50 protein-coding genes, 4 tRNA genes, 1 pseudogene and 1 riboswitch (1 of these 56 running past the window's edge) are annotated in these 55,505 nt (G+C 64.4%); of the genes and pseudogenes, 38 read left to right on the top strand and 17 right to left on the bottom strand.

Going from position 1 to position 55,505, the window contains the following annotated elements; translation table 11 throughout:
* Window positions 1-563: the 3' portion of a C40 family peptidase gene (locus tag ABEH27_RS23045; RefSeq protein ID WP_346615776.1), read on the top strand. The gene continues 82 nt to the left of window position 1, outside the view; the window shows 563 of its 645 coding nt (coding positions 83-645); its start codon lies beyond the left edge, outside the window; its stop codon occupies window positions 561-563.
* A 140-nt stretch (window positions 564-703) separates the two neighbouring features.
* Window positions 704-1,237: an NlpC/P60 family protein gene (locus ABEH27_RS23040; RefSeq protein WP_346615775.1), complete on the top strand. Its 534-nt coding sequence runs from the start codon at window positions 704-706 to the stop codon at window positions 1,235-1,237.
* A 12-nt stretch (window positions 1,238-1,249) separates the two neighbouring features.
* Here the strand turns inward: ABEH27_RS23040 and ABEH27_RS23035 are convergent, their stop codons facing one another.
* Entirely contained in the window at window positions 1,250-2,566 is a 1,317-nt protein-coding gene (locus tag ABEH27_RS23035) for a sorbosone dehydrogenase family protein (RefSeq protein ID WP_346615774.1), read from the bottom strand.
* Between the two features lie 58 nt (window positions 2,567-2,624).
* Entirely contained in the window at window positions 2,625-3,542 is a 918-nt protein-coding gene (locus ABEH27_RS23030; RefSeq protein ID WP_346615773.1) for a LysR family transcriptional regulator, read from the bottom strand.
* A 124-nt stretch (window positions 3,543-3,666) separates the two neighbouring features.
* Between ABEH27_RS23030 and ABEH27_RS23025 the strand changes: the two genes are divergently transcribed.
* The 16 genes from ABEH27_RS23025 to ABEH27_RS22950 all read left to right on the top strand — a co-directional run bounded on the left by ABEH27_RS23025 (window position 3,667) and on the right by ABEH27_RS22950 (window position 17,641).
* Window positions 3,667-4,725 carry a tartrate dehydrogenase gene (locus tag ABEH27_RS23025; protein ID WP_346615772.1) on the top strand — a complete coding sequence of 353 codons (1,059 nt, stop codon included), beginning with the start codon at window positions 3,667-3,669 and terminating at the stop codon, window positions 4,723-4,725.
* Between the two features lie 83 nt (window positions 4,726-4,808).
* Window positions 4,809-5,030, top strand: a riboswitch (cobalamin riboswitch).
* Between the two features lie 120 nt (window positions 5,031-5,150).
* Entirely contained in the window at window positions 5,151-5,762 is a 612-nt protein-coding gene (gene cobO, locus ABEH27_RS23020) for a cob(I)yrinic acid a,c-diamide adenosyltransferase (protein ID WP_346615771.1), read from the top strand.
* Window positions 5,759-7,054 (top strand): cobyrinate a,c-diamide synthase, encoded by a 1,296-nt coding sequence (locus ABEH27_RS23015; protein WP_346615770.1) that lies wholly within the window; start codon window positions 5,759-5,761, stop codon window positions 7,052-7,054. Before cobO ends, ABEH27_RS23015 begins: the two co-directional genes overlap by 4 nt.
* Window positions 7,051-7,701, top strand: coding sequence for a 5,6-dimethylbenzimidazole synthase (gene bluB, locus ABEH27_RS23010; protein ID WP_346615769.1), 651 nt, complete (start codon window positions 7,051-7,053; stop codon window positions 7,699-7,701). Before ABEH27_RS23015 ends, bluB begins: the two co-directional genes overlap by 4 nt.
* Window positions 7,698-8,606, top strand: a complete 909-nt coding sequence (cbiB, locus tag ABEH27_RS23005; protein ID WP_346615768.1) for an adenosylcobinamide-phosphate synthase CbiB — start codon at window positions 7,698-7,700, stop codon at window positions 8,604-8,606. The genes bluB and cbiB overlap by 4 nt, the downstream gene beginning before the upstream one ends.
* Entirely contained in the window at window positions 8,599-9,591 is a 993-nt protein-coding gene (gene cobD / locus ABEH27_RS23000; protein ID WP_346615767.1) for a threonine-phosphate decarboxylase CobD, read from the top strand. Before cbiB ends, cobD begins: the two co-directional genes overlap by 8 nt.
* On the top strand, window positions 9,588-11,042 hold the full coding sequence (locus tag ABEH27_RS22995; RefSeq protein ID WP_346615766.1) for a cobyric acid synthase: 1,455 nt from the start codon (window positions 9,588-9,590) through the stop codon (window positions 11,040-11,042). Before cobD ends, ABEH27_RS22995 begins: the two co-directional genes overlap by 4 nt.
* 1 nt (window position 11,043) lies before the next feature.
* On the top strand, window positions 11,044-11,565 hold the full coding sequence (gene cobU / locus ABEH27_RS22990) for a bifunctional adenosylcobinamide kinase/adenosylcobinamide-phosphate guanylyltransferase (protein ID WP_346615765.1): 522 nt from the start codon (window positions 11,044-11,046) through the stop codon (window positions 11,563-11,565).
* A complete protein-coding gene (cobT, locus tag ABEH27_RS22985) occupies window positions 11,562-12,617 on the top strand; it encodes a nicotinate-nucleotide--dimethylbenzimidazole phosphoribosyltransferase (RefSeq protein WP_346615764.1) in 1,056 nt (351 codons plus the stop codon). Before cobU ends, cobT begins: the two co-directional genes overlap by 4 nt.
* Window positions 12,614-13,183: an alpha-ribazole phosphatase family protein gene (gene cobC, locus ABEH27_RS22980; protein WP_346615763.1), complete on the top strand. Its 570-nt coding sequence runs from the start codon at window positions 12,614-12,616 to the stop codon at window positions 13,181-13,183. Before cobT ends, cobC begins: the two co-directional genes overlap by 4 nt.
* Before the next feature lies 1 nt (window position 13,184).
* Complete coding sequence (locus ABEH27_RS22975) at window positions 13,185-13,919, top strand: adenosylcobinamide-GDP ribazoletransferase (protein WP_346615762.1); 735 nt, start codon at window positions 13,185-13,187, stop codon at window positions 13,917-13,919.
* A 171-nt stretch (window positions 13,920-14,090) separates the two neighbouring features.
* Window positions 14,091-15,212, top strand: coding sequence for a cellulase family glycosylhydrolase (locus ABEH27_RS22970; protein WP_346615779.1), 1,122 nt, complete (start codon window positions 14,091-14,093; stop codon window positions 15,210-15,212).
* Window positions 15,213-15,254: 42 nt separating this feature from the next.
* Window positions 15,255-15,659, top strand: a complete 405-nt coding sequence (locus ABEH27_RS22965) for a MarR family winged helix-turn-helix transcriptional regulator (RefSeq protein ID WP_346615761.1) — start codon at window positions 15,255-15,257, stop codon at window positions 15,657-15,659.
* Between the two features lie 62 nt (window positions 15,660-15,721).
* Complete coding sequence (locus ABEH27_RS22960) at window positions 15,722-16,924, top strand: MFS transporter (RefSeq protein WP_346615760.1); 1,203 nt, start codon at window positions 15,722-15,724, stop codon at window positions 16,922-16,924.
* The gene (locus tag ABEH27_RS22955; protein ID WP_346615759.1) at window positions 16,921-17,043 is read left to right on the top strand and encodes a hypothetical protein; all 123 of its coding nucleotides are present in this window, start codon (window positions 16,921-16,923) and stop codon (window positions 17,041-17,043) included. Before ABEH27_RS22960 ends, ABEH27_RS22955 begins: the two co-directional genes overlap by 4 nt.
* Before the next feature lie 46 nt (window positions 17,044-17,089).
* Entirely contained in the window at window positions 17,090-17,641 is a 552-nt protein-coding gene (locus ABEH27_RS22950; protein ID WP_346615758.1) for a glutathione peroxidase, read from the top strand.
* Between the two features lie 87 nt (window positions 17,642-17,728).
* Here the strand turns inward: ABEH27_RS22950 and ABEH27_RS22945 are convergent, their stop codons facing one another.
* On the bottom strand, window positions 17,729-17,989 hold the full coding sequence (locus ABEH27_RS22945) for a DUF2798 domain-containing protein (protein WP_346615757.1): 261 nt from the start codon (window positions 17,987-17,989) through the stop codon (window positions 17,729-17,731).
* Window positions 17,990-18,103: 114 nt separating this feature from the next.
* Here ABEH27_RS22945 and ABEH27_RS22940 point away from each other — a divergent pair, with 114 nt between their 5' ends.
* Window positions 18,104-19,033 carry a LysR family transcriptional regulator gene (locus ABEH27_RS22940; RefSeq protein ID WP_346615756.1) on the top strand — a complete coding sequence of 310 codons (930 nt, stop codon included), beginning with the start codon at window positions 18,104-18,106 and terminating at the stop codon, window positions 19,031-19,033.
* Window positions 19,034-19,153: 120 nt separating this feature from the next.
* Here ABEH27_RS22940 and ABEH27_RS22935 read toward each other — a convergent pair whose 3' ends face one another.
* From ABEH27_RS22935 to ABEH27_RS22920, 4 genes are all read right to left on the bottom strand, one after another.
* Window positions 19,154-20,419 carry an outer membrane protein transport protein gene (locus ABEH27_RS22935; protein ID WP_346615755.1) on the bottom strand — a complete coding sequence of 422 codons (1,266 nt, stop codon included), beginning with the start codon at window positions 20,417-20,419 and terminating at the stop codon, window positions 19,154-19,156.
* Between the two features lie 146 nt (window positions 20,420-20,565).
* Complete coding sequence (locus ABEH27_RS22930) at window positions 20,566-21,048, bottom strand: hypothetical protein (protein WP_346615754.1); 483 nt, start codon at window positions 21,046-21,048, stop codon at window positions 20,566-20,568.
* A gap of 248 nt (window positions 21,049-21,296) precedes the next feature.
* The gene (locus ABEH27_RS22925) at window positions 21,297-21,521 is read right to left on the bottom strand and encodes a hypothetical protein (protein ID WP_346615753.1); all 225 of its coding nucleotides are present in this window, start codon (window positions 21,519-21,521) and stop codon (window positions 21,297-21,299) included.
* An 827-nt stretch (window positions 21,522-22,348) separates the two neighbouring features.
* Window positions 22,349-22,549: a hypothetical protein gene (locus tag ABEH27_RS22920; RefSeq protein ID WP_346615780.1), complete on the bottom strand. Its 201-nt coding sequence runs from the start codon at window positions 22,547-22,549 to the stop codon at window positions 22,349-22,351.
* Here ABEH27_RS22920 and ABEH27_RS22915 point away from each other — a divergent pair.
* Window positions 22,476-22,817, top strand: a pseudogene (locus ABEH27_RS22915) (sel1 repeat family protein); the annotation flags it as partial. The gene ABEH27_RS22920 and the pseudogene ABEH27_RS22915 sit on opposite strands and share 74 nt — an antisense overlap.
* A 172-nt stretch (window positions 22,818-22,989) precedes the next feature.
* A complete protein-coding gene (rmuC, locus tag ABEH27_RS22910) occupies window positions 22,990-24,363 on the top strand; it encodes a DNA recombination protein RmuC (protein WP_346615778.1) in 1,374 nt (457 codons plus the stop codon).
* Here the strand turns inward: rmuC and ABEH27_RS22905 are convergent.
* Window positions 24,335-27,811 carry a NahK/ErcS family hybrid sensor histidine kinase/response regulator gene (locus tag ABEH27_RS22905; RefSeq protein WP_346615752.1) on the bottom strand — a complete coding sequence of 1,159 codons (3,477 nt, stop codon included), beginning with the start codon at window positions 27,809-27,811 and terminating at the stop codon, window positions 24,335-24,337. The two genes, rmuC and ABEH27_RS22905, sit on opposite strands and share 29 nt — an antisense overlap.
* A 227-nt stretch (window positions 27,812-28,038) precedes the next feature.
* Between ABEH27_RS22905 and ABEH27_RS22900 the strand changes: the two genes are divergently transcribed.
* The 3 genes from ABEH27_RS22900 to ABEH27_RS22890 all read left to right on the top strand — a co-directional run bounded on the left by ABEH27_RS22900 (window position 28,039) and on the right by ABEH27_RS22890 (window position 31,040).
* Complete coding sequence (locus ABEH27_RS22900) at window positions 28,039-28,770, top strand: GntR family transcriptional regulator (protein ID WP_346615751.1); 732 nt, start codon at window positions 28,039-28,041, stop codon at window positions 28,768-28,770.
* Between the two features lie 134 nt (window positions 28,771-28,904).
* Window positions 28,905-30,179 (top strand): MFS transporter, encoded by a 1,275-nt coding sequence (locus ABEH27_RS22895; RefSeq protein WP_346615750.1) that lies wholly within the window; start codon window positions 28,905-28,907, stop codon window positions 30,177-30,179.
* A gap of 27 nt (window positions 30,180-30,206) precedes the next feature.
* Window positions 30,207-31,040, top strand: a complete 834-nt coding sequence (locus ABEH27_RS22890; RefSeq protein WP_346615749.1) for an amidohydrolase family protein — start codon at window positions 30,207-30,209, stop codon at window positions 31,038-31,040.
* A 107-nt stretch (window positions 31,041-31,147) separates the two neighbouring features.
* Here ABEH27_RS22890 and ABEH27_RS22885 read toward each other — a convergent pair whose 3' ends face one another.
* On the bottom strand, window positions 31,148-33,067 hold the full coding sequence (locus tag ABEH27_RS22885; RefSeq protein ID WP_346615748.1) for a methyl-accepting chemotaxis protein: 1,920 nt from the start codon (window positions 33,065-33,067) through the stop codon (window positions 31,148-31,150).
* Between the two features lie 255 nt (window positions 33,068-33,322).
* Here ABEH27_RS22885 and ABEH27_RS22880 point away from each other — a divergent pair, with 255 nt between their 5' ends.
* Entirely contained in the window at window positions 33,323-35,200 is a 1,878-nt protein-coding gene (locus tag ABEH27_RS22880) for a 1-acyl-sn-glycerol-3-phosphate acyltransferase (protein WP_346615747.1), read from the top strand.
* Window positions 35,201-35,211: 11 nt separating this feature from the next.
* Here ABEH27_RS22880 and sugE read toward each other — a convergent pair whose 3' ends face one another.
* The 3 genes from sugE to rdgC all read right to left on the bottom strand — a co-directional run bounded on the left by sugE (window position 35,212) and on the right by rdgC (window position 37,646).
* Window positions 35,212-35,529: a quaternary ammonium compound efflux SMR transporter SugE gene (sugE, locus tag ABEH27_RS22875; protein ID WP_054900524.1), complete on the bottom strand. Its 318-nt coding sequence runs from the start codon at window positions 35,527-35,529 to the stop codon at window positions 35,212-35,214.
* Between the two features lie 115 nt (window positions 35,530-35,644).
* A complete protein-coding gene (locus tag ABEH27_RS22870; RefSeq protein WP_346615746.1) occupies window positions 35,645-36,610 on the bottom strand; it encodes a bile acid:sodium symporter family protein in 966 nt (321 codons plus the stop codon).
* Window positions 36,611-36,725: 115 nt separating this feature from the next.
* Window positions 36,726-37,646 carry a recombination-associated protein RdgC gene (gene rdgC / locus ABEH27_RS22865; protein ID WP_346615745.1) on the bottom strand — a complete coding sequence of 307 codons (921 nt, stop codon included), beginning with the start codon at window positions 37,644-37,646 and terminating at the stop codon, window positions 36,726-36,728.
* Window positions 37,647-37,861: 215 nt separating this feature from the next.
* Here rdgC and ABEH27_RS22860 point away from each other — a divergent pair.
* The 4 genes from ABEH27_RS22860 (at window position 37,862) to ABEH27_RS22845 (ending at window position 38,363) form a co-directional block, all read left to right on the top strand.
* Window positions 37,862-37,937: transfer RNA gene (locus ABEH27_RS22860), tRNA-Val, on the top strand.
* 13 nt (window positions 37,938-37,950) lie between these two features.
* Window positions 37,951-38,027 (top strand) — tRNA-Asp (locus ABEH27_RS22855).
* Window positions 38,028-38,196: 169 nt separating this feature from the next.
* A tRNA-Val gene (locus ABEH27_RS22850) sits at window positions 38,197-38,272 on the top strand.
* Window positions 38,273-38,286: 14 nt separating this feature from the next.
* Window positions 38,287-38,363, top strand: a tRNA-Asp gene (locus tag ABEH27_RS22845).
* An 84-nt stretch (window positions 38,364-38,447) separates the two neighbouring features.
* Here ABEH27_RS22845 and map read toward each other — a convergent pair.
* Window positions 38,448-39,224, bottom strand: coding sequence for a type I methionyl aminopeptidase (gene map / locus ABEH27_RS22840; protein WP_346615744.1), 777 nt, complete (start codon window positions 39,222-39,224; stop codon window positions 38,448-38,450).
* Window positions 39,225-39,558: 334 nt separating this feature from the next.
* Between map and ABEH27_RS22835 the strand changes: the two genes are divergently transcribed.
* From ABEH27_RS22835 to nirD, 3 genes are all read left to right on the top strand, one after another.
* A complete protein-coding gene (locus ABEH27_RS22835) occupies window positions 39,559-43,530 on the top strand; it encodes a bifunctional nitrate reductase/sulfite reductase flavoprotein subunit alpha (protein WP_346615743.1) in 3,972 nt (1,323 codons plus the stop codon).
* Between the two features lie 269 nt (window positions 43,531-43,799).
* Complete coding sequence (nirB, locus tag ABEH27_RS22830) at window positions 43,800-46,352, top strand: nitrite reductase large subunit NirB (RefSeq protein WP_346615742.1); 2,553 nt, start codon at window positions 43,800-43,802, stop codon at window positions 46,350-46,352.
* Complete coding sequence (gene nirD, locus ABEH27_RS22825) at window positions 46,352-46,714, top strand: nitrite reductase small subunit NirD (RefSeq protein WP_346615741.1); 363 nt, start codon at window positions 46,352-46,354, stop codon at window positions 46,712-46,714. The genes nirB and nirD overlap by 1 nt, the downstream gene beginning before the upstream one ends.
* Window positions 46,715-46,770: 56 nt before the next feature.
* Here nirD and ABEH27_RS22820 read toward each other — a convergent pair whose 3' ends face one another.
* The 4 genes from ABEH27_RS22820 to ABEH27_RS22805 all read right to left on the bottom strand — a co-directional run bounded on the left by ABEH27_RS22820 (window position 46,771) and on the right by ABEH27_RS22805 (window position 50,666).
* Window positions 46,771-47,721, bottom strand: a complete 951-nt coding sequence (locus tag ABEH27_RS22820; protein ID WP_346615740.1) for a 2-hydroxyacid dehydrogenase — start codon at window positions 47,719-47,721, stop codon at window positions 46,771-46,773.
* 24 nt (window positions 47,722-47,745) lie between these two features.
* Window positions 47,746-48,504 (bottom strand): SDR family oxidoreductase, encoded by a 759-nt coding sequence (locus ABEH27_RS22815; protein WP_346615739.1) that lies wholly within the window; start codon window positions 48,502-48,504, stop codon window positions 47,746-47,748.
* Between the two features lie 16 nt (window positions 48,505-48,520).
* A complete protein-coding gene (locus ABEH27_RS22810; protein ID WP_346615738.1) occupies window positions 48,521-49,231 on the bottom strand; it encodes a fumarylacetoacetate hydrolase family protein in 711 nt (236 codons plus the stop codon).
* Window positions 49,232-49,322: 91 nt separating this feature from the next.
* Entirely contained in the window at window positions 49,323-50,666 is a 1,344-nt protein-coding gene (locus ABEH27_RS22805; RefSeq protein ID WP_346615737.1) for an MFS transporter, read from the bottom strand.
* A 293-nt stretch (window positions 50,667-50,959) separates the two neighbouring features.
* Between ABEH27_RS22805 and ABEH27_RS22800 the strand changes: the two genes are divergently transcribed.
* The 6 genes from ABEH27_RS22800 (at window position 50,960) to ABEH27_RS22775 (ending at window position 55,338) form a co-directional block, all read left to right on the top strand.
* Window positions 50,960-51,889 carry a helix-turn-helix transcriptional regulator gene (locus ABEH27_RS22800; protein ID WP_346615736.1) on the top strand — a complete coding sequence of 310 codons (930 nt, stop codon included), beginning with the start codon at window positions 50,960-50,962 and terminating at the stop codon, window positions 51,887-51,889.
* Between the two features lie 10 nt (window positions 51,890-51,899).
* On the top strand, window positions 51,900-52,832 hold the full coding sequence (pcaQ, locus tag ABEH27_RS22795) for a pca operon transcription factor PcaQ (protein WP_346615735.1): 933 nt from the start codon (window positions 51,900-51,902) through the stop codon (window positions 52,830-52,832).
* 227 nt (window positions 52,833-53,059) lie between these two features.
* On the top strand, window positions 53,060-53,812 hold the full coding sequence (locus ABEH27_RS22790; RefSeq protein WP_346615734.1) for an FKBP-type peptidyl-prolyl cis-trans isomerase: 753 nt from the start codon (window positions 53,060-53,062) through the stop codon (window positions 53,810-53,812).
* 281 nt (window positions 53,813-54,093) lie between these two features.
* Window positions 54,094-54,534 (top strand): YkvA family protein, encoded by a 441-nt coding sequence (locus ABEH27_RS22785; protein WP_346615733.1) that lies wholly within the window; start codon window positions 54,094-54,096, stop codon window positions 54,532-54,534.
* Window positions 54,535-54,634: 100 nt separating this feature from the next.
* Window positions 54,635-54,973 carry a helix-turn-helix transcriptional regulator gene (locus ABEH27_RS22780; protein WP_346615732.1) on the top strand — a complete coding sequence of 113 codons (339 nt, stop codon included), beginning with the start codon at window positions 54,635-54,637 and terminating at the stop codon, window positions 54,971-54,973.
* Window positions 54,970-55,338: a hypothetical protein gene (locus ABEH27_RS22775; RefSeq protein WP_346615731.1), complete on the top strand. Its 369-nt coding sequence runs from the start codon at window positions 54,970-54,972 to the stop codon at window positions 55,336-55,338. Before ABEH27_RS22780 ends, ABEH27_RS22775 begins: the two co-directional genes overlap by 4 nt.
* Window positions 55,339-55,505 lie beyond the last annotated feature (167 nt).

Below are 55,505 nucleotides of genomic sequence, written 5' to 3'. Positions count from 1 at the left end.
AGCCCCAGGATCACACCCCGGTTGCCTCGCAATCGGTGACCAAGGCCAAAGCTTCGGCTTCCTCCGTCTTCGGCGAACAGGAAGAACTGGCCACCGAAGATGATCTGCAAGCGTTCTCCAGCGGCAGCAAGCCTTACCAACTGCCAGTGCTGGCAGACAGCATTCTCGAGCGCGGCATGTCGCTGATCGGCACCCGCTACCGCTTCGGTGGTACCTCGGAGGCCTCCGGCTTCGACTGCAGTGGCTTCATCGGTTATCTGTTCCGTGAAGAGGCCGGCATGAACCTGCCGCGTTCGACCCGCGAAATGATCAACGTCGATGCACCCAAGGTAGCCCGCAACAAGCTCAAGCCAGGCGACTTGCTGTTCTTCAGCACCAATGGCCGTGGCCGGGTCAGCCATGCCGGCATCTACCTGGGTGACAATCAGTTCATCCACTCCAGCAGCCGCCGCAGCGGTGGTGTGCGCATCGACAACCTCGGTGACCGCTACTGGAGCAAGACCTTCATTGAAGCCAAGCGTGCCTTGGCCATGGCGCCGACTACCAATATCGCGCGCAACTGATATCAAAATGATGTATCTTGCCGCGGCGGCGATGCTTGATAAAAAAAGCTCGCCGCCGTGCGCATTTACAGAAAGCGTCTAATCTAAATTCTCAACACTTTTCGGCTGCGGCCTGCGGTCTCAGACAGGATGTTCTGGCCATGAAGATGATGGCGCGCTTCGCATTCCTTTCCCTGGTGGCATTGCTTGCCGCCTGCTCCAGCCGTGCGCCTGCACCGGCACCGGTTGTGCAACCCAAGATCACCTACAGCCAGCCCGATGGTTCGCCCATTGCCGATGACGTGCTGATCCGCGCGATCGGCCTGGTCGGTACGCCGTACCGTTGGGGGGGCAACACGCCGGATTCCGGTTTCGATTGCAGCGGCCTGATCGGCTATGTCTACCGCGATGCCGCCGGTATCAGCCTGCCGCGCTCGACGCGGGAGATGATCGTCATGCGTGCACCCACCGTGGATATGAAGGCGCTGCAATCCGGTGACTTGGTGTTCTTTGCCACCAGCGGTGGCTCGCAGGTCAGCCACGCCGGTATCTATGTGGGTGAGGGGCGCTTTGTGCATGCGCCATCCACTGGCGGCACGGTGCGCCTGGACTACCTCTCCAACAGCTATTGGTCCAAGGCCTACCTGCAGGCCAAACGGGTTATTCCCCAAGGCCACTTGGCGCAGAACCCTTGATCAAGCCAGGCGCTACGGCGCCTTGCTGACCCGCCACACCACGTTACCGACATCGTCCGCCACCAGCACGCCGCCGCGCTGGTCGTTGACGACCCCGACCGGTCGCCCCATGGCCCTGCCATCGCTGTCGAGAAAGCCTGTGAGCAGGTCGACCGGCTTCGCCGTAGGTTTACCGGCGCGGTCGAACGGTACCAGGATGACCTTGTAGCCGCTGTGCGGTTTGCGGTTCCACGAACCATGCTGGCCGACCAACGCGCCGTGATCAAACGGCGGTGGCAGCACGCCAGGTTGCGCGAACGCCAGCCCCAACGAGGCGGTATGTGGGCCTACTGCATAATCTGGCACCAACGCGCGGGCTACTTTCTGCGGATCCTGCGGTTTGACGCGTTCATCGACATGCTGCCCGTAGTAGCTGTAAGGCCACCCATAGAATCCGCCATCCTTGACCGAGGTGATGTAGTCCGGCACCAGGTCACTGCCAATCTCGTCACGCTCGTTGACCGCTGTCCACAAGGCGCCCGTATGCGGCTCCCAGGCCAGGCCGTTGGGGTTGCGCAAGCCTGAGGCAAAAATCCTGTGCGTGCCGCTGGCGGCATCGACTTCCCAGATCGCCGCGCGACCCTGCTCCTGGTCCAGGCCGTTCTCGCCGACATTGCTGTTCGAGCCCACGGTCACATACAGCTTCTTGCCATCAGCGCTGGCAATCACGTTCTTGGTCCAGTGGTGGTTGAGCGTCCCGCCGGGCAAATCGACAACTGCCTTGCCGGGCTCGCGAATCTGCGTGGCCCCTGGCGAGTACTTGAAACGCAGCAGTCGGTCGGTGTCGGCGACATAGAAGTTATTGCCCACCAAAGCCATGCCGAACGGTGAGTTGAGCCCCTCGATAAAGGTCGAGCGCAGCTCGGCAACGCCGTCATGGTCGGCATCCCGCAGCAACGTGATGCGGTTGGCGCTAGGCACCCCGGCGCCTGCGCGCTTCATCGCCTTGCCCATCACCCAGCCGCGGATGCCCTTGCCATCCTCGGGCTTGGGCGGGGCGTTGGTCTCGGCGACCAGCACGTCGCCATTGGGCAGCACATACAGCCAGCGCGGATGATCGAGTTTGTCGGCGAAGGCCGCCACTTGCGTGCCCGCTGCAGCCTTGGGCTTGCCGCCGCTAGGCCAGCCGATGGCGGGTGCGATGTTGACGGTCGGGATCAGTGTCGGATTTGGCGCAGGCAATTGCGGTGCAGGCCCGCTGCCTGCATCGACACCCAGTAATGCGGTGTCGCCACATCCCGCCAGAAAGGCGCCCAGCGCCCAGGGTAAGAGAATGCCGATGCGATTCATGGACGCCGCGCTCCTGAGTAGGTCTCTCAGTATTCAGAGCGCGGCCAGGCATGCCAGTTCATCCAACTTCTTCAAGGTCCAGGTGGTCGATGCGCTCGAAACGCTCGATCAAAAAGTCGATCAGCCTGCGCACCCGCGCCGACAGGTGCAGCTGCTGCGGGTACACCGCGTAGACGTCAGCACGGGTTGGCGTCTGATCTTCCAGCAACAGCCGCAAACGCCCGCTACGCACGTAGCGGGCAATGTCCCACTCGGCGCGCAGCAAGATGCCATGGCCATGCAGCGCCCAGTTCAGTGCCACCTCACCGTCGTTGCAGCTCAGTGCACCCTGCACCTTGATGTTCTGCGTGCGCCCGCCGTTGGTGAAGCTCCACACGCCATAGGGCGATTCATTCTGGCGCAGGAAAATGCAGTTGTGCTGGGCCAGGTCCGTCAGTTTCAGCGGTGTGCCGTGCTTTTCCAGGTACAGCGGTGAAGCGCACAGCAGGCGGCGGTTGGACGCGATCTTGCGGGCATGGAAAGAGGCGTCCGGCAGGCTGCCGAAGCGAATCCCCAGGTCGAAGCCGTGGCTGGCCAAGTCCAGCGGGTGGTCGCTGATTTCCAGCTGCACCTCGATGTCCGGGTAGCGCGCGTAGAAGTCGGCCAGGGCCGGGCCGATGTAGCGGCGGCCAAAACCCAGCGAGGCGTTCACCCGGATCAAGCCCTTGGGCTCGGCGCGGTGGCGGCCGATCAATTGTTCCACTTCATCGACCTGGACGAGGATGCGCGCGGCGTGAGCGAAGTACAGCTCGCCCTCGGCGGTCAGGCTCATGGAGCGGGTGGTGCGGTTGACCAGGCGCACGCCCAGGCGTGCCTCCAGTGCTGCCAGGCGCTTGCTCACCGCCGGCGGCGTGACGCCTAGCTCGCGTGCGGTGGCTGCCAGGCTGCCTTGCTTGGCCAGGAGGTGAAAGAAGCCCAGGTCCTGTGTTGGATTCATCATTAACCCATGGTTACTTAAGAGGTAATTCAGGGTTAACTGCTGCCCTGGGTTCACTACATATACTCGGCTCATACCCGCCAGCACAAGCCCGGCGGGCCACAACAAGCATGGGAGTCGAGGCATGAGCAACTACAAGATCGCGGCAATTCCGGGTGATGGCATTGGTGTCGAGGTGATCGCCGCGGGTGTCGAGGTACTGCAGGCACTGGCTGCCAAGCGCGGTAGTTTCGGCATCGATTTCGAGCATTTCGATTGGGGCTCGGAGCGTTACCTGCGCGAAGGCCAATACATTCCCGAGGGCGGCCTGGAAAGGCTGAAAACCTTCGATGCCATCTTCTTCGGCGCCGTGGGCAGCCAGGAAGTACCGGACCATGTGTCGCTGTGGGGCCTGCGCCTGCCGATCTGCCAGGGCTTCGATCAGTTCGCCAATGTACGCCCGGCCCGCGTGTTGCCAGGGGTGACCAGCCCGCTGGCCAAGGGCAAGGCAATTGACTGGGTGATCGTGCGGGAGAACTCCGAAGGGGAATACTCCGGCAGTGGCGGCCGTGTCCACCAGGGCTTGCCGATCGAAGTGGCCACCGAGGTCTCGACCTTCACCCGCGTTGGCGTCGAGCGCATCCACCGCTTCGCTTTCGAGCTGGCCCGCACTCGCCCGGCAAAACACCTGACCCTGGTAACCAAGTCCAACGCGCAGCGCCATGGCATGGTGCTGTGGGACGAGGTGTTCGAGGAGGTGGCCAAGGATTACCCCGATGTGCGCACCACCCGCGAGCTGGTGGACGCCGTGACCACGACCATGGTGCTCAAGCCCGAGCAGCTGGATGTGGTGGTGGCCACCAACCTGCATGCCGACATCCTGTCCGACCTGGCTGCTGCGCTGTCCGGCAGCCTGGGCATCGCGCCCACCGCCAACCTCAACCCCGGCCGTGACTTCCCGTCGATGTTCGAGCCCATCCATGGCTCGGCGTTCGATATCACCGGCAAGGGCGTGGCCAACCCCATCGCTACCTTCTGGACCGCGGTGATGATGCTTGAGCATCTGGGCGAACACGCTGCCGCGCGCGAGCTGATGGCCGCGATCGAAGCGGTCACCGAAAGTGGCCTGCACACGCCTGACCTGGGCGGCAAGGCCACCACCCGTGAAGTGACCGATGCAGTGTTGGCGCTGATTCGTCGCTAAAGCTCAAAGCCCATCGTCGGCAACCGGCGATGGGCTTTGTGAAATCACCCCCGTTCGATTGACGCTCCCCATTCAACCCTCTAACCTTCGCGCGTGTTTCAGGTGCCCTGCCAGCCTTGTCTGGGTGGGGTGAAACTGGGAAGCCGGTGGGCGCCATAAAGGGCGCGAGTCCGGCGCTGCCCCCGCAACGGTAGGTGAGTCAAAGGCCGCGCAGGGCCACTGGATGCCAGCATCCGGGAAGGCGCGCAGGCCGGGCCGACGCCCGCTCACAAGCCCGGAGACCGGCCTGTCACTGCCAACGGCATCACGGAGGGTGATGCGCGGTGCACCGTGGCGTCTGGCCACGGCTCCTGCGCGCTCTCCGCCTGCCTGTCTATCGACCTGTCGCCGCTTCTTCGCGTGGCGTCAGCCTGCGGAGTACCCCCATGAGCGAACTCACCGACCGCGACGAACGCCACCTGGCGCGCATGCAGCGCAAGAAGGCAGTCATCGACGAGCGCATCGCCAATTCCCCAAACGAATGCGGCCTGTTGCTGGTACTTACCGGCAACGGCAAGGGCAAGAGCAGCTCGGCCTTCGGCATGCTCGCGCGCGCTTTGGGCCATGGCATGCAGTGCGGCGTGGTGCAGTTCATCAAGGGCCGCAACAGCACCGGCGAGGAGCTGTTCTTCCGGCGCTTCCCCGAGCAGGTGCGCTACCACGTGATGGGCGAGGGCTTTACCTGGGAAACCCAGGATCGTCAGCGCGACATCGCCGCCGCCGAAGCGGCTTGGACGGTTTCGCGCCAATTGCTGCAAGACCCGTCCGTGCAGTTTGTGGTGCTCGATGAACTGAACATCGCGCTCAAGCATGGCTACCTCGACCTCGACCAGGTGCTCTGCGACATCCAGGCGCGTCCCCCCATGCAGCATGTGATCGTCACGGGCCGCGCGGCCAAGCCGGAAATGATCGAGCTGGCCGACACGGTCACCGAGATGGGCATGCTCAAGCATGCGTTCCAGGCGGGCATCCGCGCGCAGAAGGGCGTCGAACTGTGAGCCACACGCGACACTGCCCGGCCGTACTGATCGCGGCCCCGGCTTCTGGCCAGGGCAAGACCACCGTGACTGCGGCCCTGGCCCGCCTGCACCGCAACCTCGGGCGTAAAGTCCGGGTGTTCAAGTGCGGGCCTGATTTTCTCGACCCGATGATCCTCGAGCGCGCCAGCGGTGCGCCGGTGTACCAGCTCGACCTGTGGATGATCGGCGCCGAAGAGAGCCGCCGCCTGCTGTGGGAAGCGGCGGGCGAGGCTGACCTGATCCTGATCGAGGGGGTCATGGGGCTGTTCGACGGTACCCCGTCCAGCGCCGACCTGGCCCGCCACTTCGGCGTACCGGTGCTGGCGGTGATCGATGGCACTGCCATGGCCCAGACCTTTGGCGCCCTGGCCTTGGGCCTGGCGCGCTACCAGGCCGACCTGCCGTTCGCCGGTGTGCTGGCCAACCGGGTGGGCAGCCTGCGCCATGCGCAACTGCTTGAAGGCAGCCTTACCGAGGGGCTGCGCTGGTACGGCGGGCTGTCGCGCGAGCGCGGCATCGAGCTGCCCAGCCGCCACCTGGGGTTGGTGCAGGCCAGTGAGCTGAATGACCTGGATGCGCGCCTGGACGCTGCCGCCCAAGCCCTGGGCAGCAGCTGCGATGCAGCATTGCCGCCGCCGGTGGCCTTCGCCGAACCCTCGCCGCAGCCCTGCGCCGCGTCGCTGGCTGGCGTGCGCATCGGCGTGGCGAAGGACGAAGCGTTTGCCTTCACCTATGGCGCCAACCTCGACCTGCTGCGCGATCTGGGCGCCCAGCTGACATTCTTCTCGCCTGTGCACGATCAGGCGCTGCCCGATGTGGACAGTTTGTACCTGCCGGGCGGCTATCCCGAGCTGCATCACCATGCCCTGGCTGCCAACGCGCCGATGACCGAAGCCATCCGTGCCCATCACGCCGCGGGCAAGCCCCTGCTGGCCGAATGCGGCGGCATGCTCTACCTGCTCGATGCCTTGACCGACGTTGCCGGTGAACGTGCTGCGCTGCTCGGCCTGCTGCCGGGCGAGGCGACCATGCAGAAACGCCTGGCAGCGCTTGCCCTGCAGGCCGTCGAGCTGCCCGAGGGTACCCTGCGCGGGCATACCTACCACCACTCGCTGACCAGCACCGCGCTGGAACCGATTGCCCGGGGCCTGAGCCCCAATGGTGGGCGCGGTAACGAAGCGGTCTACCGCCTGGGCCGGCTCACTGCGTCTTACGTGCACTTTTATTTCCCGTCCAACCCCGAGGCGGCGGCGGCGCTGTTGCGGCCATGAGCGAACACGCCTTCAGTGATGCCGAGCGCGCCGCGGTCTACCGGGCCATCGGCGAGCGTCGCGACATGCGCCACTTTGCCGGCGGCACGGTGGCCCCCGAGGTGCTCGGCCGCCTGCTCGGCGCCGCGCATCAGGCCCCCAGCGTTGGCCTGATGCAGCCGTGGCGCTTCGTTCGCATCACGCAGGGCGAACTGCGCGGGCGCATCAAGGCGCTGGTAGAGCAGGAGCGGTTGCGCACGGCCGAGGCCTTGGGCGAGCGTACCGACGCCTTCATGAAGCTCAAGGTCGAAGGCATCAACGATTGCGCCGAACTGTGGGTGGCGGCGTTGATGGACAACCGTGAGCCACACATTTTCGGCCGCCGAACCTTACCGGAAATGGACCTGGCCTCGCTGGCCTGCGCGATTCAGAACCTCTGGCTGGCGGCCCGTGCCGAAGGCCTTGGCATGGGCTGGGTTTCGCTGTTCGAGCCCCAGGCACTGGCCGAGCTGCTGGGCATGCCGGCCGGCGCCAAGCCGGTCGCGGTACTGTGCCTTGGGCCGGTAACCGAATTTTATCCGGCACCCATGTTGGTGATGGAAAACTGGGCCGAAGAGCGGCCCTTGAGTGACATGCTGTTCGAGAACCAATGGGGAGAGCGCCAATGAGCGTGGCCTTGCTGACCGTGGCCGGGGTGGCCCTGGATGCGTTGCTGGGCGAGCCGCAGCGGCGCCACCCGCTGGTGGCCTTTGGCAACCTGGCATCGGGCCTGGAGCGGCGCCTGAATGCTGGTGGGCGAGGCTGGCGCAGCCACGGCGTGAGTGCCTGGTTCCTGGCCGTGGTGCCCTTGACGCTGGTCGCGCTGATCCTGTCCTGGCTGCCCTATGTGGGCTGGCTGGTGGACGTGCTGGCGCTGTATTGCGCGCTGGGCCTGCGCAGCCTGGGCGAGCACGTGCTGCCAGTTGCCAGTGCCCTGCGCCAGGGCGACCTGGAAGAAGCACGGCGGCGTGTGGGCTATCTGGTCAGCCGCGAAACCCGCGAGCTCGATGAACCCGCTGTGGCCCGAGCCGCCACCGAATCGGTGCTGGAGAACGGCAGCGATGCGGTGTTCGCCGCGCTGTTCTGGTTCATCATCGCCGGTGCGCCGGGCGTGGTGCTGTACCGCCTGAGCAATACCCTGGACGCCATGTGGGGCTATCGCAATGAACGTTTCGAGCGCTTTGGCTGGTGCGCGGCGCGCATCGACGATGTGCTCAACTATATGCCCGCCAGGCTGGTGGCGCTGACCTACGCGCTGCTCGGCAAGGCCCGCCTGGCGTTGGCCTGCTGGCGCAAACAGGCGACGTTGTGGGACAGCCCTAACGCCGGGCCGGTGATGGCAGCAGGTGCCGGGGCGCTGGGCGTCGAGCTCGGCGGCCCGGCCGTGTACCACGGCGAGTTGCACGAGCGCCCGCGTCTGGGCGAAGGGCCGATGGCCGACGCCGACGCTATCGAGCGTGGCTGGAGCCTGGTGCAACGTGGCGTGTGGCTGTGGTTGCTGCTGATTTGCCTGGGAGCGTACTTGAATGCTTGAGCACGGAGGCCGCCTGTTGCGGGCGGTACGGCAGTACGGCATTGCCCGTGAGGCCTGGCTCGACCTGTCCAGCGGCATCGCGCCCTGGCCGTACCCGATCCCGCCGATCCCGGTGGATGCCTGGGCCCGCCTGCCGGAAACGGAGGATGGCCTCAAAGCTGCTGCACGTGCTTATTACGGCGCTCGCCAGTTGCTGGCAGTGGCCGGCTCGCAGGCGGCGATCCAGGCCTTGCCGCAGTTGCGCCCGACGGGCCGGGTTGGCGTCCTGTCGCCGTGCTACGCGGAGCATCCGCAGGCCTGGCAGCGGGCAGGCCACCGGCTGATCGAGCTGGATGAAGCGCAGGTCGAGGGCACACTCGACAGCCTCGATGTGCTGGTGCTGGTCAACCCGAACAACCCCACCGGCCGGCGTATACCCCGCGAGCAGCTGCTTGCCTGGCATGCCCGCCTGGCCGAGCGGGGCGGCTGGCTGGTGGTCGATGAAGCGTTCATGGACAACACCCCCGAACACAGCGTGGTGCAGTGTGCCGAGCGCCCCGGGCTGATCGTGCTGCGCTCGTTCGGCAAATTCTTCGGCCTGGCCGGTGTGCGGCTTGGCTGCGTGGCAGCCGAACTGCCACTGCTACAGCGCCTTGCTGATCTGCTTGGCCCGTGGACCGTCAGCGGCCCGACCCGAGTAGTGGCCCAGGCCTGTTTCGCCGACCAGGCAGCGCACCCGGCGCAGATCGAACGCTGCGCCCAGGCCAGCCAACGGTTGGCCGTGCTTCTGGAACGCAGCGGCCTTGCGCCTACGGGCAGCTGCGACCTGTTCCAGTACGTGCGTAGCGACCGTGCCGCGCACCTGCATGACTTTCTCGCCCGCCGGGGCATCCTCGTCCGCCTGTTCGAGTACCCGCCAGCCGTGCGCCTCGGCCTGCCCGCCAGCGGGGCCGATGAACAGCGCCTGGCACAAGCCCTGGCCGATTATCAGAAGGAAACGGCATGACCACCCTCATGGTGCAAGGCACCACCTCCGATGCCGGCAAGAGCACGCTGGTCACCGCGCTGTGCCGCTGGCTGTTGCGCCAGGGCGTGGCCGTGGTGCCGTTCAAGCCGCAGAACATGGCGCTCAACAGCGCAGTGACCGCAGATGGTGGCGAAATCGGCCGTGCCCAGGCCGTACAGGCCCAGGCCTGCCGGCTGGCGCCGCACACCGACATGAACCCGGTGCTGCTCAAGCCCAACAGCGACACCGGTGCCCAGGTGATCATCCATGGCCGCGCAGTCACCAGCATGAATGCGGTGGCCTATCACGACTACAAAGCCATCGCCATGCAGGCGGTACTGGCGTCACACCAGCGCCTGAGCGCCGAATACCCGGTGGTGATGGTCGAAGGGGCGGGCTCGCCCGCCGAGATCAACCTGCGCGCCGGTGACATCGCCAACATGGGCTTCGCCGAAGCGGTCGACTGCCCGGTAATCCTGGTGGCCGACATCAACCGGGGCGGGGTTTTCGCCCACCTGGTCGGCACCCTCGAACTGCTGTCGCCGAGCGAGCAGGCGCGGGTCAAGGGCTTCGTCATCAACCGCTTCCGTGGCGACATCGCCTTGCTGCAGCCGGGCCTGGACTGGCTGCAGCAGCGCACCGGCAAACCGGTGCTGGGCGTGCTGCCGTATGTCACCGACCTGCACCTGGAGGCCGAAGACGGTATCGATGTGCGCCAGGCGGCCAAGGATGAGCGCGTGCTCAAGGTGATCGTTCCGGTGTTGCCGCGCATCAGCAACCACACCGACTTCGACCCGCTGCGCCTGCACCCGCAGGTGGACCTTCAGTTCATCGGCCCTGGCCAGCCGATTCCGCCGGCCGACCTGATCATCCTGCCGGGCTCCAAGAGCGTGCGCGGCGACCTGGCGCAACTGCGTGCGCGCGGCTGGGACACGGCCATCGCCCGGCACCTGCGCTATGGCGGCAAGCTCATCGGTATTTGCGGTGGGCTGCAGATGCTCGGCCACCACGTGCACGACCCGCTTGGCCTGGAAGGGGCTGCAGGCTCCAGCCCGGGCCTGGGGCTGCTCGATTACACCACGACCCTCGAAGCCGAGAAGCAACTGCGCAACGTGGCCGGGGCGTTGAGCCTTGAGCAAGCAGCCGTGGCAGGGTACGAAATTCATGCCGGTGTCACCCACGGCCCTGCGCTGCAATGCCCGGCCGTGCAGTTGGCCGATGGCCGCAGCGATGGCGCCATCAGCGCCGACGGGCAGATCCTTGCCACCTACCTGCACGGCCTGTTCGAAGGCAGCCAGTCGTGCGCCGCACTGCTGCGCTGGGCGGGCCTGGAGGGCGTGCAGCAGGTCGACTATGAGGCCCTGCGCGAGCGCGATATCGAGCGCCTGGCCGACCTGGTGGAAAAACACCTGGATACCGCGCACCTGCGCCAGCTCTGTGGGGTCGCCTGACATGCTCAACCTGATCCTTGGCGGCGCCCGCTCGGGCAAAAGCCGCCTGGCTGAACGACTGGCTGCCGACAGCGGCCTGCCGGTGACCTACATCGCCACCAGCCAGCCGCTCGATGGCGAAATGAGCGAACGCGTGCGCCTGCACCGCCAGCGTCGGCCAACCGACTGGGGGCTGATCGAGGAACCCCTGGCCCTGGCCGCCGTGCTGCGCGCCGAGGCCGCCGAAGGGCGCTGCCTGCTGGTGGACTGCCTGACCCTGTGGCTGACCAACTTGCTGATGCTCGAAGACGAGCAGCGCCTGGCCGAGGAACGCGACGCGCTGCTCGACTGCCTTGTGCAGCTGCCCGGCACGATCCTCCTGGTCAGCAACGAAACCGGCCTGGGCGTGGTGCCCATGGGCGAGCTGACCCGGCGCTATGTCGACCAGGCCGGCTGGCTGCACCAGGCCGTCGCCGAACGCTGCCAGCGGGTGGTACTGACCGTCGCTGGCCTGCCCCTGATGCTCAAAGGACCTGCACTATGAACCCGACCTGGTGGCGTGACGCCTGCCAACCTCTCGACACCGCCGCCATGGACCAGGCCCGCGCCCGTCAGCAGCAGCTGACCAAACCTGCCGGATCGCTCGGCCAGCTGGAAGGCCTGGCCGTGCACCTGGCCGGCCTGCAAGGGCGTGAGCGGCCGACCCTGGACCAGGTCGCCATCACTATTTTCGCCGGTGACCATGGCGTGGTCGAGGAGGGCGTCTCGGCTTACCCGCAAGCGGTGACCGGACAGATGCTGCGCAACTTCGTCGGCGGCGGCGCGGCGATCAGCGTGCTGGCGCGCCAGCTGCAAGCCAGCCTGGAAGTGGTCGACCTGGGCACCGTCGACCCGGCACTCGAGCTGCCGGGTGTCCGCCATTTGCGCCTGGGCGCGGGTACCGCCAACTTCGCCCGGCAACCCGCGATGACCGACGCGCAACTGCATGCCGCCCTGCAGGCCGGCCGCGACAGCGCCCAGCGCGCCGCGGCTAACGGCGCGCAGCTGTTCATCGGCGGCGAGATGGGCATCGGCAACACCACCGCAGCTGCGGCACTGGCCAGCACGCTGCTGGCCTGCCCGGCGGGTGACCTGAGCGGCCCGGGCACTGGCCTGGACGCTGCCGGCGTGCGCCACAAGGCTGAGGTGATCGAGCGCGCCCTGGTACTGCACGGCCTGCGCGCCGACGACCCGCTGCAGGCGCTGGGCTGTGTCGGCGGCTTCGAGATCGCTGCGCTGGCTGGGGCCTACCTGGCCTGCGCGCAGCAGGGCATTGCCGTGTTGGTTGATGGCTTCATCTGCAGCGTCGCCGCGCTGGTTGCAGTGCGCCTCAACCCGCACTGCCGCGCCTGGCTGCTGTTCGCCCACCAGGGCGCCGAGCCAGGGCACCAGGCCTTGCTTGAAGCGCTGCAGGCCGAGCCGCTGCTGGCCCTCGGCCTGCGCCTGGGTGAGGGCAGTGGTGCCGCCCTGGCCGTACCGCTGATGCGCCTGGCCTGTGTGCTGCACGGGCAGATGGCGACCTTCGCCGAAGCGGCCGTGGCGGACCGCCCGGCATGATCCTCGACCTGCTGCGCCACGGTGAAACCGAACAGGGCGGCGGCTTGCGTGGCAGCCTTGACGACGCCTTGACCGAACAGGGCTGGGCGCAGATGCGCGGTGCTGTACGTGAGGGCGGGCCTTGGCAGGTGCTGGTCAGCTCGCCCTTGCAGCGCTGCGCGCGGTTTGCCGACGAGCTGGGGGCGCGCCTGGGTTTGCCGGTGCAGCGCGAGGCGGGCCTTCAGGAGCTGCATTTCGGTGAATGGGAAGGGCGCAGCGCCTTGCAGATCATGCAAACCCAGGCCGATGAACTTGGGCGTTTCTGGGCGGACCCTTACGGCTATACACCGCCTGCCGGCGAGCCTGTGAGTGCGTTCGCCGAGCGCGTGCTCGCTGCGGTTGCTCGGCTGTACCAGCAGCATGCCGGCAAACGGGTACTGCTGGTCACCCATGGCGGCGTCATGCGCTTGCTGTTGGCGCGCGCCCGTGGCCTGCCGAAAGAGCAATTGCTGCAAGTCGAAGTGGGGCACGGCGCGTTGCTGCGCGTGCTGATGAATGAAGACGGGCTGGTGGAAGAGGTACGCTGAGATGCTGCCGTTCTGGATTGCCCTGCAGTTCCTGAGCAGCCTGCCGGTACGCTTGCCGGGGATGCCCGAGCCGCGCGAAGTGGGGCGCTCGCTGCTGTGCTATCCACTGGTGGGCCTGCTGTTCGGGGTGTTGCTGTGGCTGGCCAGCCACCTGCTGCAAGGCACGCCCGCCCCGTTGCATGCGGCCTTGTTGCTGGCGTTATGGGTACTGCTAAGTGGAGCGCTGCACCTGGACGGCCTGGCCGACAGCGCCGATGCCTGGCTGGGCGGGTTCGGCGACCGGGAGCGTACGCTGCAGATCATGAAGGATCCGCGTAGCGGGCCAATTGCGGTGGTGACCCTGGTGTTGGTGTTGCTGCTGAAGTTCTGTGCGTTGTGGGTGCTGGTCGAGCGCGGTGCAGGGGCGCTATTGGTACTGGCGCCGGTGGTGGGGCGGGCGGCGATGCTGGGGCTGTTCCTCGGGACGCCCTACGTGCGCCCGGGTGGACTGGGGCAGGCACTGGCCGAGCACCTGCCGCGGCGCGCGGCGGGCTGGGTGCTGCTGGGTAGCATGCTGCTGTGCCTGCTACTGGGTGGCCTGCGCGCTGTCTGGCCCATGGTTGTGGCAATCGGTGTGTTCCTCTGGCTGCGCCGGCTGATGTGCCAGCGGCTGGGAGGGGCCACCGGGGATACGGCCGGGGCGCTCCTGGAGTTGCTTGAGCTCGCGGTCGTGTTGGCCCTGGCGTTGGCTTTCTGAGCAGCTGACGGGCGGCGGCAATATCCCGCAAAGCATGGGTAACTGATTCCCGTACAGAAGGGGCGTACGCTCGGCGCTTCGAAAATGCTGACCGGGGTGGCCTTCATGCATTACTGGATCCTTGCCTGTCTGCTCGGGCTGCACTCATTGTCGGCCAGCGCCGCCGACCTTATCGACTTCTGGGGCACGCCGCGCCACGGCGGCAACAGTTTCAACCGGCTACCCCCTGATCAGGCCTACTTCGAGGCCTTGCGCGGTTATGGCGCGACCTGGGTACGGCTTTCCTACGACAAATGGCAGCCGGCGCAACGCGATTTTCTGCTGGGCGATGCCGACCACTATCAGGGCTTGCCCAAGGCAGACCTTGAGCAATTGCGCGCGGTGCTCGACCGCGCTCACCAGGCAGGCCTGAAGGTGGTGATCACGCCCTTGTCCCTGCCAGGCATGCGCTGGTCGCAGAACAACGATGGCCAGTTCGATGACCGTTTGTGGCAGGACAAACGCTACTGGTCGCAGGCTGCGGACTTCTGGCGTGACCTGGCTCGCGAGCTGAAGGGGCACCCGGCCATTGCCGCCTACAACCTGATCAACGAACCGGCACCCGAAATGCAGGGCGGGCTTGCCGAGCATGCGGCTGCCCCTCTGATGCAGCGATGGTATGAGCGTGAGAAGGGCGGTGCACGCGACCTGCCGGGGTTGTATCGCCAGCTGCTTTCGGCGGTTCGTGAAGTGGATGAGGTCACTCCGGTCATGGTCGACGCTGGCTGGTACGCTGCAGCCGATGCATTCAGCTATTGGCCTGAGCCGTTGCAGGACGATCGTGTGCTTTACAGCATCCATATGTACGAGCCCTACGCCGCCACAAGCGCGCCGAACATGACCCGCAAACAGCCGCTGGCCTATCCGGGTACTGTACCTTTCGCCGGGCAGAGCGAGCAGTGGGATGGCCGGCGCGTGGCGCAATACCTGGAGCAGCCGCTGGCGTGGTTGGCGGCCATGAAGGTCCCAAGCACGCGGCTGGTGGTCGGCGAGTTTGGCTGCATGCGTCGGTTGCCAGGTTGTCAGCAATACCTGGAGGACGTGCTCAAGGTGCTTGATCACAATCAGTTGCACTGGGCCTTCTACAGCTTTCGTGAAGACAGCTGGGATGGCATGGATTACGAGTTGGGGTCGGCCAAGGTCCCTTGGCGCTATTGGCAGGCTATTGAGAAGGGCGCAGCCGACCCGCTGGCCCGCCAGGCGACGAGCGAATTCGAGCCAATCCGGCGGCGGTTGGTCCAGAGTGCCCAGTGAAACTTCTTGCAACATCCATATCGCGGGTATATACACGTATCCATGTTGACCAGTGAATGCATCTGCACCCATCTGCGTCGCGCCGCCCGTGGGGTGAGCCGGCATTACGACGAAGCCCTGGTCGGCTTCGGCATCAATGTCGCCCAGTTTTCCCTGCTGCGCCATCTGCAGCGGCTCGACCGCCCGAGTATCACCAGCCTGGCTGAAGCCATGGGCCTTGAGCGCAGCACCCTGGGCCGCAACCTGCGGGTGCTCGAGGCCGAGGGCCTGGTGGCGCTGGCCGACGGTGACGATCAACGCAACCGCGTGGTGCTGTTGACGGCGGCTGGGGCAGAACGTCTGCAAGCGGCGTACCCGGCTTGGGAACAGGCCCAGCGCCTGCTGGTAGAGCAACTGGGTGAGGGGCAGCGTGACGAGCTGGTGCGTCTGCTGGGGCAACTGGCGTGATGCTTACGATTATAAGCGGGTATATACCCGTATAACCTTGCGATGTGCTGGAGATAACGACAATGACTTCGGTTTGGCGAACCAGCGGGTGGGTACTGACAGGGGCGGCGCTGATCCTGGCGTTGTCACTCGGTGTTCGGCACGGCTTCGGCCTGTTCCTGGCGCCGATGAGCGCCGATTTCGGTTGGGGGCGCGAGGTGTTCGCCTTCGCCATCGCCCTGCAGAACCTCATCTGGGGCCTGGCGCAGCCGTTTGCCGGCGCGCTGGCCGATCGCTTCGGCGCTGCCAAGGTGGTCATCATTGGCGGCATTCTGTATGCCGCCGGGTTGCTGCTGATGAGCACCGCCGACTCGGCCTGGTCGCTGTCGCTCAGCGCCGGCCTGCTGATCGGCATCGGCCTGTCGGGCACTTCGTTCTCGGTCATTCTGGGCGTGGTCGGCCGGGCTGTTCCGGCAGAAAAGCGCAGCATGGCCATGGGTATCGCCAGTGCGGCCGGTTCGTTTGGCCAGTTCGCCATGTTGCCCGGCACCCTCGGCCTGATCGAGTGGCTGGGCTGGTCGGCCGCCTTGCTGGTGCTTGGCCTGCTGGTGGGTTTGATCGTGCCCTTTGTCGGTATGCTGCGTGACCGCCCGCTGCCCAGCCATGGTGCCGAGCAGACGCTGGGCCAAGCGCTGCACGAAGCCTGCTCGCACTCCGGGTTCTGGCTGCTGGCCCTGGGCTTTTTCGTCTGCGGCTTTCAGGTGGTGTTCATCGGTGTGCATTTGCCGGCCTACCTGGTCGACCAGCACCTGCCGGCCACGACCGGCACTACCGTGCTGGCGCTGGTCGGGCTGTTCAATATCGTCGGTACCTACACGGCAGGCTGGTTGGGTGGGCGCATGTCCAAGCCGCGCCTGCTGACGGCGTTGTACCTGCTGCGCGCAGTGGTGATCGTGTTGTTCCTCTGGGCGCCGGTCACCCAGTACAGCGCCTACCTGTTCGGTATCGCCATTGGCCTGTTGTGGCTCTCGACCGTGCCGTTGACCAATGGCACCGTGGCCTCCGTGTTCGGTGTGCGCAATCTATCGATGCTGGGCGGCATCGTCTTCCTGTTCCACCAGTTGGGCGCCTTCCTCGGCGGCTGGTTGGGCGGGGTGGTGTATGACCGCACCGGCAACTACGACTTGGTCTGGCAGATCTCGATCCTGCTGAGCCTGTTGGCTGCGGCGCTCAACTGGCCGGTGAGTGAACGCCCGGTCGCCCGCCTGCAGGCCCAGGCCGCATGAAGCGCTACCTGGCCCGCGGCCTGCTGGCCCTCGCCGCCGCCCTGCTGCTGGTGTTGGCGTGGTGGGGCTGGCACCAGGGCGGCATGGCGTTGATGCAACTGGGCATGGGCGTTTGTTAGGCGCTACCCTGCAAGTTCAAGGAATGTCTTGCAGGAGAACCGAACGATGCGTGCACATAGGTTGATAATGCCGTTGCTGGCCCTCTTCGCCGCCAGCTCTGCCTGGGCTGCGGATTGCCCGGCGTTGTTGCAGGGTAGCTTGCCCGAGTTGCGTGGCAAGGGACAGGTCGACCTGTGCCAGCGCTTTGCCGGCAAGCCGTTGGTGGTGGTCAACACCGCCAGCTACTGCGGGTTTGCGCCGCAGTTCGAGGGGCTCGAGCGTACCTACAAGGAGTACCACGAGCAGGGGCTGGAAATGCTCGGTGTGCCATCTAATGATTTCAAGCAGGAAGACGCTGACAGCGAGAAGACAGCCAAAGTCTGTTACGCCAATTATGGTGTGACCTTCACCATGACCAAGACCCAGGCGGTGCGGGGCAAGGATGCGACGCCGCTGTTCGTGGAGTTGGCGCAGCAGAGCAGTGCGCCGAAGTGGAATTTCTACAAGTATGTGGTGGATCGCAAGGGCAAGGTGGTCGGCAATTTCTCCAGCCTGACCAAGCCGGATGATCCGGCGTTCAGGGCGGCGATCGAGAAGGCTATCGCTTCGCAGCCTTGAGAAGCGCCGCTTTGGGGCTTCTCGCCACCGCCTTGCCGCCAGCAACGGCCCATCCATGGGCCTACGCGCTGGAAGGCGCGGCTCTCTTCAGTGTGGGTGTACGGTCAGTGCAACCAGGCGCAACACCACAGGCCTCACCATCAGCACGCACACGAACGCCACGGGCATGGCCAGTTGGTACGCCTTGAGCACGTTGTTCAGGTACTGCGGGTTGACGCCAGCATTGGCAGCAGTGATCACGAAGCACATCAACAGCGCCATGATTGACGACATGTAGAACGCAAAGACATAGGGCGTGGCACTGGGGCGTAGTTTGCGCCGGCTGCGGGCTTGGGACAGGTTGCTCATGCGAACTCCTGAAAAATGGCTGGAGGCGCAGGTTAGCAATGCAGTGGGCCACGGCTGTAGACCGGCAATGCTGAGTTCTTTATAAAGAGATTCTTACGAATCAAAGGGCTCGGCATGGATTTGCTCAATACCATCCGCAGTTTCATCAAGGTGGTCGAGGCCGGCAGTATTGCCGGCGGGGCGCGGAGCCTGGGGATCAGCCCGGCAGCGGTCAGTCAGAACATCGCCCGCCTCGAAGGCCACCTGCAAGTGCGCCTGCTCAGCCGCACCACTCGCAGCATGGCGTTGACGCCTGCCGGTTCGCTTTATTACGAGCGGGTCAGGTTGGTAGAGCGGGACCTTGCCCAGGCCGAGCTGGCTGTCACCACCCCCGATAGCGAGCCCCAGGGGCGGCTGTGCATTGCCTCCACTTCGGCATTCGGGCGCCACGTGCTGGCGCCGCTGATCCCTGCATTCAGCGCACGTTACCCGTTGCTTTCGATAGAGTTGGTAACGACCGACCGAAGGGTCAATCACGCCCGTGAGGACATTGACGTCAGCCTGCGCATTGCCCCACAACTGGAGGATCAGTTGCTGGCGCGGCATATCGCGCGTATCCCATTCATCTGCTGCGCGTCCCCCGGCTACCTGGCGAGCGCAGGCTTGCCGGCCACGCCCGAGGCGCTGCGCGAGCATCGCTGCCTGGTGTTCCGCTACCCGGTAGATGGCCGCTTCCTGCGTTGGGGGTTCATGCGTGACGGCCTGCGGTTCGAGGCGGAGTTCGGCTCGGTATTGATCAGTGACGATATCGATGCCCTGACCCAGATGGCGCTCAACGACGGTGGCATCACCCGGCTGGCGGAGTTCATGGTCACGCCGTACCTGGCTTGCGGTGCGCTGGTGCCATTGTTCGAATACCGCGACAACCGCCAGGCGTATGCCCAGACCGAGCCGATGGACATCTACCTGTGCCTGGCCGACCGCTTCGCCATGACGCCGAAGGTGCGTGCATTCATGGACTATTTGCGCGATTCGCTGGGTGACAGCTGGCAGGTCCAGGCGTAAAAAAACCGCCACGCGGGCGTAATGCTGGTCACTTGAGAATGGCGGGGCCGCAGAGCGGCCCTGGCATCTCAAGTGAAAAGCACTACCTCGAGGGCGGTTTCTTTCATGCAGCGATACGAATCAGAAGCGGTAGGTGAGGGATGCACCGACACCATGCGCGCTGTTTTCGTACTTGGCCTGGTAGCTGCCTTTGGTGGCGCTGACCTGGTTGACCTTGGTGTCTTCTTCCCACAGGTAGGAGTAAGCCACGTCGATGGTCATGTCGTCGTTCGGGCTCCAACCTGCACCCAGGCTGAACACCTTGCGATCGCCGGTAGGGATGCGGGGTGAACGGTCGTGGTTGTTGGTTGGCGACTGGTCGACGGTGAAGCCTGTGCGCAGTACCCATTCCTTGTTCACCTTGTAGGACGCGCCAATGGCGTGTGCCCAGGTGTCGTGCCAGTTCTGCTCTTCAGAGATGGTCTGGAACGCCGAGCCAGCCAGCGGTGCCGGTACATCGTTCTGCACGGTGATGTCTTTCAGGCGGCTCCAGCGGGTCCAGGTGCTGCCTGCGTACAGGGTCCACTGGTCATCGAGCTCATGGGTGACCGAAAGGTCAACCGATTCCGGCGTCTTGATCTTCAGGCTGGCGTCGAACTTGTTGCCGTTGAATGGCCCGATCAGCGGGGTGCTGACGCGGGTCTTGCCCTCGAGCTTGTAGTCGACCATGGAATGGTAGGTCAGGCCGACACGGGTGCTGTCGGTGGCCTGTACCAGGATACCGATGTTGTAACCAACGGCGGTATCGTCACCCTTGATCTTGACTTCACCATCGTTGCGGCCAGGCGTGAACGGGTTGATCAGGCTCGAACCCAGTTCGCCCTTGATACGGTTGATGGTCGGGCCGAAACCGATCGAAACCTTGTCATTGAAGGCGTAGCTGATGGTCGGCTGGAAGGTGACCACCTCGACGTGGCTCTTCTTGCCCCAGTAGCGCGCGGCATCGTCGCTACCGTAGTCGGTGACCAGGCCGAAGGGCACGTAGATGCCGAAACCGACACTCCAGTGATCATCGATAGGCTTCACGTAGTAGCCCATCGGTACGCCGACCACAGGCACCATGTCACCGTCGGTTTCCCCCCCGAGGTTGCTGCCAGGGCCTGAGATATCAGACTTGGCGATGACGGCTGCGCCGCCCACGGTGATTTGCTCGCGCTTGAGGCGGGACATGCCTGCTGGGTTGCCAAACACGGTGCTGGCATCTTCGGCAGAAGAAGAACGTCCCGCGAAACCTGTCCCCATGCTGCTGATGCTTTGTTCGTTGAGTGCGAAGCCGGCAGCGAACAGTTGGCTGGAAGCGAAAGCAACGGCTAAGCCGAGGGAGGTTTTGAGCATTACTTTTTTCATTATTAGAAACTCCTTGGGATCTCCGGGGCGAAAAGCTACCAACAAATCACGCGCCGCGCTATAGCCTCAATCACAGGAGATAGAGCGGTTTTGTAGGACAATCCGACCAAAATTCCTTTTTTTCCGGTAAACGTGTAGGGCGTTTCTTAAGATGCCTGTGGAAACTTCTGTTCAATACACAGATGCCAGGCCTGAGTGAAGTCGCGCAAGCGACCTTGGGGGTGGAAGATTTGCCGCCAGATGCGCGCCTGGCCCAGCAGATCGTCGGCGGCAGGCAAGGGCGTTGATTGCGCCTCGATGAGCATCCAGGCAATGGCGGTGGAGTAGCGCAGGTTGACTGCAAGTTCCAGGTGCGGCCCACCCAGAAACGCGTGCTGGCTCGCCAGGCCGCGTACCAGGCTGGCTAGCTCCGGATCACGGGCGAGGAAATCATCCCAGACGGCCTGATGGCGATGCTCGCCGATGCGGTAGAGGCCGTGGCCACGGCGGTCGTGCAGGGCGGAGCCGAGCGCGGATTGGCTGGCTGCGATGCCGAGCAAAAGGGCTTCGGCACTGGCACAGTGACGATCAAGGTAGACCAAGGTTGGTCGAATCACATACTGACACAATTCATTCGCCGCAATACCCATGATGCCCTCGAGCAGTAAGGGACCGACGGGCGCTGGAGCTTGGCAGCTGGTGAGTGTTCAGGCCCGCCGGAAGCGGTAAGCACCGCTCGAGTTGAAGTGTAGTGTGATAATCATGGTGTAAAGGGCTGTTTTTAAATCGATTGCTGCCTGACGTTCTGCGCTATATGCCATGCGGCACTTAAGCAAAGAACGAACAGGTAGCGTGCGACTCGGAACATTCAGCGCTTGAATGCCCCGGTATTCGCCGCTCACGCAGTGAGCGACTGGCGGGTCCGGGCGATGACGGCTTGCAGCGGTTCCGAGCGGCTGTACTGCTCTGGGTACAGGCGTTCGGTGTGACAGGCGATGCCGTGCTCGTCCACCAGGGTGAAGCTGAAATTGCCCTTGCGTGGGGCAGTGATCAGGCACTTCAACGGGGAGAAGGCCTGGGAAAGGGTGCCAATGGCAGCCTGAATTTGATGATGAGTATGCATATTGTTGGATGTTCCTGCTTTAAACACGGGAGTTATGATCCGTGCATGATAGAAACGTTCCAGTGACGCCTTTATTAAGGGACGAACGAACCTGACTGGAACAGGGCAGCCAGAGGAGGCGCAATCAAAAGTGGGCGCTTGGGCTGACTGGTAGGTACTTCAGAGGGCAGGCAGCATGCCGGGGCCAAGGTTCTAGGCCATCGGTATGGAATCCTGATCAATCTGTCACGTGATTCGTGCTTGAACAGCGCGGGGCTGGCGAGTGAATCATCGAAAGGGCCGGTCCTGGTTTCAGCAGTGATGCTCTTGGGGGGAGCTCTACTGCAAGGACGCTTCTGGCCAGAATTGACTTTCAGCTTGGTACTAACGAGGGGCACCTTACCGGAACTCGGCGGGCTTTGCAAGCCTTGCGTCACTCCCTCAGGTAGCCGAGCAGTATGGCGCTTCTTTCGCGCCGTGGGAAGAGGGGGCAAGTGGCCTGCAACTGGCCGGATGTACCAATTTCGTGCATTCGAATGCGGGTTTTCGGTGCACTTGTTCACATTCGAGGCGGGGGTTGTAACAGCCCGGCAACAGTCCTGCAGAAGCTCGCCAATGCCTTGACTGGCACCTTAAGTCAATGAAAAAAAACACTAATTTTAGCTGGTGAAAAAATCGACAGTTTGACTGTAAGCCCCATTTCATAGGGGTTTGCGGGGTCAATACGGGGGTTGTCCACCGAGTTATCCACAGGAACTGTGGATTGTCCCGAGCGCTTGCTCTAGGACGGGTGTGCCAGCAAATATCAGAACTGTCCGACAATCATCAGGCACCAGCAGACCGGTTGGTCATCCACTTGGAAACGTCAAGAAAAGATCGGTGAAATTTTTTTTCAACCCTCCAAAAATCGACAGGCCATCCGGCACAAAAAAGAGTAGAGTGGCGCGCCTTTCGAGTTGCCATTCCCTGTTTGTGATGAAATTTCGCGGTAAACACCTCGCCAGCCCCGCTGTGGCGCAACCAGCCCCTTCGCCCAAACGCTTTTCCATGAAAGTGGCTTTATGGCTGCTCGATAACCCGCGCCTGGGCGACAAGCCTCAGGTCAAGCATTTGGCCGGGCGGCTGCTCAAGCAGCCAGCGCGCCAAGGGGTGGTGGTGGCCCAGAGCCGGTTAGGGCAGATGCTCTGCCGCGATTGCGGCAATGCCCGCGACCGGCGTATCGGCCAGGACCTGCTGCGCCAGGCTGCGCGGGCCGGTGATCAGCGGGCGCAAGTGGAGTATGCGCGGCTGTGCCAGGCCGATGCGCCACAGCAGGCGCCAGAGCAAGCAGACTGATAAGCTGCAGCTCATTTGCAACGGTTCGTTCGGGGTAAGCATGGCAGTGGATCTGACCAGCATTCTGCTGGGCTTGGTGGCAGGCGCCTTGCCTTGCCTGGGATGGGTCATGCACGTGCAGCGTCGCCACAGCGCCCGGCAGGGCGAGCAGGCCTTGCTCGAAGAGCGCCTCAATGGCGCCCAGCTGGCGCAGGCTGGCCTGCAGGCGCAGCTGGATGCCAGCCGTGACGAGGTCAGCGACCTCAGTGAAGCCAACGCCGTCAAGCAGGCTCAGCTGGCCGCCCAGGGCCGTGAGCTGGAGTTGTTGCAGGTCGACCGCGACAATGCCCGTGACGCAGCTCACGCCTGGCACCTGGAACGGGCCAGCCGCGAAGCCGAATTGCGCCGCCTGGAGGCTCAGGGCGCGCGGCTGGAGGCTGAATTGCGCGAGCAGCAGGACAGCCACCAGCAACGCCTGGAAGACCTGCAGGAAGCCCGCGATACCCTGCGCGCCCAGTTTGCCGACCTGGCCACGAAAATCTTCGACGAGCGTGAGCAACGCTTTGCCCAGACCAGCCAGCAGCACCTGGGCCAGTTGCTCGACCCGCTCAAGGAGCGCATTCACGCCTTTGAAAAGCGCGTCGAGGAAAGCTACCAGCAAGAAGCGCGTGAGCGTTTCTCGCTGGGCAAGGAACTGGAGCGCCTGCAGCAGCTCAACCAGCGCCTGTCCGACGAAGCCACCAACCTCACCCAGGCGCTCAAAGGCCAGAAGACCCAGGGCAACTGGGGCGAACTGATCCTCGAGCGCGTGCTGGAACATGCCGGCCTGGAGAAGGGCCGCGAGTACCAGACCCAGGTCAGCCTGAAAAGCGCCGATGGCGAGCGCTTCCAGCCCGACGTGCTGATCCTGCTGCCGGGCGACAAACAGGTGGTGGTCGACGCCAAGGTCAGTCTGACCGCCTACCAGCAGTATGTCAGCAGCAGCGACGAGAACGCGCTCAAGCAGCACGTGCAGTCGCTGCGCAGCCACGTCAAAGGCTTGTCGAGCAAGGACTACAGCCGCCTCGAAGGGCTGCACAGCCTGGATTTCGTGCTGCTGTTCGTACCCATCGAAGCGGCGTTTTCGGCAGCCTTGCAGGCCGAGCCGAACCTGTTCCAGGAAGCGTTCGACCGGCAGATCGTGATCGTCAGCCCAACCACCTTGCTCGCCACGTTACGGGTGATCGACAGCCTGTGGAAGCAGGAGCGCCAGGGGCAGAACGCCCGCGAGATCGCCGAGCGCGCCGGCTGGCTATACGACAAGTTCGTGCTGTTCATCCAGGACCTGGACGAGCTGGGCAGCCGCCTGCAGCAGGTCGACAAGGCCTACGCTGCGGCGCGCAATAAACTCTGCGAAGGGCGCGGCAACCTGGTCAGCCGCAGCGAACAGCTCAAGCTGCTCGGCGCCCGTGCCAGCAAGAGCCTGCCGGCCGACCTGCTGGAACGGGCACTGACGGATGAAAAACTGCCGGACGAGGCCGTTACTGAACCAGGCTCAGATGGCGATTGAGCAGGGCGCGCAAGGCCGCCGGCTTGACCGGCTTGGCCAGGTAGTCCAGGCCGGCGGCGTGCACCGTGGCCAGGGTTTCCTTGCTGCCGTCGGCACTGATCACCACGCCCGGCACCGGCTCACCCAAACGGGCACGTAGCCAGCCCATCAGCGCGGTGCCGGTATCGCCGTCATCCAGGTGGTAGTCCACCAGCGCCAGGTGCGGGCGCATGCCCTCGCTCAGCAAGGCTTCGCATTCGGCGCGGTTGCGCGCTGTCCATACCGTGCAGCCCCAGCGGCTGAGCAAGCTGTTCATGCCGATCAGGATGCTGTCTTCATTGTCGATGCACAGCACCTGCAGGCCGCCCAGCGGCTGGCTGGCCTGTTCCACCGGTGCTGTCGGCGCGACTGCGGCCTGGCGGGCGATTGGCACGCTGACGCGGAACACTGTGCCTTTGCCAGGCCACGAGCGCACTTGTAGTGGGTGGCCAAGCACCCGGCACAGGCCGTCGGCAATTGCCAGGCCCAGCCCCAGGCCTTTCTCGGCGCGGGTCTGGTGGCTGTCCAGGCGTTTGAATTCCTGGAAAATCACCTGCAGCTTGTCGTCGGCAATGCCCGGGCCGCGGTCCCATACTTCCAGCCACAGCTGCTCACCCTGGCGGCGTGCACCCAGCAATATCGGGCTCTTGCCATAGCGCAGGGCATTGGTAAGGAAGTTCTGCAGCACCCGGCGCAGCAGTTTCATGTCGCTGTCTACCCGCAAGCGGCTGCCGCGCAGGCGGAACTCCAACCCTTTCTCGGCGGCCAGCACCTTGAATTCGGCGCCCAGCGTGTCCAACAGGTCGTTGAGGGCGAATGGCTTGGCGTCCGGGGTGATCTTGCCGTTTTCCAGGCGCGAGATATCCAGCAAGTCGCTGATCAGTTCCTCGGCCGAGCGCAGCGAACTGTCCATGTGCTGGACCAGTTGCTGGGCTTCATCGTTCAAGCCTTCGGCGTGCTGCGACAGGGCGGCGGAGAACAGCCGTGCGGCATTGAGGGGTTGCATCAGGTCGTGGCTGACCGCTGCCAGGAAGCGGGTCTTCGACTTGCTGACCGCTTCTGCCTGGCTCTTCGCTTCCGACAGGGCCTGGTTGAGCTGCGACAGTTCATGGGTGCGCTCGGCCACGCGCTGCTCCAGCCCCTCGTTGGCGTCGCGCAGTGCCTGTTCGGCCTCGCGGAAGGGGGTGATGTCGGTGAAGCTCATGACGAAACCACCGCCGGGCATCGGGTTGCCGATCAGCTCGATCACCCGGCCATTGGGGAACAATCGCTCGGACGAATGCGCACGGCCCTGGCGCATCCAGTGCAGGCGCCGGGCTACATGCACCTGTGCCTCGCCCGGGCCGCACAGGCCGCGTTCGGCGTTGTAGCGGATGATGTCGGCAATCGGCCGGCCGACGCTGATCAGCCCGTCGGGGTAGTTGAACAGTTCCAGGTAACGGCGGTTCCAGGCCACCAGGTGAAGGTTCTGGTCGACAACGCTGATGCCCTGGTTGATGTTCTCGATGGCGCCTTGCAGCAGAGCGCGGTTGAACTGCAGCACCTCGCTGGCTTCGTCGGCGATACGCACCACATCTTCCAGCTGCATGTCGCGGCCTTCGATGGCCGCCTTGACCACGGCGCGGGTCGAGGAGCTGCCGAGCACGCCGGCGAGCAGGCGTTCGGTGTGTTCGATCCAGTCGCCGTCGGCGTTCTGGTTGGGGTTGAAGCCCTTGCCCTGGCGGTAGGCGAAGCGGATAAAGCTTTGCCGTGCGCGTTCCTCGCCGACAAAGCGCGAAGCCAGGGTCAGCAGGTCATCGATCTGCACCGCCAGCAGCGGTTTACCATTGGGCCGTGCGCTGGTCTGCTGGCCGATGAACCGCCCGGCCTGCCAGTGCTCCGACACGCGGGTGCGTGACAGCATCGAGACCCAGGCGAACAGGGTGAAGTTGCCCGCCAGCGACAGCACCACGCCTTGCGTGAGGGGCGTGATCGGCAGGCTCAGTGGGTTGCCATGCAGCCAGGCAAGGCCTGGGAACAGCTCCAGCGACCAGCCGAGGCTGTGGGCGGTGATCGGCAGTACCAGGGTGTAGAACCACAGGAAAATGCCCGCCGCCAGGCCGGCGAACACGCCGCGGCGGTTGGCCTGCTTCCAGTACAGCGCGCCGAGCATGGCCGGGGTCAGTTGGGTCACGGCGGCGAAGGCAATCTGGCCGATGGTCGCCAGGCTTGCAGTGGAGCCCAGCAGGCGATAGCTGACGTAGGCCAGCAGCAGGATCACCACGATGGTCACCCGGCGCACCGACAGCATCCAGTGGCGGAACACCTCGAACGGCCGTTCGGCGTTGTTGCGGCGCAGCAGCCAAGGCAGGAGCATGTCGTTGGACACCATGGTCGACAGCGCCACAGCCTCGACGATGACCATGCCGGTGGCGGCCGAGGCGCCGCCGATGAAGGCCAGCAAGGCCAGGCTCGGGTGCGCTTCGGCCAGCGGCAGGCTGATCACGAACGAGTCGGATATCACCGTACCGGGCAGCAGCATCTGCCCGGCCAGGGCAATCGGCACCACGAACAGCGCGGCCAGGGCCAGGTACATCGGGAACACCCAGCGCGCCAGGCGCATGTCCTGCGGCTCGATGTTCTCCACGACGGTCACGTGGAACTGCCGCGGCAGGCAGATGATCGCCATCATCGCCACGGCCGTCTGCACCACCATCGACGGCCAGTTGATGGTCTCCTGCCAGTAGCTTTCCAGGTGGATCGACTGGCGAGCCTGGGTGAACAGGTCATCAAAGCCGTCATACAGGTTGAACACCACGAACACGCCGACCGCAAGGAAGGCCAGCAGCTTGATCAGCGACTCGAAGGCAATCGCCAGGACCATGCCGCGGTGGTGTTCGGTGACGTCCAGGCTGCGCGTGCCGAAGACGATGGCGAACAGCGCCAGCACCAGCGACACCACCAGCGCCGTGTCCTGCACCCGGGTGCCGGTGGCATCGGCATTGGCGCCAATCAGCAGGTTGACGCCGAGCACGATGCCCTTGAGCTGCAGGGCGATGTAGGGCAACACGCCCACCAGGCAGATCAGCGCCACCACCACTGCCAGCGTCTGTGACTTGCCATAGCGGGCGGCGATGAAGTCGGCGATCGAGGTGATGTTCTGTTGCTTGCTGATCAGCACCATCTTCTGCAGCACCCAGGGTGCGAACAGCAGCAGCAGGATCGGGCCCAGGTAGATCGGCAGGAACGCCCACAGCTGTTCGGCCGCCTGGCCGACCGCGCCAAAGAACGTCCAGCTGGTGCAGTACACCGCCAGTGACAGGCTGTACACCCAGGCGCGCAGGCGCGGCGGCAGCGGCGTGCTGCGGCGGTCGCCGTAGAAGGCGATGGCGAACATGACGGCCATATAGGCCAGGGCGACCACGGCGATCAGCCCGCTGGACAACGACATGAAAACTCCGAAGCAAGAAAGATAACGCGGTCCCGATCAACCAGTTTGGCACGCAGCTGAGCGTTCGTCAGCGCAGACGATGGTTGTAGGCGCACCGGTGTGGTGCTGTGGCTGGCCGGTGAAGAGGCCCGCACAGGCGACCAGCGGAGGATTGACACCCTGCCATCCAGCGGGAATACTCTCGGAAAAATTCATATATATGTTTATATAACAAGACGAGAGCGACCATGCCCCCATTGTCCGGTGATGCTCGACTACCCCGCTACCAGCAACTGCGCGACCACCTGATCGAGCAGATTGCCAATAACCGCTGGCGCCCCGGCGAAGCGATCCCCACCGAAGCGGCACTGGCGACCGAGTTCGACATGTCCGTCGGCACGGTGCGCAAGGCGGTCGACGTGCTGGTGGCCGAAGGGGTGCTGGAACGCCAGCAAGGCCGCGGCACCTTTATCCGCCGCCCGCAGTTCCAATCTTCGCTGTTCCGCTTCTTCCGGTTCGAAAGCGCCAACGGCGAACGGGTGATGCCGCAAAGCCGCATCCTCTCCATCGAGCCCGTACCGGCACCGTCAGCGGTTGCCGAGGCATTGGGGCTGGCGCCCGAGGCCGAGGTGATTCGCATCGTTCGTACCCGTCTGCTCGGGGCCCAGCCAGTGCTGGCTGAAGAAATCTGGCTGCCGCGCGAGACGTTCCAGCCGCTGCTCGAGGTCGAGCTGCAGAGCAAGGGCCCGCTGCTTTACCCGATCTACGAAGAACTGTGCGGCCAGGTGGTCGCCTACGCCGAGGAAACCCTGACCGCCGAGGCGGTCGATGCGGTGCATGGGCGCTTGTTGCAACTGCCGGCCGACAGCCCGGTGGTGGTGATCGAGCGTCTGGCCCGTGACTACGCCGGCAAACCGTTGGAATGGCGCCGCTCGCGTGGCCATGCCCAGCACTTCCGGTACCGCATCGACATTCGCTGACCCCGGCTGTTTCGCCCTGTTACCCGTCTGCGCCGTTCTGCCACGGCGCGGTGGCTTCGCCTGCCCGGTCGCCAGCGTGCCCAGAGCTTCGGTACGCCCGGCCGTCACACACACGACCAAGAAGGATAAAAATCATGTTCAGCTGGTACCGCCAGATCACCTCAAGGGAACGCAAGACGTTCTGGGCCTGCTTCGGCGGCTGGTCGCTGGATGCGCTGGAAGTGCAGATGTTCGGCCTGGCCATCCCGGCGCTGATTGCCGCGTTCTCTCTGACCAAGGGCGACGCCGGCCTGATCAGCGGCCTCACCCTGGTCACCTCGGCCATCGGTGGCTGGCTCGGCGGCACCCTGTCGGACCGTTATGGCCGCGTGCGCACCCTGCAGTGGATGATCCTGTGGTTCTCCTTCTTTACCTTCCTGTCGGCATTCGTCACCGGCTTCTATCCGCTGCTGTTCGTCAAGGCCATGCAAGGCTTTGGCATCGGTGGCGAGTGGGCAGCGGGGGCGGTGTTGATGGCCGAGACCATCAACCCGAAATACCGCGGCAAGGTCATGGGCACGGTGCAGAGCGCCTGGGCCGTGGGCTGGGGGCTGGCGGTGGCACTGTTCACCCTGATCTATTCGCTGGTGCCGGCGGAATACGCCTGGCGGGTGATGTTCTTCGTCGGCCTGCTGCCGTCGCTGCTGATTATCTGGGTGCGCCGCAACGTGGAAGAGCCAGACAGCTTCCAACGCCTGCAGAAGGAAAAGGCCATTCCGGTCAGCTTCTTCAAATCGATGGCCGGCATCTTCCGCCCCGAGCTGCTGCGCGTGACCCTGCTTGGCGGCCTGTTGGGGCTGGGTGCTCACGGCGGCTACCATGCGGTGATGACCTGGTTGCCGACCTTCCTCAAGACTGAACGCAACCTTTCGGTGCTGAACTCCGGCGGCTACCTGGCGGTGATCATCTTCGCCTTCTGGTGCGGTTGCGTGATCAGTGGCCTGCTGATCGACCGCATCGGCCGACGCAAGAACATCCTGCTGTTCGCCCTGTGCTGCGTGCTGACCGTGCAGGCTTATGTGTTCTTCCCGCTGACCAACACCCAGATGCTGTTCCTGGGCTTCCCGCTGGGCTTCTTCGCCGCCGGTATTCCGGCCAGCCTGGGGTCGTTCTTCAACGAACTGTACCCGGCCGATGTGCGCGGCGCCGGTGTTGGCTTCTGCTACAACTTCGGCCGTGTGCTGTCGGCAGTGTTCCCGTTTCTGGTCGGCCACATGAGCGAGTCCATGTCGCTGGGCAGCGCGATCGGCATCGACGCTGGCATCGCTTACGGCGTTGCCATGATCGCCGCACTGTGCCTGCCGGAAACCCGCGGCCGCAACCTTGAGGCCACCCCCGCGCCACACCTGGCCGGCGCTGCCGCCAAGTAACCCTGACCCTTGTCCCGACTGAAAACCATGCCCGACGTTCCAGCTTCATTGATTACCGCCATCGACAGCCATGCCCACGTGTTCAGCCGTGGCCTGAACCTGGCCAGCGAGCGCCGCTACGCGCCGAGTTACGACGCGCCGCTGGGCGATTACCTGGGCCAGTTGCAGGGCCATGGCTTCAGCCATGGCGTGCTGGTGCAGCCCAGTTTCCTGGGCACCGACAACCGTTACCTGCTCAGCGCCCTGCAGACCGTGCCGGGGCAGTTGCGCGGGGTGGTGATGCTGGAGCAGGACGTCGAGCGCGAAACCCTGGAAGAAATGGCCGGCCTTGGGGTCAGGGGCGTGCGCCTGAACCTCATGGGCCAGGCCTTGCCTGATCTGCGTGCCAGGCCATGGCAAACCTTGCTGGAGCGCATCGGCGAGCAGGGCTGGCACCTGGAGCTGCACCGCCAGGTGGCGGATATTCCGGCGCTGGTTCGGGCGCTGGAGCCGTATGGCCTGAACCTCGTCGTCGACCATTTTGGCCGGCCCGACGCACGCCTGGGCTTGGGGCAGCCGGGGTTTGCCGAGCTGCTGACACTGGGTGGCAAGGGCAGGGTCTGGGTCAAGGTGTCCGGCATCTATCGCCTGGAGGGTTCGCCGGAGCAGAACCTGGCGTTTGCGCGCCAGGCGCTGGGGGCCCTTGAGGCGCACTATGGTGCCGAGCGTTTGATGTGGGGCAGTGACTGGCCGCACACCCAGCATGAATCGGCGGTGAGCTTTGCCGCGGTGGTCGAGCAGTTCGAGGCGCTGGGGTGTTCGGCCGAACTGCGTCGGGCGCTGTTGGTGGATACGGCGCGGGGGTTGTTCGGGTTCGAGTGATGCAGCGTCAGTGCTGGCCCTATCGCGGGCAAGCCCGCTCCTACAGGTATCGCGCAGCCTGTAGGAGCGGGCTTGCCCGCGATAGGGCCGTTACTGCCCGCCCACTATCAGAACCGGAACCGGCTGATCATCTGCTGCAACTGCCCACCGAGGCGCGCCAGCTCGACACTGGACGCAGAAGTCTGCTGGCTGGCCTCAGCCGTCTGCTCTGAAATATCCCTCACCGTCACCACGCTGCGGCTGATCTCTTCGGCCACCGCACTTTGCTGCTCCGAGGCTGCAGCAATCTGCTGGTTCATCAGCTGGATCCCCGATACCCGCTGGGTAATCCCCTCCAGCGCCACACCCGCTTCACGCACCAGTGCCACGCTGCTCTCGGTCAGGCTCTGGCTCTGTTCCATCAGCTCGCTCACCGAGCGGGTGCCTTGCTCCAGGCTGCCGATCGCCGACTCGATCTCCAGGGTCGACGCCTGGGTGCGCTGGGCCAGGCTGCGCACTTCATCCGCCACCACGGCAAAGCCCCGGCCTGCCTCACCAGCACGGGCCGCCTCGATCGCGGCATTGAGCGCCAGCAGGTTGGTCTGTTCGGCCACGGCCTTGATCACGTCCATCACCTTGCCGATGCGCTGGCTTTCGCTGCGCAGTGCACCCATGGCTTCGCCGGTGGCGTCCACCTGGCTGGCCAGGCGGCCAATCTGCGCGACGGCGCGGTTGACCACGCTGTCGCCTTCGCGGGCTTCTTCATCCGTGGCACTGGCCGCGAGCGAGGCCTCGCCGGCATTGCGCGCCACCTCGTGCACGGTGGCGGCCATTTCCTGCATGGCGGTGGCCACCTGGTCGGTTTCGACCTTCTGGTTGTTGGCCCCGGCGCTGGTCTGCTCGGTGATCGCCGACAGCTCCTCGGTGGCACTGGCAATCTGCGAAATGCCGTCGCGCACCTGGGCGATCAGCTCGCGCAGGTTGCGGGTCATGCCCTGCAGGGCATTCTGCAACTGGCCGACTTCGTCGCGGCGGCGGCTGGCAGGTTGCTCGCTGAGATCACCGGCAGCCACCTGCTGCATGGCGCGCAAGGCTTGCTGCAGCGGGGTGCTGATCTGCCGGGCGATGACCACGGCGGCGAGGATGCCGATCAACAGCGCCAATACCGTGGTGATGATCTGCAGGTTCCTGGCGAACTGGCTGTCGCTGACCACCGACACCGCCTGGGCATCGAGCAGTTGGCCGATCAGGCCGTTAAGCGTGTCGATGCCTGCAGCCATGGCGGCGCGGTACTCGACCAGTTTGCTGACTTCACCACGAAACGCCTCTACCGCTTCGGCATAAGCGCGCACCTGCTGGTTCATCGTGGTGAATTGCTCGGCGAAGCCGCCATTGAACCGCGCCACCAGGCCGGGCAGGTCGTTCACCGTGGTGGCGATCTGCGCGTTCATCAGCTGTTCGGTGTCAGCGTTGGTGTTACCCGTGTAGCCGCGCACGTGGTAGCGCAGCAGGATCAGGTTTTCGCGGATCTGGTTGATCGCTTCGCTGCGCACAAAGCGCTGCTCGGCGTCGGGCAGGGCGCGGACCTGCTTGCGAATCGCGTCGATGCTGGCGAACGCGTTGCTGGCGAGGGTGCCCATTTCCTTCTGCGCTGCGCGCATCTTCTGGTACGACTGGAAGCTGCGTGCCTGGTCGGCGGCATACCCGTTCAGCGTCTGCTCGGCCTTGTCGACCAGCGCGAGGCTTTGTGGCTTTACCAGCGTCCCGCGCAACTGCGCCAGCGGCGCCTGAAACGCTTGCAGTGCCTGTTGCAACGCCTTGCCTTCGTTTTCCCCGCCGTTGGCCATGGCATGGCGCAGGCGGGCTTCGCGCAGATCACCGAGTGCATCGTTGAGGCGCGAGACGTCGCTGACCACTTCACTGCGCCGCACCAGGCTACCGAGGCCATTCCAACCGATCAGCGACTGGATCAAGGTCAGGCACAGCACCAGGCCGAAACCGAGGAAAAGTTTGTGGGCGATTTTCACGTCGCCGAACCAGGTAAACATATACTGCTGAGCTCCTTTTCTTATGCGTTGGAGGAGACCGTAGGTCCGTTACTTCTGTCAGATATAGTCATCTATATGAATTATCGGCAGATGTAACAAAATCTGTAATCAATTTGGGGGCAATCTGCCATCAGGCCATGCAGGTGTTGGCCCCGGCGGGCACGGCTTGCCAACGCCAGGGTTTCCCGTGCAGATTTGTGGCTTCCTGCGGCCTACGGGCCTCCAATGACTAAAGCCCCTCAGGGAACAAGGACGATGAGTCATTCCTCGCAATTCACCTTGCTCGGCAAACGGCGCTTCCTGCCGTTTTTCATCACCCAGTCACTGGGTGCCTTCAACGACAACCTGTTCAAGCAGTCGCTGATTTTGGCGATCCTGTTCAAGCTCAGCCTTGGCGATGGCGACCGTTCGATCTGGGTCAACCTCTGCGCCTTGCTGTTTATCCTGCCGTTTTTCCTGTTCTCGGCGCTGGGTGGCCAGTTTGGCGAGAAGTTCGCCAAGGACGCGCTGATCCGCGCGATCAAGCTGGCCGAAATCGCCATAATGGCCATCGGCGCGCTGGGCTTTGTCACCAACCACCTGGCGCTGATGCTGGTGGCCCTGTTCGGCATGGGTACCCACTCGGCGTTGTTCGGCCCGGTGAAATACTCGATCCTGCCCCAGGCCCTGCGTGAAGAAGAGCTGGTTGGCGGCAATGGCCTGGTGGAGATGGGTACCTTCCTTGCCATCCTGGCCGGCACCATTGGCGCCGGGGTGATGATGGCCAGCGACAGCTATGCCACGGTGGTGGCGGGCGGGGTGGTCGGCACCGCAGTGCTGGGTTACCTGGCCAGCCGCTGGATCCCCCGCGCCGCAGCGGTATCACCGCAGATGCCGCTGGACTGGAACATCTTCAAGCAGTCCTGGGTGATCCTGCGCATGGGCCTTGGCCAGCCGCCAGCGGTGTCGCGCTCGATAGTCGGCAACTCGTGGTTCTGGTTTGTCGGCGCCATCTACCTGACCCAGATCCCGGCCTACGCCAAGGACTGGCTGCACGGTGACGGCACGGTAGTGACATTGGTGCTGACCCTGTTTTCGGTCGGCATCGCCCTGGGCTCGCTGCTGTGCGAACGCCTCAGTGGGCGCAAGGTCGAGATCGGCCTGGTGCCGTTTGGCTCGTTCGGCCTGACCCTGTTCGGCTTGCTCTGGTGGTGGCATTCCGGCGATGTGCCGGCTGCGGCAGTGCCGCACGACTGGTTGCAGTTGCTAGGCATGGGCCAGGCCTGGTGGATCCTCGTGTCGATCGTCGGGTTGGGGGTGTTCGGCGGCTTTTATATCGTGCCGCTGTATGCGCTGATCCAGGCGCGTACCGCCGAAGACCAGCGGGCGCGCGTGATCGCCGCCAACAACATTCTCAATGCCTTGTTCATGGTGGTGTCGGCGGTCCTTACCATCGTGTTGATGGGCCTCGCCGACTTGAGCATCCCGCAGCTGTTCCTGGTGGTGTCGCTGCTCAATATCCTGGTCAACGCCTATATCTTCAGGATCGTGCCCGAATTCACCATGCGCTTCCTGATCTGGCTGCTCAGCCATTCGATGTACCGCGTGGAGCACCGCGACCTCGAGCGCATCCCGGACGAAGGCGCCGCGCTGCTGGTGTGCAACCATGTGTCGTTCGTCGATGCGCTGCTGCTCGGCGGGGCGATCCGTCGGCCGATCCGTTTCGTCATGTACTACAAGATCTACAACCTGCCGGTGCTCAACTTCGTGTTCCGCACCGCAGGCGCCATTCCGATTGCCGGGCGCAATGAGGACCCTGCCATCTATGAACGCGCGTTCGCCCGCATCGCCCACTACCTGGCGGCGGGGGAGGTGGTGTGCATCTTCCCGGAAGGCAAGCTGACCGGCGATGGCGAGATCGATGTATTCAGGGGCGGTGTCAGCCGCATTCTGGAAGAAACCCCTGTGCCGGTGATCCCGTTGGCGCTGCGGGGGCTGTGGGGGAGTTTCTTCAGCCGTGATCCCGGCAAGGGCTTCTTCAAGCGCTTGTGGTCACGCGTGACCATCGTGGCGGGCGCCGCCATCCCGGTGGAGGCTGCGCAGCCAGAGCTGTTGCGTGAGCAAGTCAGCCGCTTGCGCGGCGACCTGCGCTAAGCGGGGGGTGGTCAGCTGGCGCTGACTTTCAGGCCGATCAGGCCGCAGACGATCAGCGCCACACTGACCAGCCGCACCAGGGCCATGGATTCGCCGAACAGGATGATCCCCGCGATCACTGTGCCCACTGCGCCCACGCCGGTCCAGATGGCATAAGCGGTGCCCAGTGGCAGTTCTTTCATGGCAAGGCCCAGCAGGCCCAGGCTGATGACCATGGCGCCGACGGTGAGCACGGTGGGGAGTGGGCGGGTGAAGCCGTCGGTGTATTTGAGGCCGACAGCCCAGCCAACCTCGAACAGGCCGGCGAAGAACAGGATGATCCAGGACATGAGTATGTCTCCATCGTTTGAATGATGGGGCCGTCCCCGGAATGGTCACGCGGTGCGTCGTGAGGCCGTCCTCACAGTGGGCACCAGAGTGCCCATTTGCAGGTGAGATGGCAAGTCAGTGGCGCACAGGCTCGCCGTTTTCAGCTTCCTGTGAAGGCGCCTCCATGCGCCGGAACCAGGTCGAAAGCAGTGCCCCGGAAATATTGTGCCAAACGCTGAACAGCGCACTTGGCACTGCCGCCAGCGGCGAGAAGTGCGCCGCTGCCAGCGCCGCCCCCAATCCCGAGTTCTGCATCCCCACCTCCAGTGCCAGCGATTTGCGCTGCGCCAGTGGCAGCTTGCAGAACTTGCCGGTGAGGTAGCCCAGCAGGTAACCAAAGCTGTTGTGCAGCACCACCACCGCCATGATCAGCAGCCCCGATTCGGCGATCTTCGCCTGGCTGGCCGCCACCACCGCGCAGACGATCATGACGATGCTCACCACCGACACCAGCGGCAGCACCTGCACTGCCAGCTGCACCCGCGCACCCAGCAGGCGCTGGGCCAGCACGCCGAGCACGATCGGCAGCATCACCAGCTGCAGGATCGACCAGAACATGTCCATGAAGGACACCGGCAGCCAGGCCGAGGCCAGGAACCAGATCAGCGCCGGGGTCAACAGTGGTGCCAGCAGGGTGGTCACCGCAGCGATCGCCACTGCCAGCGCCAGGTCGCCCTTGGACAGCCACACCATCACGTTCGATGCCGTGCCGCTCGGGCAACAGCCGACCAGGATCACGCCCACGGCGATTTCCGCTGGCAGCTGGAACAACTGGCAGAGCAGCCAGGCCATGCCGGGCATGATCACGAAGTGCGCGACCACCCCGAGCGCCACGCGCCAGGGCTGGCGGGCGAGGGCGGCGAAGTCGTCGAGTTTGAGGGTCAGGCCCATGCCGAACATCACCAGGCCCAGCAGCGGCACGATGGCAACCTTGAGCGCGATGAACCATTGCGGTTGCAGGAAGGCCAGGCAGGCGAACACCAGCACCCACAGGGCGAAGGTGTTGCCGACGAAGCGGCTGAAGGCGGCGAGGGCACGCATGGGCAAGTCCTTGTACTTATAGGTGTGATTTTCGATGGACTCTTCGCAGGCTTGCCCGCGAAAGGCCGGTGCTGGCGCAGCATACTTCAAGGCCAGCACCGGTCGATCATCCTGCTCAGACCCCTTGCGGAATCTCTTCCCCACCCAGTGCTTCGAACAGCACCGGCAGGAATTCGGTGAAAGTCATCATCATCAGCAGGAAGCTGGCATCGAACTGCTGCGCGGCTTCATCACCACCATCCTGTTCGGCCTGCTCCTGCAGCAGTTCCTCGAACTTCAGGCGCTTGATGACCATCTTGTCGTCCAGCACGAACGACAGTTTGTCCTGCCAGGCCAGGGCAAGCTGGGTCACCACCTTGCCGGTGCTCAGGTGCAGCTGGATTTCCTCGCCGGTCAGGTCCTGGCGCTTGCAGCGCACGATGCCGCCGTCTTCTGCGGTGTCGCGCAGTTCGCATTCGTCCAGTACATAGAAGCCTTCAGCGGCCTGTTGCGACTTGACCCAGTCGGTCATGGTCGCGACCGGCGCGATTTTCACGGTGGCCGGGCGCACCGGCAGCGAGCCCATCACTTCGCGCAGGGTCGACAGCAGGTCTTCGGCACGCTTGGCGCTGGCCGAGTTGACCAGGATCATGCCCAGGCGCGGGGCGATGGCCGCGAAGATCATCGAGCGGCGGATGAACGCACGCGGCAAGAACGCCTGGATGATCTCGTCCTTGATCTGGTCGCGTTCCTTTTTATAGACCTTGCGCATCTGCTCGGTCTCGATCTCTTCGACTTTCTCTTTAACCGCATCGTTGACGACGCTGCTTGGCAGGATGCGTTCTTCCTTGCGTGCGGCAATCAGCAGGAATTCACCGCTGACATGCACCAGGGGAGCGTCTTCGCCTTTGCCGAACGGCGCGACGAAACCATAGGTGGTCAGCTCCTGGCTGGCGCAGGGGCGGGCCGGCTTGCTGGCCAGGGCGGCTTCCAGTGCTTCAGCCTCGAACGGCACTTCCTGGGTGAGGCGGTAGGACAGCAGGTTCTTGAACCACATGAGGGTGAGTCTCTCCTTAATGCATAAGGGGGGCATTATTCTCCGAGCGGCCGTTCCAGGCCAGCCCTGTCACAGGGCCAGCAGCGGTAAAGCGGCAGGAAACGGCTGATTACGCTAGGTCTTTGAAAGGCCTGGGAATTTTTTTTAGAAAAGTTGAAAAATGTGCTTGCCAGGGTGGCACTCCCTCCGTAGAATGCGCGCCACACCGAGACGAAGGGTGATTAGCTCAGCCGGGAGAGCATCTGCCTTACAAGCAGAGGGTCGGCGGTTCGATCCCGTCATCACCCACCACTCGATGTATAGCGCAGCGGTAGTTCAGTCGGTTAGAATACCGGCCTGTCACGCCGGGGGTCGCGGGTTCGAGTCCCGTCCGCTGCGCCATATTCAACTTCCAGGGCCTACTGAACACCCGGAAGTAACAGAGAAAGCGACCTTAGGGTCGCTTTTTTTGTTTGTGCATTTTGGGTCTTGCCGGGCTGTGAAAAAAAACAGGCCAAGCACTTGCCAAGGTGTCGGTTCCTCCGTAGAATGCGCGCCTCACCGAGACGAAGGGTGATTAGCTCAGCCGGGAGAGCATCTGCCTTACAAGCAGAGGGTCGGCGGTTCGATCCCGTCATCACCCACCACTCGATGAAATAGCGCAGCGGTAGTTCAGTCGGTTAGAATACCGGCCTGTCACGCCGGGGGTCGCGGGTTCGAGTCCCGTCCGCTGCGCCATATTCAACTTCCAGGGCCCACTGAACACCCGGAAGTTACAAAAAAAGCGACCTTAGGGTCGCTTTTTTTGTTTCTACGCCCGCATCAGCGATTGCGCTCTTCCTGCCGCAACGTCAGCACCTCAACCCCATCTTCTGTCACTGCCACGGTATGCTCCCACTGCGCCGACAACGTGTGGTCGCGGGTAATCACTGTCCAGCCGTCCTTCAGCGTCCGCGTGCTTCGCCCACCTTGGTTGATCATCGGCTCGATGGTAAACACCATCCCGGGCTTGAGCTTCATGCCCATGCCGCGCTGGCCGAAATGCAGCACCTCGGGCCCTTCATGCATCTGCTGGCCGATACCATGCCCACAGTACTCGCGTACCACGCTGTAGCCGGCAGCCTCGGCGTGTAGCTGGATGGCATGGCCGATGTCGCCAAGCGTTGCCCCTGGGCGCACCTGTTCGATGCCTTTCCACAGCGCATCGTAGGTGGTCTCGACCAACTTGCGGGCATCGTCGCTCACCTCACCGACGCTGTACATCTTCGACGAGTCGGCGATGTAGCCGCCTTGTTCCAGGGTGATGTCGACGTTGATGATCGAACCTTCCTTCAGCACTTCATCCGCCTTGGGCATGCCGTGGCAGACCACATGGTCCACCGAGGTATTGAGCGCGTAGGGGAAGCCGTACTGGCCCTTGCTCGCCGGGCGTGCCTTGAGGGTGCTGACGATGAACGCCTCGGCGCGGTCGTTGATCTGCATCGTGGTCACGCCGGGGCGGATGAAACTGTCGAGGTCGGCGAACACCTGGGCCAGTAAACGGCCGGCGTTGCGCATCAGGTCGAGTTGAGCGGGGGTCTTGAGGATCACCTGGGACATAGTGGGGGCGAAGTAGCTCTGCGGCGGAAAGCTTTCAGCATAGCGCCATGAGCGTCATGGCTGCCACCTGATGGTGCGTTGGTCACCGTTTTGGGGCTGCTGCGCGGCCTGTTCCCGACACACCCTCGGCCCTGCAGCAACCACACAGCCCCTGTTGGAGCGGCTTGCTCCGCTCAGATTGCCAGCTGGCCCAACAATTGCTGACACACCTCTACCCAAGGCCGTCAACGTCGACCGCCTTCAACTTTTCACGACAAAGGCGCCGTGTTGCCCCCGCTTGCCAAGCAAGCCGGGGCAGCCGGCGCCTTTTGCGTTTGCTTCAGGAGACCCGCCCATGACCCGTACTGAAGTCCGCAGCGTCTGCCCGTATTGCGGCGTCGGCTGTGGCATCGTCATGAGCGTGGCCGACGGCAAGGTCAGCAAGGTCAGCGGCGACAAGCAGCACCCGAGCAACTTCGGCCGGCTGTGCACCAAGGGCCTTACCGCACACATTCCGCTGACCGCCGCCGGGCGTATGGAACGTGCATTTGTGCGCCAGCAACGCGACCACGAACCGGCACGCAGCAGCCTGGACCAGGCTATCGCCCAAGCCGCCGAGCGGCTGCGCGGCATCATCGACCAGCATGGCCCGGATGCCGTGGCACTGTATGTCTCCGGGCAGATGTCGCTGGAAGCCCAATACCTGGCCAACAAGCTGGCCAAAGGCTTTATTCGTACCCGCCATATCGAATCCAACTCGCGCCTGTGCATGGCCAGTGCTGGCAGCGGCTACAAACTGTCCCTCGGCGCCGACGGCCCGCCTGGCAGCTACCAGGACTTCGAGCGCGCGGACGTATTCCTGGTGATCGGTGCGAACATGGCCGACTGCCACCCGATCCTCTTCCTGCGCCTGCTGGACCGCGTCAAAGCCGGGGCAAAGTTGATCGTCGTCGACCCGCGCCGCACCGCCACCGCCGACAAGGCCGACCTGTTCCTGCAGGTGCGCCCCGGTAGCGACCTGGCCCTGCTCAACGGCCTGCTGCACCTGCTGCACCGCAACGGCCAGACCCACCCCGAATTCATCGCCCGCCACACCGAGGGCTGGGATGAGCTGCCCACGTTCCTCGACGACTACACGCCGGACCGCGTGGCGGCCATCACCGGGCTCTCGGAAGCCGACATCCGCCAAGCTGCCGAGCTGATCGGCACTGCCGGGCAGTGGATGAGCTGCTGGACCATGGGCTTGAACCAGAGCGTGCATGGCACCTGGCACAGCAACGCGCTGTGCAACCTGCACCTGGCCACCGGCGCCATCTGCCGGCCCGGCAGCGGGCCGTTTTCGCTCACAGGCCAGCCCAATGCCATGGGCGGGCGCGAAATGGGTTACATGGGGCCGGGCCTGCCCGGCCAGCGCTCGGCGTTGGTCGCAGGCGACCGCAGCTTCGTCGAGGCGCAGTGGGGCATGGCTCCCGGTAGCCTGCGCGCAGAAGGCGGCGAAGGCACAGTGGCGCTGTTCGAGCAGATGAAGGCGGGTGACGTGAAAGCCTGCTGGATCATCTGCAGCAACCCGGTGGCCAGCGTCGCGAATCGCCAGCAGGTGATCGACGGCCTGCGCCACGCTGAGCTGGTGATCACCCAGGACGCCTTCCTCGATACCGAAACCAACCGCTACGCCGACATCCTGCTGCCCGCCGCGCTGTGGGCCGAAGGCGAGGGCGTGATGATCAACAGCGAGCGCAACCTCACCTTGATGCCCCGTGCGGTGCAAGCGCCGGGTGAGAGCCTGCCGGACTGGCAGATCATCGCCAGGGTCGCCTGCGCCATGGGCTATGCCGAGGCGTTCGATTACTCCGACGCCGAAGCGGTGTACAACGAAATCCGCCGCTTCTACAACCCGGCCACCGGCTACGACCTGCGTGGTATCAGCTATCAGGCCCTGCGCGACAAGCCGCGCCAATGGCCCTGCGCCCCCGGCCGGGTGGATGACCGCAGCCCACTGCGTTATGTCGAAAACGGCGACCCCGCCAGCGTGGTGTTTCCAACCGCCAGCGGCAAGGCGCGTTTCTTCGCCCGGCCCTGGCTCCCCGCGCCAGAGCTGCCAGACGCCGACTACCCGCTGGTGCTCAACACCGGCCGGGTACAGCACCAATGGCACACCCTGACCAAGACCGGCAAGGTGCCGGCGCTGAACAAACTGGAGCCCGGCCCCTTTGTCGAAATCCACCCCGAGGATGCCGCCCGGCTGGGTATCCACGACAAGGACCAGGTGGCTATCCGTTCCCGCCGTGGCCAGGCCGTGCTGCCAGCGCGGGTCAGCGACCGGGTCATGCCCGGCAATTGTTTCGCGCCGTTCCACTGGAACGATGTGGTCGGCGAGCAGCTGGCAATCAACGCCGTCACCTGTGATGCGGTGGACCCGCTGTCGCTGCAACCCGCGTTCAAGCACTGCGCCGTAGCCCTGGAGCGGGTTGCTGGCGAACGCATCGAAGCCCTCGACCTGACTGGCGCCACGCCAATACCGGAGCCTGCCCGCATGCCCACCGCGACCCTTTCTCGTCTTCTCGGCCTGGATACCCTGCCAGCCCCCGTGCTGGCCGAAGAGGAGCGTCATTACCTGCAGGGTTTTCTGCTCGGCCTCGACCAGGCCCGTGCCGAGGGCGTGCCCAGCTTGCCGGCCAGTGCACCGCTGGCGGCGGCGCGACGCTTGTTCGTCGACGGTCTGCTGGCCGGGCTGTTCGCGCAACCGGCAGCGCCCGCCGAGGTACCGCGTCACCAAGTGCTGTGGGCCTCGCAGACCGGTAACGGCGAGGCACTGGCCCAACGCTGCGCTGCGCATTTGCGCAATGCCGGCCTGGAGGTACAGCTCAGTTGCATGGAGGCGGTGAGCCCGCGGCAGTTGCGCGGCGCCGCCAGTGTGGTGCTGATCGCCAGCACCTTCGGCGATGGCGATGCACCGGACAGCGCCACGGCGTTCTGGCAGGCGCTGCAAGGCGAAGAGGGCGTTCATTGCGCCGAAGTGCCCTATACCGTGCTGGCCCTGGGCGACTCCAGCTACGGTCAATTCTGCGGGTTTGGCCGCAAGCTCGACCAGCGCCTGGCCGAGCTGGGGGCGCGTTGCTTGCTGCCGCGGGTCGACTGCGAGCCCGACTTCGATGAGGCCTTCGCCACCTGGCTCGACGCGTTGTTGCCAGCGCTGGGCAGTGCCGCTGCGCCGTTGCCGGTGAGCGAAGCCGATGCGAGCTACAGCAAGCAGCAACCGTGGTCCGCCACCTTGCTGGAGAACCGCCTGCTCAATGGCCCGGGCGCCAGCAAGGAAACCCGCCAGTTGGTGTTCGACCTTGCCGGCAGTGGCTTCACCTATGCCGCCGGCGATGCGCTGGGTGTGTGGCCACGCAACTGCCCGGCGCTGGTCGAGGAACTGCTGGCTGTGATGCAGCTCGATGGTCAGGCCCAGGTGCAGCTCAAAGGCCAGCCGGTCATGCCCTTGGCCGAAGCGATGGAATCGCATCTGGAAATCGCCAAGGTCACCCCGCAGCAATTACAGCGGTTCAGCCAACAAGCCGCCGACCTGCAGCGCCTGTTGCGGCCCGAATGCAAAAGCGAATTGCAGGACTGGCTCTGGGGCCGGCAATTGATCGATGTTCTGCAGGCATTCCCCCAGGACCTGCCGCTGGCCACCTGGCTTGACCTGCTCAAGCCGTTGCAGCCGCGGCTCTATTCGATCAGTTCCAGCCCGTTGGCGCACCCTGATCAGGTGCACCTGACCGTTTCGACCGTGCGCTATGGCGAGCGCAAAGGTGTTTGCTCAAGTTTTCTCGCCGACCGCGGGCAGGCCGTCAAAGTGGCGATTTTCCCGCAGGTGTCGAAGCACTTTCGACTCCCCGAGGACGACACCGTGCCGGTGATCATGGTCGGCCCCGGCACAGGGGTAGCGCCGTTTCGCGCCTTCCTCGAAGAGCGCGAAGTGCGCGGTGCCAAAGGCGCCAACTGGTTGTTCTTTGGCGAGCAGTACGCCGCCACCGACTTTTATTACCAGGCGCAATTGCAGGCCTGGCAGGCCAGCGGCCACCTGCGCCTGGACACGGCGTTTTCCCGGGATCAGGCCGAGAAAATCTACGTGCAGCAACGCCTGCGCGAGCAGGGCGCGCAGGTGTGGCAGTGGCTGGAGGCGGGGGCGTACTTCTACGTCTGCGGTGATGCCCAGCACATGGCCAGGGATGTGGATGCGGCGCTGCGTGAAATCATTGCCGAGCATGGCCGGGTGGATGCGGATGCCTACATGGACAGCTTGAGCAAGGCCGGGCGGTACCGTCGTGATGTGTACTGAAGTGCTCCAGGATGGGGAGCGTTGCACCGTGAATGTGCATTGACTGGGTGGGCCCTGTCGCCCACAAGCCCGCTCCAACCGTGCAGGGGCGGGCTGGCCCGCGAGGGGCCAGCCCAGCCAACACAACTGGCACATTCCCTGCTTTATCTACAGCACAACAAGCCCCACTGATCAACGGCGATCAACCCAGGGGCACTCCGTGATGAATACAGGCAAAGGCGCCTGGAGCTTCGGCTCCAGGCGCTTTTTTTTTGATCGAGGATCGGCTTATGAAGGCAACAGCGAGCAGCGGGCAACGGGAGCGACTGGTCATCGTCGGCAACGGCATGGTCGGCCACCATTGCGTCGAGCAATTGGTAGAACGCGGCGCGCTGGCGCGCTTCGAGCTGCATGTGTTCGGCGAGGAGCGCCAACGTGCCTACGACCGCGTGCACCTGTCGGAGTACTTCGGCGGCAGCTGTGCCGAAACCCTGGCCCTGTGTGGGCAAGGTTTCTATGGCGATAACGGCGTGCACCTGCACCTGGGTGAAGCCGTGCTGGAGATTGACCGCGAGCGCCGCGAAGTGGTCACCGCAGAGGGGCGCTACGGCTACGACCAGTTGGTCCTGGCCACCGGTTCGTATCCCTTCGTGCCGCCGATCGAAGGCTCCAGCGGCAATGCCCGGCTGGTCTACCGCACCCTCGACGATCTCGATGCAATTCGCAGCGCTGCCGCCGATGCGACCCGGGGTGTAGTGGTCGGCGGCGGCCTGCTGGGCCTCGAAGCTGCCAACGCGCTCAAGTCGCTGGGCCTCGAAGCGCACGTGGTGGAATTCGCCCCGCGGCTGATGCCGGTGCAGCTGGACGGCGAGGGTGGCGCAGCGCTCAAGGCCCAGATCGAAGCCCTGGGTGTCGGCGTGCACCTGTCGCGTGCCACCCAGTCGATCAGCGCCGGCGAGGCCTACCGCTATCGCATGAACTTCGATGGCGGCGAGCACCTGGAAACCGACCTGATCGTTTTTTCCGCCGGCATCCGCCCACAGGATGCCCTCGGCCGTGCCTGCGGGCTGGAAATTGCCGCGCGCGGGGGTGTGGTGATCGACAACCACTGCCGCACCAGCGACCCGCGCATCTTCGCCATCGGTGAGTGTGCGTCGTGGAACGGCAGTGTGTTCGGCCTCGTCGCGCCGGGCTACAGCATGGCGCGCAACCTGGCAGCGCTGCTGCTGGGCGAGGCGGCTGGCGAATTCACCGGCGCCGACATGTCGACCAAGCTCAAGCTGCTGGGCGTCGATGTCGGCTCCATCGGCGATGCCCACGGCACCACACCGGGCGCACGCAGCTACCGCTTCATCGACGAGGCCAACGCGTCCTATCGCCGATTGGTGGTGGATGCCAGCGGCAAGCACGTGCTCGGCGCAGTGCTGGTGGGCGACAACAGTTACTACGACACCCTGCTGCAATACGCCCAGAACGGCATCGCCCTGCCGGCCGACCCTGCGGCGCTGATCTTGCCGCAAAGCGGCGGTGCGCCAGCCCTGGGCGCTGATGCGCTGCCCGACAGCGCGACCATCTGCTCGTGCCACAACGTCAGCAAGGGCGCGGTATGCGCGGCAATCGACAGCGGTTGCGGCGACCTTGCGGCAGTCAAGGGCTGCACCAAGGCGGCCACTGGCTGCGGCGGCTGCGCGGCGTTGCTCAAGCAGGTCTTCGAGCATGAACTGACTGCCCGTGGTGTGACCGTGGACAAAAGCCTGTGCGAGCACTTCGCCTACACCCGCCAGGAGCTCTACGGGCTGGTGCGCGTCGGCGGCATCCGCAGCTTCAGTGACCTGCTCGCACGCCATGGCAAGGGCCACGTCGGTTGCGACATCTGCAAGCCGGCGGTGGGCAACATTCTCGCTTCGTGCTGGAACCAGCCGATCATGGACCCGGCGCTGGTGCCGCTGCAGGACACCAACGACACCTTCATGGCCAACATGCAGAAAAACGGCACCTACTCGGTCGTGCCGCGCATACCAGGTGGCGAAATCACCCCCGACAAGCTCATCGTGATCGGCCAGGTGGCTAAAAAATACGACCTCTACACCAAGATCACCGGCGGCCAGCGCATCGACCTGTTCGGCGCCCAGCTTCACGAACTGCCGTTGATCTGGGGCGAATTGATCGAAGCTGGCTTCGAGACTGGCCACGCCTACGGCAAGTCGACCCGCACGGTGAAATCCTGTGTGGGCAGCACCTGGTGCCGCTACGGCGTGCAGGACAGCGTGGCCATGGCGCTGCGCCTGGAGGACCGCTACAAGGGCCTGCGTAGCCCGCACAAGCTCAAGTTCGCGGTCTCTGGCTGCACCCGCGAGTGCGCCGAGGCGCAGAGCAAGGACATCGGCGTGATCGCCACCGAGAAGGGCTGGAACCTGTACGTGTGCGGCAACGGCGGCATGCGCCCACGGCATGCCGAGCTGTTCGCCACGGACCTGGATGACGAAACCCTGGTGCGCCTGATCGACCGGGTGCTGATGTTCTACATCCGCACCGCCGACAAGCTGCAGCGTACGTCGGTGTGGCGTGAAGGCCTGGAGGGCGGCCTGGACTACCTCAAACAAGTGGTCCTGGACGACAGCCTGGGCCTGGCTGCCGAGCTGGAAGCGCAGATGCAGCATGTGGTCGACCACTATGAATGCGAGTGGGCCAACGCCCTCAACGACCCGGAAAAGCTCAAGCGCTTCCGCACGTTCGTCAACGACCGGCGCGCCGACCCGGACGTGCACTTTGTTCGCGAGCGCGACCAGCGCCGCCCGGTAGCACCGCTGCACCTGATCCCAACCATTGAGGAGGCTGTCTGATGAACCTGTCCAACGCTGCTGTGGCAAAGCAACGCAACTGGCAAGCGGTGTGCCGGGCCGATGACCTGGTCGCCGACTCCGGCGTGGTGGTGTGGCTCGAGGGTGAACAGGTGGCACTGTTCTACCTGCCCGGTCATGAACAACCCCTGTACGCGGTGGGCAACCGCGACCCACGCTCCGGGGCCAACATCATCGGCCGTGGGTTGGTGGGTAGCCTGCAGGGGGAATTGGTGGTGGCGGCGCCGCTTTACAAGCAGCACTTCAGCCTGCACAGCGGCGAGTGCCTGGAAGATGCCGGCCAGCGGCTGCGGGTGTGGCCGGTGCGCTTGAACGGCGGGGCTGTGGAAGTGGCGGTGGCCTGAACCATCGCTGCTGCCCTCATCGCGGGCTTGCCGGCGATGAGGGCGGTATGGGCCGCTTAGATAACCAACCCTTGCGGTGTACGCCCGGCAAACACATCCACCAGGCTTGCCACCACCATCTCGCCCATGCGCGTCCGGGTCTGCACCGTGGCGCTGGCACGATGCGGCTGCAGCAGCACATCTTCGCGTTCGAACAGCACTTGCGGCACGCGTGGTTCATCGGCAAACACATCCAGCGCCGCACCGGCAATCTCACCCGCCTGCAGCGCCGCGATCAACGCAGGTTCATCCACCAGCTTGCCGCGCGCGATGTTGATCAGATAGCCCTCAGGCCCCAGCGCCTGCAGCACTTCCCGGTTGACCAACGCTTCGCCCTTGTCCGCCGCCGCTGCCAGGATCAGCGCATCGCTGTCGCTGGCCAGTTGCGCCAGGTTCTGCTCGAACCCGTACGGCACATCCTGCGCCTGCAAGTCGGTGTAGCGGATCGGGCAGCCAAACGCCGCCGCCCGCTGGGCCACGGCGCGGCCGACCCGGCCCATGCCGACGATGCCGATGCGCATGCCGGACACCTGCCGCGCCAGTGGCAAAGGCGCCAGGGGGGTGGCGCTGGTCGCCCAATGGCCGGCGCGCACGAAGCGGTCGCCTGTGGCGATGCCGCGGCACACGCCGATCAGCAGGCCGATCGCCAGGTCGGCGACATCCTCGGTCAGCGCGCCGAGGGTGGCGGTTACCTGAATCCCTCGGTCGCGGGCATAGGCCAGGTCTACCGCATCGGTGCCCACGCCGTTTACCGCCACCACTTCAAGCTTGGGCAGGCGCGCCATGAGCGCCTGGCTGATACCGGTATGGCCGCCGGTGATCACGCCACGGATGTTGCCGCCATGCAGGCTGACATAAGCGTCCTTGTCGGCCTGCTCGTAATAGCGGTGCACGGTGAACAGTTGCTCCAGGCGCTCGCGGATGGCCGGGATAAGGATCGGGCTCAGTTGCAGGACTTCAGGTTTCATCAGTCACTCCATTCAATGCAGGGGTCAGCCACGGCCGACAAAGGGCATGTTGCTGGCCATCACGGTCATGTTCAGCACGTTGGCCTCCAGTGGTAGCGCGGCGATGTAGCGCACCGCGTCGGCCACATGGCGCACGTCGAGCATCGGTTCAGCGGCGATCTCGCCGTTGGCCTGGCGCACGCCGCGGGTCATGCGCTCGGACAGCTCGGTCAGGGCGTTGCCGATGTCCACCTGGCTGCACACGATGTTGTAGGGGCGGCCGTCCAGTGCCAGGGCCTTGGTCAGGCCCAGCACCGCGTGCTTGCTGGCGGTGTAGGGCGCGGTGAACGGGCGCGGGGTATGCGCCGAGATGGAACCGTTGTTGATGATCCGCCCGCCCTGTGGCTGCTGGCGGCGCATCAGGCCAAACGCGGCTCGGGCGCAGAGGAACACGCCGTCGACATTGGTGGCGATGACGTTGCGCCAGTTTTCCAGGGGCAGTTCATCGACCGGCACGGCCGGCGCGTTGACCCCGGCGTTGTTGAAGATCACATCCAGGCGCCCATGCACCTCCTCGAGGGTGGCGAACAAATGCGCGACGCTTTGTTCATCACGCACGTCGGTGGGCACCGCCAGGGCTTCGCCGCCAGCTGCCTGCGCTTGCTCGACCAGCGCCTGTAATGGCTCGGCACGGCGGCCAGCCAGCACCAGGCTGTAGCCATCTTCCAGCAGGGCGAGGGCGACCGCGCGGCCGATGCCGCTGCCAGCCCCGGTGACCAGGGCAACTTTCTTGTTTTGGCTCATCTACGTCTCCTGTGTTTCAGGCAGCGTCTGCGGTTTGGCTGGTGGGGCGTGCGCCGACGCGCATGTGCAGCTCACCGATGCCATCTATGCCGGCGTGGATCAGGTCGCCCGGGTTCAGCGGCGCCACGCCGGGCGGGCTGCCGGTCATGATCAGGTCGCCCGGGCGCAGCGGCAGTTGGCGGGACAAGCGGCTGATCACCTCGGCCAGTGCCCAGGTCTGTTGGCTCAGGTGTGCGCGCTGGCGCTCCTGGCCGTTGACGGCCAGCCACAGCGAGGCGTCCAGTGGCCATGGCAGCTGGCTGGCGGGGGTGATCGCGGTCATCGGGGCCGAGGCCTCGAACACCTTGGCGCCCTCCCACGGCAGGCCTTCGTGCTTGGCTTGCCGTTGGCGGTCGCGAAGGGTCATGTCCAGGCCCGCGGCAAAGCCGAACACATGCTCGCGCGCTTGCTCCGGGCTGATGTTGGCGCCGCCCTTGTCGATGGCCACCACCAGTTCGATTTCATGGCAGAACTCCTCGGTCAGCGGCGGAAAGGGCAGTTCGCCCAGTCCCTCGACCACGTTGCTCGCGGGCTTCATGAAGAACACCGGCTCGCGTGGGGCGGGGCCTGCCGTCTCGGGCCAGGGGTAGTTGCGGCCCAGGCAGAACACCCGGCCGACCGGGAAGCGCGCAGCGCTGCCGAGTACAGGCAGGCTGACCACGGCGGGCGGGTTGAACAGGTAGGTCATGGGTGGATCCTCCGTTGGGGAGTGGCCAGCGTAGCCAGTGCCAGGCGGGCAAAGTTGGACGAAAGCGGGGTTGGCTTGGACAAATCCCGGCTCATGCCGCGGTCTTCAGTTCGATGCGGTACAGCTTGCCGAGCAGCAGCGAGTACGACAGGGTGCCCATCAGCGCCACCGCGCCGATAAACCAGAACGCCAGGGCGAACGAGCCGCTCATGTGCACGATGGCGCCAATCACGATCGGCGTGACAATGCCGCCGATATTGGCCGCCAGGCTGGTGATGCCGCCGGTCAGGCCAATCAGCTCCTTGGGCGCGACTTCCGACACCGCAGCCCACGACGACGAAGCGATGCCCTGGGCGAAGAACGCCAGGGTGAGCACGGCAATGCACAGCACGTTGGAGTCGGTGAAGTTCACCAGCACGATCGACATGCCCAGCATCGAACCCACCACCAGCGGCAGCTTGCGCGCGAACGACAGCGAATAGCCGCGGCGAATCAGCAGGTCGGAGACGATCCCCGCCAGGAGGATGCCGACGGTGGCGCCAATGAACGGCATCACCGCGAAGATGCCGACCTTGATCAAGGTCAGTTGGCGCTCTTCGATCAGGTAGGTGGGGAACCAGGTCAGGAAGAAATACAGCGCCGAGGTGCTGGCGAACTTGCCCAGGCAGATCGCCCAGACTTGCCGATAGCGGAAAAGCTCGGCCACTTGCCGCCAGTCGAAACGGGTGCGCTGCTGGCTGCTCTTCACCAGCCCGCCGCCGTTTTCGATGTAGGCCAGTTCTTCCTTGCTGACCTTCTTGCAATTGAGCGGGTCGCGGTACAGGAACAGCCACACCACGCCGAACAGGATGCCGACCAGGCCCGTGCTGTAGAACACATGGCGCCAGTCGTAGGTGGTGGCCAGCCACAGCAGGGCACCGGTGAACAGTGCGGTACCCAGGTACTGGCCGCACACGTAGATGCTGCTGGCCACGCCGCGTTCACGGGCCGGGAACCATACGGTGACCGCGCGGCTGTTGGCGGGGAACGCCGGCGCCTCCATGGCGCCGACCGCCAGGCGCAAGCCGAACAGCGAGGCAAAGCCGGTGGCCAGGCCCTGGGCCACCGTCACCGCCGACCAGCTGATCAGGGACACGCCGTAGGTCAGGCGCGAGCCAAAACGGTCGGCGATGAACCCGGCGGGCACCAGCGCCAAGGCGTAGGTCCAGGCGAAGGCTGAGAAGATCAGGCCCATCTCGACCTTGTCCAGGCCCAGGTCCTTGGCCATGAACGGGGCGGCGATGGAGATGTTGACCCGGTCGACGTAGTTGATGATGGTTGCCACCAGCAGCAGCGAGAGCATGAACCAGCGGCGGCGGGTGGGCAGGCGTTGTGATGCGGCCGCGTCCCGCGCGAACGACGGCGCGGCGGTGCGGGAGGTAGGCGTGCTCGACATGAGTCGACCTCGTTTGTTGTTGTTGGTAGAGGTTGGGCTGCAGTCCCGCCCCTAAGGTGGTCGTACAACGAGTCGAATGCAACGGTGGTTTTAGACCGTTTTTTTCACTCAGGCCGTGGGCTGGCTGCGCTGTCCAAAAAAATCGAGCGAGCGGGTTTTACCTGTGTTTTTTGCTGAGTGCCGCGTTCTACAAGGGCTGCGTGCATTTGCGGTTGCGTTGGTTTTTGCAGAAGGGGTTAAATTAAGGTGTTTCGACGTCGTACAACTTATTGCCCGTACACCGGAGATTGCCCATGCCCCCCAAGCGCGAGGTGCCGACCTACCTCATGCAGCAGCGCAGCGAGCTGATGGATTTCTACATCCGCGACCAGCGTGGCCGCCCCGCAGAGACCGCGCCGCACCGCCACGAGTACTTCCAGATCCAGGTCAACTTTGGCGGTGACACGGTGCAGCACATCGGCAACGTGCAGCGGCCGTTCCGGCGCAACACCCTGGCGTTTATCCTGCCGCATCGGGTGCATGTGATTCCCCACCCCGCCGACAGCGATTTTGTGGTGATCAACTTTTCCCAGACGTTCCTGCTGCCGCATCTGGCCTGCGACCCGATGGACCTGGAAGAGGTGTCGATTCTGCAAGCCCCCGAACTGTCGCCGTTCCGCTTCCAGGAGCACCTGGACTTCTGCCTTGCCGAGGCCGACTTTGCCGAGGTTGGGCGCATCCTGGCGCAGATGCGCGAGCTCGATGCCAACCGCCGCTTCGGCAGCCGCGAAGTCCTCAAGGGCCTGTTGCTGCAACTGATCGGCCAGGTCTGCGGCCTGTACGCCGAGCCCTTGCGTGAGCTGGCCGATAGCAACGCGGCGCAGCTCAGCCGCCGCGCCGCGCTCGGGCGCATGAGCGAGTACTTGCGCCGGCATATCGACGACCCCGACCTCAACCTGCACAAGGTGGCGGCAGCCACTTACCTGTCACCCAGCTACCTCACCCACTGGCTGCGCAAGGAAATCGGCAAGACCTTCAGTGAGCTGGTGCTGGAGCGGCGCATGCACGCGGCGCGCAACTACCTGCTTAACGGCAACCGGCCGGTGGGGGAGGTGGCGCGGTTGTGCGGCTTCGCCGACGAAGCCTATTTCTCGCGGCGCTTCCGTCAGATTCACGGCCTGCCGCCGGGGCAGTTCCGTCGCCAGCAGCGCGACCCGGATACGCCGCAGGTGGCGATGCGTTAAGCTTGCCGGCATGAACCTCGACACCCGTATCAAGTACCGCCACCTGCTGTGTTTCCTGGAGATTGCCCGGCAGGGCAGCCTGGCCAGGGCCGCCGACGTTCTGGCGATCAGCCAGCCGGCGATTTCCAAGACCCTCAAGGAGCTCGAAGACCTGCTCGAGACGCGCCTGTTCGAGCGCAGCCGGCAGGGCGTCGAGCTGACCCCCGCCGGCACGCGCTTCATGCGTTATGCCGGGCCCAGTGTGCAGGCGTTGCGCGATGGCGTAAGCAGCCTGCGCGGTGAAGCGCGGGCGCCTTCGCAGGTGCGCATTGGTGTGCTGTCGACCGTCGAAGGCCTGTTGATGCCTGAAGTGCTGTGCCGCCTGCATCAACGTCACGAGGCGCTGCTGATCAGCGTGGTGACCGGGGTCAGTGCTCAGCTGCTCGGGCAGTTGCGTTTGGGCGAGCTGGAACTGGTGGTCGGGCGCATGACCGACAGCCCACAGATTCAGGGCTTGTCGTTCGAGCACCTGTACAGCGAATCGATGGCCCTGGTGGTCCGCCCCGGGCACCCGTTGCTGGCCAGCACACCGGTAGAGCGCGCACGCGTGGGGCGTTATCCCCTGGTGTTGCCGCCTCCCGGCACCACCATTCGCCAGCACGCCGACAGCCTGTTCGTGCAGTGCGGCATCCAGCTTCCCGCACAACGCCTGGAAACCCTTTCACTGGCCTTGAGCCGCCGTTACCTGCTGGGCAGCGATGCATTGTGGGTAGCGCCGCGCGACGCGGTGCTGCTCGACCTGCGCCGCGGCGAGCTGGCAGAACTGGACCTCGGGGTGAGCGAGCCGGGTGGCTCGGTGGGTATTTGCCGTAATGCCGCAGCGCCGCAGAGCCTGCCGGGGCAGTGGGTGTGCGAGGTGCTGCGGGAAGTGGCAGGGCAGTACAGGGAAGGCTCATACCCTTGATGGCGCTGCTTCATACTCTTCAGACATAAATCGCCATAATTTTCGGGCAAAAGCGCAATCATGGGTCAATACTGGCCAATGGCTGTAGCCCGTGGATGAATAACCTTTTAAGTACTGAACTTCCTTACCAGAACCCGCTCTTATGCCGGTAGCCATTGGTAATGGCCGCCTGATAAGCTCGCGGCTTTACCCTGATTGCCCACATGGCGCATGAACAAGGAAATAGCATGAAACAGCATCGTTTGGCGGCTGCGGTTGCCCTGGTAGGCCTGGTACTGGCTGGCTGTGATCAACAAGCCAGCAGCCCCGAGCTGAAAACTCCGGCACAGAAAGCCTCCTACGGTATCGGCCTGAACATGGGCAAGAGCCTGGCTCAGGAAGGCATGGAAGACCTTGATTCCAAAGCCGTCGCACTCGGCATCGAAGACGCCGTGAGCAAGAAAGAACAGCGCATCAAGGACGAAGAGCTGGTAGAGGCCTTCACCTCCCTGCAAAAGCGTGCCGAAGAGCGCCTGGCCAAGGCCAGCGAAGAAGCCGCCTCTGCCGGCAAGAAATTCCTCGAAGAGAACGCCAAGAAGCCTGGCGTCGTTACCACCGCTTCGGGCCTGCAGTACGAAGTGATCAAGAAGGCTGATGGTCCTCAGCCCAAGCCTACCGACGTGGTCACTGTCCACTACGAAGGCAAGCTGACCGATGGCAAGGTGTTCGACAGCTCGGTAGAGCGTGGCAGCCCGATCGACCTGCCGGTCAGCGGCGTCATCCCGGGTTGGGTCGAAGGCCTGCAACTGATGCACGTCGGCGAGAAGTACAAGCTGTTCATCCCGGCTGAACTGGCTTACGGCGCGCAGAGCCCAAGCCCGCTGATCCCGGCCAACTCGGTGCTGGTCTTCGACCTGGAGCTGATCGCCATCAAGGATCCAGCCCAGCTGCAAGGTGAAGCGCCGGAAGGCGAAGCCCCAGCTGAAGCACCTGCCAAGTAATACTGGCCGGTAACAGCACAACGCCCCGTCTCGACGGGGCGTTGTCATTTCTGCGCCCGGCACCGGGCCGAACCTCGTGGGCCTGAAAGTGTCCGAGAGAATGCAGCGTGGAGAAGCAGGAGGCTTCTGACGCAAATCGTTTGCGCCATTGAAACGACTGTGTAAAAAACGCCCGATCTGACCGGGGCCCTTGCCTTGTGGGCACCTGCCGTCAGAAACTTCGCCCTGTTCACAAGGTTATCCACAATAAATGTGGATAACCTGTCCCCGTTGGAGGCTTCATGAGCGCACCCTGGAATTTCGCCCGCTTCCTGCCCTTGGCCGAGCGCCTGCTCAGCCGCGGCCGGTTGCCGGCCCTGTTGTTTGCAGTGGCCCGCAAAGGCCCGCGCCTCGGCCAGTTGCGCGGTGACATCAAGCTGCTGCAGTCGCTGTGCCTGGCCTGGTGGCGCGGCGAGTACCGTGCAATCAGCCCTAAGGCCCTGGTGACCATCGTCGCTGGCCTGTTGTACTTCGTCAGCCCCATCGATGCCATTCCGGACTGGCTGCTGGGAGTGGGCTTCCTGGATGACATTGCCGTGCTCGGCTGGGTGCTGAAGACCGTGGCCGATGAGCTGGCGCGCTTCAAGGCCTGGCGTGACAGCCAGGCGCCAGAGCGCCTGCGCGTGGTCGAGCGGCTGCCCGACACCCCTGAAGCGCTGCGCCTGGAGCGCAAATCGCACTGAAGGCGAGCAGATCCCCACAGACTCCCGCGCTTGGTAATATAATTGGCATAAGGATTATGCCTACGGATTACATGCCGTAATCCTACGTTAGGGGGTTGTTATGGGTATTCAGGTCATTAGCCGGGACGGTCAGCCCGAGTACGCCGTTGTTCCCTGGGAGCAGTACCAGGCGTTGCTCAAGGCGGCCGGGCAGGTGCCTGCGCAAGCAGTTGCCGAAGTCGATGAACAGCGCGCGACACGCGTTGATCTGCCCGCTTTCAGTGAGGTGGCGCAATTGCGCCAGGCCAAGGGCATCGCGCCTGAAGCACTGGCGCGCAATGTGGGTGTCAGCCCTGCGTACTTGGCCATGATCGAATCGGGCGAACGCGAGCCAGGGGACGTCATCCGCCGTGCCCTTGCCTGGCACTTGGGCGTGGCAGGCTGGAGCGAGCCGTCATGAGCCAGGTCAGGATCAGCCGACAGCATTGGCAGAGCCTGCTGGATGAGCTTGACCTGGCCCGCCGTCAACGCCACTTGCTGACTTATCGTGCGCTGATCGAGCGCCTTCAATTGCCCACGCCGGCCATGCAGACGCTGACGGCCGCGCTGGAGTATTTAGCCGTGCTGGACGCACGCGCCGAACAGCCGCTACGCAGCTCGCTGGTCATCAGCCAGGGCGCCAGCCGCTTGCCGCGTACCGGCTTCTTCGAGTGCGTGGAGCGCCTGGGGCGCTTCTCCGGGCCGGTGGATGGCATGGAAGCGGCTTCGTGGCATGCGTCGGAAGTGGTGCGGGTGTTTGAGTACCCTTATCCTGAGATTGCCTGATCAGGTCAGTGCTGCCAGGTGTAGGTCGATGGCTTTTTGGCGTTCATGAGATCGAGCGCCGCCCGCGCGGCGCATCGCGGCTAAAGCCGCTCCTTGTATCTCGACTTTCGCCTCCCAAGAGGCGAAAGTTCTCGACTGATCATCGAGGGAAGGTCTTGAAGCGGAGC

Origin of the sequence: Pseudomonas sp. P39-UII1 (assembly GCF_039672635.1) — a bacterium.
Taxonomy (GTDB): Bacteria; Pseudomonadota; Gammaproteobacteria; order Pseudomonadales; family Pseudomonadaceae; genus Aquipseudomonas.
Note: the sequence above shows the minus strand (reverse complement) of the source record. Positions and strands in the feature narration are given on the sequence as shown.

Excerpts from the sequence above, each read along its gene's own strand:
- ABEH27_RS23040 (WP_346615775.1), top strand. The coding sequence starts at position 704 with ATGAAGATGATGGCGCGCTTCGCATTCCTTTCCCTGGTGGCATTGCTT.
- ABEH27_RS23035 (WP_346615774.1), bottom strand. The coding sequence starts at position 2,566 with ATGAATCGCATCGGCATTCTCTTACCCTGGGCGCTGGGCGCCTTTCTG.
- ABEH27_RS23030 (WP_346615773.1), bottom strand. The coding sequence starts at position 3,542 with ATGAATCCAACACAGGACCTGGGCTTCTTTCACCTCCTGGCCAAGCAA.
- ABEH27_RS23025 (WP_346615772.1), top strand. The coding sequence starts at position 3,667 with ATGAGCAACTACAAGATCGCGGCAATTCCGGGTGATGGCATTGGTGTC.
- cobO (WP_346615771.1), top strand. The coding sequence starts at position 5,151 with ATGAGCGAACTCACCGACCGCGACGAACGCCACCTGGCGCGCATGCAG.
- bluB (WP_346615769.1), top strand. The coding sequence starts at position 7,051 with ATGAGCGAACACGCCTTCAGTGATGCCGAGCGCGCCGCGGTCTACCGG.
- cbiB (WP_346615768.1), top strand. The coding sequence starts at position 7,698 with ATGAGCGTGGCCTTGCTGACCGTGGCCGGGGTGGCCCTGGATGCGTTG.
- cobD (WP_346615767.1), top strand. The coding sequence starts at position 8,599 with ATGCTTGAGCACGGAGGCCGCCTGTTGCGGGCGGTACGGCAGTACGGC.
- ABEH27_RS22995 (WP_346615766.1), top strand. The coding sequence starts at position 9,588 with ATGACCACCCTCATGGTGCAAGGCACCACCTCCGATGCCGGCAAGAGC.
- cobU (WP_346615765.1), top strand. The coding sequence starts at position 11,044 with ATGCTCAACCTGATCCTTGGCGGCGCCCGCTCGGGCAAAAGCCGCCTG.
- cobT (WP_346615764.1), top strand. The coding sequence starts at position 11,562 with ATGAACCCGACCTGGTGGCGTGACGCCTGCCAACCTCTCGACACCGCC.
- cobC (WP_346615763.1), top strand. The coding sequence starts at position 12,614 with ATGATCCTCGACCTGCTGCGCCACGGTGAAACCGAACAGGGCGGCGGC.
- ABEH27_RS22975 (WP_346615762.1), top strand. The coding sequence starts at position 13,185 with ATGCTGCCGTTCTGGATTGCCCTGCAGTTCCTGAGCAGCCTGCCGGTA.
- ABEH27_RS22965 (WP_346615761.1), top strand. The coding sequence starts at position 15,255 with ATGTTGACCAGTGAATGCATCTGCACCCATCTGCGTCGCGCCGCCCGT.
- ABEH27_RS22960 (WP_346615760.1), top strand. The coding sequence starts at position 15,722 with ATGACTTCGGTTTGGCGAACCAGCGGGTGGGTACTGACAGGGGCGGCG.
- ABEH27_RS22955 (WP_346615759.1), top strand. The coding sequence starts at position 16,921 with ATGAAGCGCTACCTGGCCCGCGGCCTGCTGGCCCTCGCCGCCGCCCTG.
- ABEH27_RS22950 (WP_346615758.1), top strand. The coding sequence starts at position 17,090 with ATGCGTGCACATAGGTTGATAATGCCGTTGCTGGCCCTCTTCGCCGCC.
- ABEH27_RS22945 (WP_346615757.1), bottom strand. The coding sequence starts at position 17,989 with ATGAGCAACCTGTCCCAAGCCCGCAGCCGGCGCAAACTACGCCCCAGT.
- ABEH27_RS22940 (WP_346615756.1), top strand. The coding sequence starts at position 18,104 with ATGGATTTGCTCAATACCATCCGCAGTTTCATCAAGGTGGTCGAGGCC.
- ABEH27_RS22935 (WP_346615755.1), bottom strand. The coding sequence starts at position 20,419 with ATGAAAAAAGTAATGCTCAAAACCTCCCTCGGCTTAGCCGTTGCTTTC.
- ABEH27_RS22930 (WP_346615754.1), bottom strand. The coding sequence starts at position 21,048 with ATGGGTATTGCGGCGAATGAATTGTGTCAGTATGTGATTCGACCAACC.
- ABEH27_RS22925 (WP_346615753.1), bottom strand. The coding sequence starts at position 21,521 with ATGCATACTCATCATCAAATTCAGGCTGCCATTGGCACCCTTTCCCAG.
- ABEH27_RS22920 (WP_346615780.1), bottom strand. The coding sequence starts at position 22,549 with ATGGAAAAGCGTTTGGGCGAAGGGGCTGGTTGCGCCACAGCGGGGCTG.
- ABEH27_RS22905 (WP_346615752.1), bottom strand. The coding sequence starts at position 27,811 with ATGTCGTTGTCCAGCGGGCTGATCGCCGTGGTCGCCCTGGCCTATATG.
- ABEH27_RS22900 (WP_346615751.1), top strand. The coding sequence starts at position 28,039 with ATGCCCCCATTGTCCGGTGATGCTCGACTACCCCGCTACCAGCAACTG.
- ABEH27_RS22895 (WP_346615750.1), top strand. The coding sequence starts at position 28,905 with ATGTTCAGCTGGTACCGCCAGATCACCTCAAGGGAACGCAAGACGTTC.
- ABEH27_RS22890 (WP_346615749.1), top strand. The coding sequence starts at position 30,207 with ATGCCCGACGTTCCAGCTTCATTGATTACCGCCATCGACAGCCATGCC.
- ABEH27_RS22885 (WP_346615748.1), bottom strand. The coding sequence starts at position 33,067 with ATGTTTACCTGGTTCGGCGACGTGAAAATCGCCCACAAACTTTTCCTC.
- ABEH27_RS22880 (WP_346615747.1), top strand. The coding sequence starts at position 33,323 with ATGAGTCATTCCTCGCAATTCACCTTGCTCGGCAAACGGCGCTTCCTG.
- sugE (WP_054900524.1), bottom strand. The coding sequence starts at position 35,529 with ATGTCCTGGATCATCCTGTTCTTCGCCGGCCTGTTCGAGGTTGGCTGG.
- ABEH27_RS22870 (WP_346615746.1), bottom strand. The coding sequence starts at position 36,610 with ATGCGTGCCCTCGCCGCCTTCAGCCGCTTCGTCGGCAACACCTTCGCC.
- rdgC (WP_346615745.1), bottom strand. The coding sequence starts at position 37,646 with ATGTGGTTCAAGAACCTGCTGTCCTACCGCCTCACCCAGGAAGTGCCG.
- map (WP_346615744.1), bottom strand. The coding sequence starts at position 39,224 with ATGTCCCAGGTGATCCTCAAGACCCCCGCTCAACTCGACCTGATGCGC.
- ABEH27_RS22835 (WP_346615743.1), top strand. The coding sequence starts at position 39,559 with ATGACCCGTACTGAAGTCCGCAGCGTCTGCCCGTATTGCGGCGTCGGC.
- nirB (WP_346615742.1), top strand. The coding sequence starts at position 43,800 with ATGAAGGCAACAGCGAGCAGCGGGCAACGGGAGCGACTGGTCATCGTC.
- nirD (WP_346615741.1), top strand. The coding sequence starts at position 46,352 with ATGAACCTGTCCAACGCTGCTGTGGCAAAGCAACGCAACTGGCAAGCG.
- ABEH27_RS22820 (WP_346615740.1), bottom strand. The coding sequence starts at position 47,721 with ATGAAACCTGAAGTCCTGCAACTGAGCCCGATCCTTATCCCGGCCATC.
- ABEH27_RS22815 (WP_346615739.1), bottom strand. The coding sequence starts at position 48,504 with ATGAGCCAAAACAAGAAAGTTGCCCTGGTCACCGGGGCTGGCAGCGGC.
- ABEH27_RS22810 (WP_346615738.1), bottom strand. The coding sequence starts at position 49,231 with ATGACCTACCTGTTCAACCCGCCCGCCGTGGTCAGCCTGCCTGTACTC.
- ABEH27_RS22805 (WP_346615737.1), bottom strand. The coding sequence starts at position 50,666 with ATGTCGAGCACGCCTACCTCCCGCACCGCCGCGCCGTCGTTCGCGCGG.
- ABEH27_RS22800 (WP_346615736.1), top strand. The coding sequence starts at position 50,960 with ATGCCCCCCAAGCGCGAGGTGCCGACCTACCTCATGCAGCAGCGCAGC.
- pcaQ (WP_346615735.1), top strand. The coding sequence starts at position 51,900 with ATGAACCTCGACACCCGTATCAAGTACCGCCACCTGCTGTGTTTCCTG.
- ABEH27_RS22790 (WP_346615734.1), top strand. The coding sequence starts at position 53,060 with ATGAAACAGCATCGTTTGGCGGCTGCGGTTGCCCTGGTAGGCCTGGTA.
- ABEH27_RS22785 (WP_346615733.1), top strand. The coding sequence starts at position 54,094 with ATGAGCGCACCCTGGAATTTCGCCCGCTTCCTGCCCTTGGCCGAGCGC.
- ABEH27_RS22780 (WP_346615732.1), top strand. The coding sequence starts at position 54,635 with ATGGGTATTCAGGTCATTAGCCGGGACGGTCAGCCCGAGTACGCCGTT.
- ABEH27_RS22775 (WP_346615731.1), top strand. The coding sequence starts at position 54,970 with ATGAGCCAGGTCAGGATCAGCCGACAGCATTGGCAGAGCCTGCTGGAT.